The following is a 56,188-nucleotide window of genomic DNA, read 5'->3' as shown; positions in this document are numbered from 1 at the left end:
CGGCGCATCGCGCGGCCGGTCTGGAACCCTTCGGCAAAGGCGCGCGCCATGCGCTCGAACGGGTCGGCAGCTGGCGCTTCGGGCGTGGATCGCAGATGCGCCGGACCTTGGGCCCCGTGCCCCAGCGGACGCCGGGAGCGGTGGGTCCGCGCGGCGCCGAATCCGAGTGCGAGGATGCCGCCGCCGGCATAGGTCAGCCCGATGACCAGCGCGGCGAATTGCGCATCGCGCACCGCATCGAGCACCATCCAGGCCGCGACGGTCAGGAACCCCGCGCCGACCGCCAGAAGCAGCGATCCGACCACGGCCCAAGCCGCGCGCCGGGCGCCCTCGGCAGCCTTGTCTTGCAATGCCTCCAGCATCCGTGCGCGCTCAGCGACGCGTGGCCAGGAGCCCGGCGAGGAAACCGGCCCCCGCGGCAAAGCCGACCGAGGCCATCGGGTTGGCGCGCACTGCGCGCTCGGCCCCGGCGACCGCATCGCGGGCCTGTGCCTGCGCCGCTTCGGCCTTGGCGATGCCAAGCTTCTTGGCCGCGTCGATCGAGTCCGAGGCCGCGACGCCAAGCTGTTCTTTCTGCGCCTGAGCGAAGTCCCCGAGTGTCGATGTGAGCTGGGCCACGTCGCTTTTCAGCGTGGCGATTTGCATCTCTAGGTCGGCGTAGGCTTTTTCGGCGTTTTTCTCTGCCGAACCGTTGGTTTGGGTGCGAGCCATGTCTGGCCTCCTTGCATCTGAAGTTGCCCCTACAACGCGCGACCGACCGAAAAGTTCCCTGAAAAATAGGGCCGAAAAATATCGGAACCAAGCGCAAACCGGCCACGTTGATCCCCCAGCAAGCGCCCCATGGCGCATCTTGAACCAAACCCTAGGAGGCTCCAATGCTTGGTTGGGCACTTACATTCCTCGTCGTGGCGATCATCGCCGCTGTCTTCGGCTTCGGTGGGATCGCGAGCGCGTCCGCCGGGATCGCACAATTCCTGTTCTTCGTGTTCCTGCTTCTCTTCGTCGTGGCTCTCGTGGCGCGGGCTGTCCGGGGCAAACCGCCGGTCTGACCCCGGCGCGTTTCACCCCTCCACTCCCCTCACGTGAGGACATTTCACGATGAAAGACGCACTCGATACCGTACCTCGCTCCACGCCGGTCAACTCCGGCGTGGACAAGCCTGCCGCGGTGGCCGACGGCCTCGCGCAGGCGCTGACCGACACCTACACGCTTCTACTCAAGACGCATGTCTACCACTGGAACGTCGAAGGGCCGCTGTTCTACAGCATTCATTCGCTGACCGAAGAGCAATATGGCGATCTGTTCGAGGCGACCGACGTGCTCGCCGAGCGGATCCGGGCTCTGGGCCAACTGGCGCCCATGTCCGTCAAGGCCGTGCTGAGCGACGCGCAGGTTGACGACGCGCCCAAGAACCCCACGGCCAAGGATATGGTCGAGGATCTGGCGAAGGGCCACGAAAAGCTCGCCAAACAGCTGCGCGGCCTGATCAGAGTGTCGGAAGAGCATGACGACGACGTCACCGCCGATCTCGCGACCGCGCGCGCCGCGTTTCACGAGAAGGCCACATGGATGCTGCGCGCCATCGCCAAGGAGTGACGCGCACCCAGTGTAGTTAACCAGTCTTCCCCAAAGGTACCAGTAAACTCAGCCCCGCCGGACGATCATCCGGCGGGGCTTTTTCGTACTGGGCATCGGCGCTGCGGCTCAGGCGTGCAGAGTCTCGGTGCTGGCGAAGAACATCGCCTGGCTCACGGCCGAGCGCACCTGCTCCTCGCTGTAGGGCTTGGTGATGACGAAGGCGGGCTCATGCCGCTCGCCGGTCAGCAGGCGCTCGGGGAAGGCGGTGATGAAGATCACCGGAATATCGCCCGCGGCGCCGAGGATGTCGTTGACCGCATCGATCCCGGAGGAGCCATCCGCAAGCTGGATGTCCGACAGGATCAGGTCCGGCTTCACCGCGGCGGCAAGCTTTACGGCCTCGTCCTTGATGCTGGCGACGCCGCTGATGCGGTGGCCCATGTCCGACACGATGCCTTGCAGATCGAGCGCGATGATCGCCTCATCCTCGATGACCATGACCTGCCCGCGCACGCTCTCGGCCATCTCGGCCTCGGCCACGGAGAGCAGATGCTCGACCTCATCGGTGTTGGTGCCCATGATCAGGGCAACCTCGTCCTTGGTGAAATCCTCGATGGAATAGAGCAGAAGCGCCTCGCGCGTGTTGGGCGTCAGCCGGCGCAAATGGGCCTGGGCCCGCTTGGCCAAACCGGTCTCGTCCTCGCCCGTCGGTGTGCCGGCGCTGGACCAGATCACGTGAAAGGTATGGAACAGGGCGACCTTGGGGTTGTCGATGCTGGCAAAGACCGAACGGTCATTGAGCAGGGCTTCCAACGTGGTCGCGGCATACTTGTCCCCCGTCTGCTGATCGCCGGTCAGCGCCCGCGCATATCTGCGCAGGTACGGCAGAAGCCCGGCCACGATTTCGGACAAGGTCTTCTCTGACGAAGCTGTAGACATTCAATTCGTCCTTTTTTTGCGTTATCTCGGGAACTGAACGCGCAGACAGAGCGTTGAGTTCCGAAAACTGTGTAAAATTTATGATCAACCCCACTCGACACGGACGTTAGCATGCAACCCCATGACGACAAGAACCTGGATGAGCAGATCGAAGAGAACTTGCGAAAGGTCTATCAAAAGACTCTTGAGGAAGACATCCCCGATCGGTTTCTCGACCTTCTGGACCAGCTCAAGCAGCAGGATGCCCAGAAATGAGCAGCAATGATGCCGCAGATCTCGATCCGCGCGATGAGATTGTCACCCATCTGCCGGCCATGCGGGCCTTTGCGCTCAGCCTGACCCGCAACCCCAGCCAGGCCGATGATCTGGTGCAGGACGCGGTGATCAAGGCGTGGAAAAACCTCGGGTCTTTCCAGGTCGGCACCAACATGCGCGCGTGGCTTTTCACCATTCTGCGCAACACCTTCTATTCCGATCGCCGCAAGGCGAAACGCGAAGTGCAGGACAGCGACGGCAGCTTTGCCGCGACCCTGTCACGCAAGCCCGATCATGACGGGCGGCTGGCTCTGGCTGATTTCGAAGTGGCCTTCGCCAAGCTCAACGACGAACAGCGCGAGGCGCTGGTGCTTGTGGGGGCATCAGGGTTCTCTTACGAAGAAGCCGCCGTTACCTGTGGTGTCGCCGTGGGCACCATCAAGAGCCGCGTCAATCGCGCGCGGCAGCGGTTGACCGAGCTGATGGAATTGAGCGACAGTGAGGCACTCGAACTGACCGACCAGGAAACCATGGCCGTTGTAACCGCCGGCCTTCCGGTGCGAGGGAGTGCTGCGTGATAGAAACCGTCCGGCGTCGGCCGTTTGACGGGCTGGGATTCAGGATCGCCGCGCTGTTGTCGCTGGCGCTGTTTCCAATCGGCCTGATCGCGGTATCCCTGACGCAGCAATTTACCAAGACCGCCGACCGGCGGGCCGAGACCGCGCTTCTGGCGCTCACCGCACAGGCCGCGGCGAGCGAAGAGGCCCTGATCCGTGCCGGCTTCGGCACCGCCAACGCGCTCGCCTCCGTGATCCCCTCGATCCGGGGCGATCAGGCCAACTGCAACTTCATCTTCGAAGACTACATCGCCAAGAACCCCGAATACTCCTTTGCCGGCTACGTCAATCAAAGCGGCATCGTGCAATGCGCCTCGGATTCGATCGGGTTCGACGTCCGGGACTACACGCTCTACAGGGTCATGCGCGCGCAGCCCGAACAGCGCAGCGATCTGATCCGCAATGCGCCCATCAGCAAGACCTCCGTGATCGTGCTCTCCTCCCCGGTGTTGCAGGACGGCGCCTTCGACGGCTACATCGCGGTCTCGCTGCCGCATAACGAGACGCGCGCGCGGCTTGAAACGCTCCCGTCCGAACGGCCCATCGAACTCATCACCTTCAACAACGAAGGTGAGATCCTGAGCGCCGAGGGCGGACTCGAGGGCGCCGAGGGGCGCCTGCCTGCCGAGAGGGATCTGCAAGACTTCATCGGCCAGACCCGGACATCCTTTTCCGGCGTCACGCGCAACGGTGAGGAACGGGTTTTCGCCGTGGTGCCGATCCAGCGCAATCAGGTCTATGCCATCGGCAGTTGGCCACGCGAGCATCTTGCCGTCGCGCCCGGCCTCGCGATGGCGAGCCCGCTGCTCTTTCCCATCGCCATGTGGATCACCAGCCTCGGGGTCGCCTATCTCGCGGTGCACCGGCTCGTCATCAAGCATATCAACCACCTGGGCCGCGACATGCGCCGCTTCGCCGCCACCCGGCGCCACGATGAGCAGCCCCTCGAAGCGGGTGTGCCCTATGAGCTGCGCGAAATCGACGCCGCCTGGCGCAATCTGGCCGAAACCATCGTCCGGGACGAGGCCGAGCTCGAAGACACGATCCACGACAAGACCGTGCTGCTCAAGGAGGTCCACCACCGGGTGAAGAACAACCTCCAACTCATCGCCTCCATCGTGAACATGAAGATCCGCAAGGCCAAGACGCCCGAGGCGCGCACCGCGCTCAAGGAGGTTCAGGGCCGCGTGATGAGCATCGCGACCGTGCACCGCAGCCTCTATGAGACAACCACGGAGGGCCGTGTGCGCGCCGATGAGCTGCTGCGCGGAACCGTCGGCAAATTGCTCGCGGGGAGCTCCCCGGGCGAGGCCGGGCTCGACAGTTCGGAGTCCTACGATGCCATCGTGCTCTATCCCGATCAGGCGGTGCCGCTTTCGCTTCTGGCCACCGAGGCCACGACCAACGCGCTCAAATACATGGGCCGTCCGAGCGACGAGCGCCCATCCTTCGACATCTCGCTCGAAAAGCTCACCTCCGAAGCCGCCCGGCTGACCGTGAGCAATTCCAAGGGCATCCCCCTTGTGCCGCCGGAACAGGTGCGCGGATCGGGGCTGGGCACGGGGCTGATCACCGCCTTTGCTCAACAGCTCGGCGGGACGCTCAATCTGGAGGACGAGGACGAGAGCTACTGTGTCTCGGTCGAGTTCCCGATTGCGAATTTCGATGAAACCCCCGCGAAAGCCGTGACCGAGGCCGATCTGGAACCTTCGGCCTAGCCGCGCGCCCGACCCCGGATAGAATAATGGCCAAGCCAGCACAGAAAATTCGAGGCCTTGAGGTGCTCGTCACCGCGGAGGATGCCTACCCCGTTCTCGAACGCGCGTTTTTGGGCGCGCGCCAGGAGGTGATCGCGGGGTTTCGGATTTTCGATCCCGAAACGCGGCTGCGCTCGGACGAATCGCGCGCGATCGGCGAGACGTGGATGGATCTTCTGGCCCATACGCTGGAGCGTGGTGTGCGCATCACCCTGCTGATCGGGGATTTCGATCCGGTCAACGCTCTGGAGCTTCATCGCGGGACATGGGCCGCCATTCGCCGGCTGTCGGGCCTGCGCGAGCTGGTCTCGCCCGGTTCGGCCCCGCTCGTGGCCCGCGCGATGCTGCATCCCGCACAGATCGGCCTGATCCCGCGCCTTGTCTTCGGGCCGCGCGCACGCGGGCGCATTCGCGCGATGCTGGCGGATGGGCTCGATCCCGGGCGCCAGGCGCCCGGGCTGATCCCGTGGTGCAAGGACACCAAGGATGGCCCGCGTCTGCGGCCCTTCGCCCTTCCCCGCCAGTACCCCGCCAGCCACCATCACAAGCTCGCCGTTTTTGACCGTGAGCGGCTCTACATCGGCGGGCTCGACCTCAACAACCGGCGCTATGACACCCACGCGCACGACCAGCCGACGCAGAAGACCTGGCACGATGTGCAGCTGATGCTCGGAGACCGCACGCTGGCCGAGGCCGGGCATCGCTATCTGGAGAGCCTTGCCGAGACCGTCGCCGGGGCCAAGCCGCCGCCGCCCGTGCCCGGCTTCCTGCGCAGCCAGTCGCAGCCGCGCCGCTTCGGCCTCACCCATATCTCGCCCCGTCCCGCCTTGCGCGAAATCCGCGCCGCGCATCTGCGCGAGATCGCGCGGGCCGAGCGGCTGATCTACCTCGAGACACAGTTCTTCCGGGACCGGGTCATCGCCCGCGCGCTCTGCCGCGCGGCGCGGCGCACCCCCGATCTCACCCTGATCATGACCCTGCCCGGCGCGCCGGAGGATGTGGCCTTCCACGGATCCGGCTCGCTCGATTCGCGCTTTGGCGAGAACCTGCAGGCGCGCTGCGTCACCAAGGTCCTCCGCGCCTTCGGGCCACGGGTGTTCTTCGGCGCGCCGGTCCAGCCGCGCCCCGTCCGCGCCGCGGATTCACAACAGGATCGCGCCCGGCTCGCCGGGGCCCCGCTGGTCTATGTCCATGCCAAGGTGTCGATTTTCGATCGCCGCGCGGCCATCGTCTCGTCGGCCAATCTCAACGGGCGGAGCCTGAATTGGGATTCAGAGGCCGGCGTGATCCTGCATCATCCCGAGGATGTCGCCCAGGTACAGCGCAAGGTCATGCGTCACTGGCTGCCCGAGACGGCTGGCCCGGAATTCCTCGACCCGCAAAGCGCCCATGCGGCATGGGCCGCGCTGGCCCGCGAAAACGCCGCCGGAGAGGCGGGGGCGCAGCGGGGGTTCATCGTCCCCTATCGGGTGGCGCCGGCGCGCAGGTTCGGCCGCCCGGTGCCCGGCGCGCCAGAAGCGATGGTCTGATCCCCGGTGAGCCCGTCATAGACGGCCACGCACCAGACCAGCAGCGGGATCGCGATGAACCCGCCGATCGGCCCCCAGAGCCAGAGCCAGAAGCACAAGGACAGGAAGATCAGGAGCGGGTTGACCCGTACCTGCCGGCCGACGAGCGTCGGGGTGATGAATTGCCCCTCCAGCGCGTTGAGCGTGACGAAGACCACCGGCGGCAACAGGGAGGCCCAGCCCTCGAAGGCGACAAGCCCGGCGGCAAGCAGCGCCACCGCGACAAGCGCCGGGCCGAGATAGAGGATGAAATTCATCCCCGCCGCCACGAACCCCCAGAGGATCGGGTTGGGCAAGCCGATGGCCCCGAGCGCCGCGGCCACGAGCACGCCGAAACATGTGTTGATGAGGCTGATGGTCAGGAAATAGTGCGAAACGCGGCGGTCCGCCGCACGCAGACAGGCCGCCGTGCGGGCCGCGGAGGTGTTGCGCAGATTTGCCGCCAGCCACTCGTAGACATCATCGCGCGAGAGCATGATGAAGAACAGCGAGCCCACGAAGACGAGGAACTGCGCCGCGAAGGCCGGGGCGGCAAAGAGCGCATCCCCTAGGGACGGCAACTCGATAGGCGCCGGTTTCTCGGCATCTTCCGCCGCCTCGGGGTCGATCGCCTTCTGGACCTCTTCGGTCATGTCCGAGATCCCGCGCATCACCCCGCGCACCTGTTCCATGCCTTCGCGCAGCTCGTTCTTGATCTTGGGGACCTGGCGGTAGGCGTCCGAGACGAGGGGTTCGGCGAGGAAGATGAGCCCGCCGAGCAGGCTCAGAGCGCAAAAGAAGCTGAGCAGGGCACTGAAGGAGTTGGGCAGGCCGCAGCGTTTCCAGAAGGCGGCGACCGGCGAAAGGACCACGGCGCAGACAAAGGCGAGAACGATGGGCGCCACGAGCCCCGCGGCGTATTCGAGCGCCCCCGCCGTGGCCAGCGCAGCGAGTACCAAAAGCGGCCACTGGCCCTGCAAGAAACGCTGCATTCGGGAGAACTCCTTTTCACGGTTCAACGCGGACCGGTTCATCTAGTTCCGTCGGGCGGATGGACTGGCAAAGAAAAAGGCCGCCCCGAGGTGGGGCGGCCAAGAACGCGATCACGTACCCTTGCGATCAGTACTCGTATTCAGGGCGCTCTTCGAGCTGCTCCTGCGTCGCACCGACGTAGACACGCAGGTCTCCGCCATCGGCGTCGCGCATGATTTTCATCTCGTCGAACGCAATCGCGATGCGGTGTTCGCCGAGCCCGAGGAACCCGCCGACATCCACGATGGATTTCTCGATCGTGCCGTCTTCGGCGACAGTCAGATCGGCCACTTCGCCGAGATGCTCGTCATTGGAGCCGTAGATCGGCGCGCCTTGCAGGTCTTCCGCGGTCAGCTCGTCGGCTTTGACCTCGGTGTACCCGGCGTATTCATTGGCCGGACGGTCCCACATCATGGGGGCGTCCTCGCCAGTGCGGTCGGCTTGGGCCACGCGGTCGGTTTCGGTCATGTCGGCGGCGGTGGTGCCGTCCATGGGTTCAACCTCAGATTGCGCGGTGCGGTCTGCTTCGCCCTCGGTCAGGATGTCCTGCTGCTCGTGCCACCAGCCGGCTTCCATACGCTCGAATTCCGGCGCGCTTTCCAGCGACTCGCGGGTGGCGTTGGTCGTCACGAAGTAGTCTTCGGCATCGTTGGCATCCTGGACGATGTTGAGCTCATCCATGTTCACCGCGACGGTCTTCTCGCCCATGCCGAGGAAGCCCCCGATGTCGAGCAGGACGGCCTTGACGCTGCCATCAGTGCTCAGCAGCAAGTCGCTGATTTCACCGACGTTATCCCATTCGTCCTGCATGAACTCTTCGCCGGGCTCAGCCATGTTGGCTTCCGAAACGTAGAGCGATTTGCCGATCAGCTCGCTGCCGAACAGGTCGGTCTGCTGCGATTGCTGGACAAAGGGCTGGTTGTCGGTTGCGCCGTATTCAGCGCCGATTTCGGCGCCCGCCTGGGCGTCGGTCGAGAGAGACGTTTGAGCCATTGCGGGGCCCGCAAGAAGCAGGGCCATGGCGCTCGTAGCAAGCATATGTCGCATGAGTGTTCTCCTATAGTCTGGTTCCGGTTCCGTATCGGGAACATTCCCGTTCCGGTTGCTCACACAACGCGGCCCCGGCGCCGGTTGTTCCAAAAATCTTTTCTCAAAATGCGCCGCCCAGGACACTCACGAGCAATGCCCCCAGGGCCGCATAGGCGGCGAGCGCCACCAGCACGAAAACCCCGTCACGCGTGACCAAACCGATGGCGATGAGGCTCACGCCCGCGCCGAGGATGGAGGAGCTGAAGGGGACAAATTCAAGCGCCGGCATGATCAGCCCGGAGAGGAAGCACACCCCCTGCGCCACGCGCGCACCGGGCGGCGTCACGATCGCCTGAAGCCGGTCGCGGCTGATCCCGTCGAGGAATTTCGCGGCGCGGGCGAGCCATTCGCTGGCTTTTTCCATCCGGTCGCCAGGCAGCTTGCGGCGCATCACCCAATCGGGCAGCCAGATGCTCTCGCGCCCGATCAGAAGCTGGAAACTGACCAGTGCGATGACGATCCCGCTCAGAGCCGAGAGCCCGGGAATGCCGCTCAGCGGCGTGGTGACGGCGAGCGCCGGCACCAGCAGCAGAGGGTTCAGCGCGTCGCGCCCCAGCCCGTCGACGATGTCCTCTACGCTGACCTTCTCGCGATCATGGGCGATGCGCCCGCTCTCGCGCAGGATATCGGTCACGGAGTGGATTTCGGCCTGGGGGCCGGACTGGTCGCTGGGCATCGGCGGTCCTATCGCTGAATCGGTCGGATCGGGCGCGGGGGCTGGGGCGCGCGCCCGCGCTTCATTGGGGAACAACCCGCCGCGCGACCGCTTGGTTCCCCTTGGCGGCCCAGCGCCGCGCGGATCCCTCCCGGTCGCCGCTCCAAATCTGCGCCGCCGAGGGCCGGTCGCACCGCGACGCCGGGGCAGTTCTGGCCAAGCACGGCGCGCTCCCCCATAGTGCGGCGCATGACCGCGCCGCTTAGCCCCGCTTCACGACCGTCGCGCAAACTGTTGCGCATCGCCCTGCTGCTGGCGGTGCTCGCGGGCACGGCGCTCGCGGCGCTGCCCCGGATCGAGCGCTACTTCCTCATCGAGACCGCCGAGCGCGAGGAGGCGACGCTGCGCCTTGCCACTGAGTCTCTGCGCGGGGCGCTCAACCGCTCCGAGGCCCTGCCCCGCCTTCTGGCCGAGCGGCCCATGCTCAAGCGCCTCCTGCGGGAACCGCAGAACGTCGGCCTTCTACCTTACGTCAACGAACAGCTGCGCCAGACCGCGCTTCAGCTCGACCTCGCCGATGTCTACGTGATGGATATCGACGGCACGACCATCGCCGCCTCCAACTATCGCCGCGACACCAGCTTTGTCGGCCAGACCTTCGACTATCGGCCCTATTTCACCGATGCGCTCCGCGACGGGATCGGCCGGTTTCACGCGCTCGGGGTGACCTCGGGCCAGCGCGGCTATTTCTTCGCGGCGCCGGTGGTGGACGGGGCTGAGGTGCTTGGCGTGGTGGCGGTCAAGATCCTGCTCGACAAGTTCGAGGCGGCCTGGCGCGATGCGCCCAACAAGTTCGTCGTCACCGACATGAACGAGGTGATTTTCCTCTCGGACCGGAGCGATTGGCATTTCCGGAGCTTCGGCGAGATCACCCCCGAGGCGCGCGACTATATCTCCCGCACGCGGCAATACCCGCTCGATGCGCTGATCCCGATCAGGACGGAGCGCCGCGCGCTGGATGACGGGCACGAGCTTTTGGCGGTGCGCGCGCCGGGTGGGCGGGAGAATTTCGTGGTCAACACCGGGCTGGTGGCGTCGGCGGGTTGGCGTGTTTCGGTTCTGACCCCAACGGGCCCGGCTCTGGCGCAGGCGCGTCAAACGCTGGCGATCAGCGTGCTCCTGGTCTGGAGCGCGGGTCTGCTCGGGGTGCTCTATCTACAGCGCCGCGCCCAACTGCTCGACCGGCTGGCACAGCAGCGGCGCTATCACGACCGGCTGGAACGGCGCGTCTCGGAGCGCACACGCGAGCTCAATGACGCCAACACGCAGCTCACCCGCGAGGTGGAGGACCGCCGCGCCGCTGAAGACAAGCTCCGCCGGACGCAAAAGGACCTCGTCCAGGCCGGCAAGCTCGCCGCCCTGGGCCAGATGTCCGCCGCGTTCAGCCATGAGTTCAACCAGCCGCTCGCCGCGGTGAAAGCCTATGCCGACAACGCCGTGACCTTCCTCGCCCGGGACCGGGTGAGCGAGGCGCGCGAGAATGTCCGGCTCATCTCGCAGATGGCCGACCGCATGGCCGCGATCTCCCGGCACCTGCGTAATTTCGCCCGCCGCCCACAAGACAAGATCGGCCCGGTCCCGGTACGCGCGGCCCTGCAGGATGCGCTCGATCTGCTCGCGCCGCAGCTCAATGCCTCGGGCGTGAAGGTCGTGTTCTCGCCGCCAGAGGCGGAGATCGAGGTGATGGGCGGGCGAGTGCGCTTGCAACAGGTCATCGTGAATCTGCTGACCAACGCGATTGACGCGATGGAGGCCGCCCCCGTGCGCCGGATCGACATCGGGATCGAGCGCCGCGAGGATCGCCTGACCTTGCGCCTGCGCGACCACGGGCCGGGGATAGACGAGGCGGCGCGGGATCAGCTGTTCGATCCGTTCTTCACCACCAAGGAAACCGGCAAGGGGCTCGGGCTGGGCCTCTCGATTTCCTACAACATCATCCGCGATTTCGGAGGGCGCATGAGCGCAGAGAACCACCCCGGCGGCGGCGCCGTCTTTACCGTCGATCTGGCCGTCGCGCCCCGAAGCGCCGCGGCCCGGGGCCAGAAGGCCTCCGCTGCGTGAGCACCGAGACCGCCCCGACAGAGACGATCCTGTTCGTCGATGATGAGGATCACCTGCGCCTCGCCGCCGCCCAGACGCTCCAGCTGGACGGGCTCGAGGCCCGCTGTTTCGCCGATCCGGCAGAGGCGCTGACCCATATCGCGCGCGATTTCGCCGGGGTGCTGGTGACAGATATCCGTATGCCGGGGATGGACGGCCAGGAGCTGATGCGCCGCGCGCTGGAGATCGACCCGGAGTTCCCGGTCATCCTCGTGACTGGCCATGGTGATATCGAGCTCGCGGTCAACTCGATGCGCGATGGCGCTTATGACTTTCTCGAAAAGCCCTTTGCGCCGGCCCGGCTGATCTCCGGGGTGCGCCGCGCGCTCGACAAGCGGCGGCTGACCATGGAGAACCGGCGCCTGCGCCGCCAGGTCGGCGCGCGCGATGTGACCGAAAGCCGCCTCACCGGGCGCAGCGACGTGATGGTCCGGCTGCGCGAGCGGATCCGCGCCATCGCCGCGACCGAGGCCGATGTGCTGATCGAAGGAGCGACGGGCACGGGCAAGGAGGTCGCGGCGCGCGCGCTCGCCCGCGCCTCGGCCCGGGCCAAGATGCCGTTTGTGCATATCAATTGCGCCGCACTGCCGCCGGAGTGGATCGAGAGCGAGCTCTTCGGCCACGAGGCCGGGGCCTTCCCCGGCGCGCTGCGCACCCGGTTCGGCAAGTTCGAGTTCGCCAAGGGCGGCACCATTTTCCTCGATGAAATAGAGAGCATGCCGCAGGCGATGCAGGCCAAACTCCTCGTCGCGATCCAGAACCGGACGATCACGCGGCTTGGCTCCAACGATCCCGTCCAACTCGACATCCGCATCATCGCCGCCAGCAAGCGCAACCTCGAAGAGGAGGTGCGCGAGGGGCGATTCCGGGCCGATCTTCTCTACCGGCTCAACGTGGTGCGGCTCTACGTCCCCACCCTTGCCGAGCGGCGCGAGGATATCCCCCGGCTTTTCGTGACGCTCGTGGGTGAGGCCGCCGCGCGCTACAAACTGGCGACGCCCGAGGTCCCCCACCACCTGCTCACCGCCGTGGCCGCGCGGGACTGGCCCGGCAATGTGCGCGAGCTGCGCAACATGGCCGATCGCTTCGTGCTCGGGCTCGATCTCGATATCGCCCCGGAGGGCCGCGCAGAGGGCCAGGCGCTCGCCAACCAGATCGCGGCCCATGAAAAGGCCCTGATCGCCGCCAGCCTCGCCGCCCATGGTGGCAGCCTCAAGGAAACCTACGAGGCGCTCGGGTTAAGTCGCAAGACTCTCTATGAAAAAATGCAGAAACACGGGCTCTCGCGCGCGCAGTTCATGCCGGAAAAGTAGCCGCCCGACGCCCGCCCCCGAGGGGCGCGCCGCCGCAATGTTCCGCGCGCGACCCATCGGCGCGGCCCGAATGTGTCGATATCCACCCATTCGCCAAAGAAACTCGGCCGGTGGCGCAGATTCCTTTGCCCCCCGGCTTGAGCGGCGCGCGCCCCCTGCGTCCTAAATGCGCACGCATGGCGGTCATTGGCCGCCTCTGACTGGAGGAGAGACAAGATGTCATTTTCGAAATTCACCGCGATCGCGGCCGCATCGGTTGTGAGCGCATCGGCGGTTTTCGCTGACGATCACGTGGATCGCACCGGCTGGCCCGAGAGCTTCACCGTCGGCACCGCGAGCCAAGGCGGCACCTACTTCGCCTATGGCTCCGGCTGGGCCAACCTTGTGGCCGAAGAGCTCGGCCTCACCGGCGGCGGCGAAGTGACCGGCGGCCCGATGCAGAACATGGCGCTGGTGCACACCGGCGAAGCCCAGTTCGGCATGACCACCATGGGCCCGGCGATGGAATCGCTTCTCGGCACCAACCCGATCGCACCGGGCCTGCAGATGACCAACGCCTGCGCGATGTTCCCGATGTACCAGACCCCGTTCAGCGTCACGGCGCTGTCGTCCTCGGGCATCACCACGATCGCCGATATCCCGGCGGGCGCCAAGATCGGCTTTGGCCCGGCGGGCTCCACCTCCGACACCTACTTCCCGCGGATGATGGATGAGCTCGGCGTCGACTACGAGCGCCGCAACGGCGGCTGGTCCGACCTCGGCGGTCAGCTTCAGGACGGGCTCCTGGACGTGATCGCCTTCGCGGCCGGTGTTCCGGTCCCGGCGGTGAGCCAGCTCGAAGTGCAGACGGACGTGAACATCATCGAGTTCACCGAAGAGGAACAGGCCAAGATCATGGCGGCCTTCCCGGTCTCCGAGTTCAACATCGCGGCCGACACCTACAGCACGCTCGAGTCGGATGCGCGCTCGGTCTCCATGTGGAACTTCTCCATCGCCAACTGCGATCTGCCGGAGAGCTTCGTCTACGCCGTGGTCGACACCGTCATGTCCGACAACGAGCGGATGGTGAACATCCACCGCGCGGCCCGTTCGACCCTGCCGGAAAACTGGGACAAGAACAAAGTCCTCGACTGGCACCCCGGCGCGGCGCGCTGGTTCATCGAGAACGCGGGCGCCACGATCCCGGAGAACATGATCCGCTGACCTCAGGCCAAATGACCTGACAAGAGCCGCACCCGCCCGCGCGCGGGTGCGGCATGACGTGCTTTTCGTGCCCGGGACAGAATGTGCCGCCCGGTGGAGGACAACATGAGCCAAGCTACAGCAAATCAAGACGAAATCGTTCTGGCCGAAGGGGTCGACGAGGAGCCCGTCGAACGCAACCGCCGCCTCTTCGAGGGGCTCGGCATGATCCTGATCACCGCCCTCGCGACGCTCTACGCCGCGTTCCACATGATTGCGCTCAACGGCGTGTCGATTTCCGACTACACCGGGATCGAGATCCCCTTCCTGCCGCAATTCCCGCTGGAGACTTGGAACTTCCGCATCATCCACATCGCGGGCGCGCTGGCGCTCGGCTTCCTGCTCTTCGCCTCCCGGCTCTTCACCGACGAGGCCCGCCCTGCGACGCCGCTGCTCTCCAAGGCCGGGCTCTTGCTGCTCGCCCCCGCGGCCGTTGCCATTTACGCGGTCATCACCTTCATCAACCTGATCAACTCAGGCACCTTGCCCGTCATGGGCGGGCTGACCACCTGGGCGGCCTTTCCGGGGACGGAAATCTATGGCCGGGAAGTGACGCTCTTCGGCTTCCCGCTCCTGATCGCGACCCTCGGCGCCATCGTGCTCGGCTGGGTCGAAAACGCCCCCCGCGCGCGTTTCGCCACCGCTGACATCGTGCTCGCTATCTGCGCGCTCATCGTCGCGGGCTATCTCGTCGCGATCTACAGCACCGCCGCGCGCAACTCGGTGGGCACGCCCTTCGTCCCCATCGGCGTCGCCTTCGCCGCAACCGCCGGCACGGCGATGATCCTCGAACTGACCCGCCGCGTTGCCGGCCTCGCGCTCGTCGTGATCACCGGCGTCTTCCTCGCCTATACCTTCACGGCGCATCTGCTTCCCGGCATCCTCGCGGTCCAGAACCCCTACACATGGCAGCGCTTCTTCGGCCACGTCTACTCCGACGCGGGCATCCTCGGGCCGACCACCGCCGTCTCCTCGACCTACATCATTCTCTTCATCATCTTCGCGGCCTTCCTGCAGGCCTCCAAGGTCGGGGATTACTTCGTCAACTTCGCCTTCGCCGCCGCCGGGCGCGCGCGGGGCGGACCGGCCAAGGTGGCGATCTTCGCGTCGGGGCTCATGGGCATGATCAACGGGACCAGCGCGGGCAACGTGGTGGCCACGGGCTCGCTCACGATTCCGCTGATGAAGAAGGTCGGCTACCACAAGAAGACCGCCGGCGCGATCGAGGCCGCCGCCTCGACCGGCGGGCAAATCATGCCGCCGATCATGGGCGCGGGCGCCTTCATCATGGCCGAAATCACCGGCATCCCCTATACCGATATCGCCGTCGCCGCGATCATCCCGGCGATCCTGTACTTCGCCTCGATCTACTTCATGGTCGATCTCGAAGCCGCCAAGCTCGGGATGCGGGGCATGCGGGAGGATGAGCTGCCGAAACTGAAAAAGCTCATCCGCCAGGTCTATCTCTTCATCCCGATCATCATCCTGATCGTCGCGCTTTTCATGGGCTACTCGGTGATCCGCGCCGGGACATTGGCCACCGTGGCCGCCGCGGTCGTCAGCTGGCTCACACCCAGCCGAATGGGCCTCGCCGCCATCCTGCGGGCCTTCAACCTCGCCGGGATCATGTCGGTCCAGATCATCGCGGTCTGTGCCTGCGCGGGGATCATCGTGGGCGTCATCTCCCTCACCGGGGTCGGAGCGCGCTTCTCCTCGATGCTGCTCGATATCGCCGCCACGTCCCAGCTTCTGGCGCTCTTCTTCGCCATGTGCATCGCGATCCTGCTGGGCATGGGCATGCCGACCACCGCCGCCTATGCGGTCGCCGCCTCCGTCGTGGCCCCCGGCCTCGTGGACCTCGGCATCCCCCAGCTCACGGCACATTTCTTCGTCTTCTACTTCGCCGTGGTCTCGGCCATCACCCCGCCGGTCGCGCTCGCCTCCTATGCCGCGGCGGGCATCTCCGGCTCCAACCCGATGGAGACCTCCGTGGCCTCCTTCATGATCGGCATCTCGGCCTTCGTCGTGCCGTTCATGTTCTTCTACAACGCCGCCATCCTGATGGACGGAACGTGGTTCGAGGTCGGCCGCGCGGCCATCACCGCGACGTTCGGCGTCTTCCTGCTGTCCTCGGGGGTGCAGGGCTGGTTCGTCGGGGGGCGCGTGGCGTGGTTCATGCGGGTCGGGCTGATCGCGGCGGCGCTCTTCATGATCGAAGGCGGGCTCATCTCGGACCTGATCGGCCTCGTCTTCGCCGGTGGGCTCTATGCGCTGCAAAAGCTGGTGCGGCCGGCGCCCGACGCCACCCTGGACGTGCGCGGCGCAGATTGACGCCGAACTGACGCAGACAAGAAAAAGGGGCGGATCACTCCGCCCCTTTCGCATTTCAGGGATACCAAACCTGAAATCAGAACCCGTAGACCAGCGAGACGCCGAGGGAGTTGTCTGCCGCGTCGAAGTCTTCCAGCGGGTTGTCGTTCCACTCGGAGCGATAGGAGACGCGGGTCGAGACAGCATCGGTCACGCGGAAGTTGACGCCAAGATCGTTGGTGACCAGCGTGTCCTGTTCGGAGAACAGGATGTCGGTGTCATTGGTCAGCGTCGTGTTCTCGTTGATCGCGATGTAGTAACGCGAGGAGACGATGCCCGCGGTCTCGGTGGTGTCGTTGCCGTCCTGATCTTCGATGTAGCGCACGCCGGGGCCAGCCTGAAGGCGCCAGGTCTGCTTGGAGTCGTTGACAACCCGATAGCCCGGGCCGAAGCCGAGGAAGGCGTCGTAGCGGTTGCTGTCGAAGGCGTCGTAGCGCACGGAGCCGAGGCCGAAGACGTAGAAATCTTCAGAGAAGTAGCGGTTCGCGTCATAGGTGACGAAGGCTTCTTCCTTGTTTTTCACGTCATTGTCTTCGGCGAGTTCGACGGCGAAACCGAAGGTGTGGTTCCACGGGCCGTTGCCGTAGCGGAAGCGGCCGGCGAGGTCGAGGTCGGCGGTGTCGGTGTTGCCCGAGGTGGCCGAGAGGCCCATCGCGACGCTGCCTGCCCAGCCTTGGGCGTATTGGTTGCCCGCACGGTCGCGGACATCGGCGTTGGAGAGATCGTCTGCGACGTCTTCCTGAATGTCGTCGATACGGTCGTCGAGCGCGTCGACGCCGGTGAGGGCGCCCTGTGCGAACACAGGTGCAGCCACGATGAGCGCCAGCAGGGACGCGGCCAGAACATTACGGTGTTGCATGGGTCTATCCTTTCACAACAGAATTCTTTGACCCGACCTGAGAGGCCGGGAGCATTGCTGCTGGGTTGGGACATACGGCGGGGGTTAAGGTGAGAAAAATTTAAAATAATCAGGGATAAAACGAGTTATGCTCACTTCATTCCAACTCGCCCGAAAGTGCAGCAGATCCAAGCACTTCCACGGCCTGGCCGCCGCTGATCTCCGAAAGTTCCGCCTTGACCGCCGAATGATCGGCCTCAATCTGCGACTTTATTGCAACAAGTCCGCGCTCGGCCCCCTCTCTGATCTCCGGATCGAGGTCATCGCGCCAGATCGACCAGACCGGATAGGGAAACATCGGCGCGTCCGGCACGAGGAAAAGCTGGCCCGCATCGAGGTATCGCTTGATGTAGCGCGCCGGCAGGTAGGCGGCCGCGTGGCGGGAGATGACATACTCCGCCACCATCGCACCGAGCGACATCGTCAGCCCGGAATTCGTGAGCTGGGGCAGCTCCTGCGCGTGGGCATGGACAAACTCCGGGCCCCAGTCGACGAAGACATAGTTCCCCGGAATCTCGTCGAGCCGCGCCTCCCAGGAGGCCGCGAGGACGAGCTCTTCATCGAGCAGCTTGCTGGCGCTGAGACCCGGGCGCAGCTGCGGGCTGTACATCAGGCCGACCTGCACCAATCCCTCGACGAGAAACCGCATGATCCGGTCCGGCATCCCGAGTTCCGCGCGGATGTTGAGCGTCGGCATGTCCTGCTGCATCCGGTCGATCCAGCCAAACCCGAGCCGCGGCCAAAGCGAATATTGCGCGCCGATGCTGAGCGAACGCGTGTAGCCTTCTGGGATGCCGACCTGCTGGCGCGCCTCTTCCCAGATCTTGACCAGCGAGAGGGCATAGCGTTCGAACTCCCGGCCCGCGGGGGTCAGCTCCGCGCCGGCCTTGGACCGGGTGAAAAGCTGTTTGCCGAGATCGCTCTCCAGCCGCGCGATGCGCAGGCTGACCGCCGATTGCGTTACGAAGAGCCGTTCGCTGGCGTTGACGAAAGACCCCGACGCGGCAACTTCGAGGAAGGTACGGATGAGGGCGATGTCCAAGAGAGCCTCCTGTGGGGCGGGCCGTCGCCAAACTGGCGCAGCCCCACCCTATCCACAAGCGATCCTCACCTCAAAGCCGTTTACCTCACGCGGGAATAGAACCGCGCCTGCTCGGCCCGGCCAAATTCGAAGGTCACGGTCTCCCACTCCAGCTGAAGCCGCTTGAGCGCGTCTTCGGGCCGCGCGGCCCCGCTGATGGCGGAGAAGACATGCTCGTTGAGCCCGGCCATGTAGTTGCCATGTCCGGGAATGTAGAGGTCCGGGCCCGCAGCGCGCATCGCCGCTTCGTGCTCGCGCAGGAAGCTGTCGCCGTAGACCTCCCGGACCTTGGGCGAGCGATAGTGGCTTTCGTGGAACGGGTCGAAGAAGCCGCCCACCTGCTCGACCGCGAGGGTCGAGATTTCCGGCGTCATCGCCAGCACGCTGAGCAGGAACCCTAGCTCTGGCTGCTGCGCGCTTTGCGGCAGGACGAAGGACCAGCCCCAGTTGAAATACCCGTTCCCGCTGCCCGCGCCCTTGGGCAAGGGGGCGTGGCTGAGCTTGCCGCGCAGGGGCGAGCCTTCCTGTTGAAAGGACTTTTGCGAACCGCCCCAGCCGATATTGGCGAGGATGGTGTTTTCCTTGTAGATCTGCCAGTTCTCGAAGAGCCCCGCGGTGAGGGATCTGGGGTGCTGCGAGGCGCCCGAGCGGATCATGTCCTCGATGACCTTGATCGCCGCGTCGCTCTGGAACGTCGGCACCATCCCCTCGCCAAACAGCGGCACCCCCTCGGCCTGAAGCCGCGAGATGTATTCCCACCCGACATATCCCGCCTGGCGGAAGAGCAGGCCGCCCCAGATATCGTCTTCCGGGCGGTTGAAAAACGCCATCATCTCATCGAACTCGCCCCAGGTCTGCGGCGTCGCCAATGTCCGGCCATGGCGGTCTTCGAAGGCGGCCATCTCTTCGGGGTCCCGCAGCAGATCGTCGTGGAAAAACAGCAGGTAGACATCGCCATCGGTCTGGAAGCCGAAGTGCTGATCGCGGAAGACATCGCCGTGGGTGTAGAGGTGGCCCGCCGGATCGTAGAGATCGGGATAGCGCTCGAGGAACGGGTCCATTGGCTGCACCACGCCGAGATGGATCAGATCGGGCAATCCGAAAGTCGCGGGGAGGGCCACATCATGCGCACCGCTGCTCAGAAGCGCGTCCTCGGTGAGCCGCGTGTTGATGTCGTCCACATGGGTCACGGTGGTCTCGACCGCGACGCCGCTCAGCCGCGTGAATGCCTCAAGGATCGGTGCGAGATTGTCGCCGCTGCCCTCGGGAAGCATGAGCCGCAACGGACCGCTGGCCTCGGCCCCGACCCGGGCGAGATGCGCCCCGACCGCATCGATGTGGACAGCGTTCGCCCTTGGCGAAAACCCCGTCGTGAAACCGGACGCAAGCAACCCGGACAATACCGTTCGACGCGAAACCATCATACCGCAACTCTACCTTGAGTTTATACCAATGTTAACGCTTTATGAACTTAAACTGGTTACCGAATCCTTACCCGGTCGGCAGAAGGAGGCCAGCTTGCAGGCGCAGACATCGGCCCAAGGGTCCAGCCTCGTTGCACGGATGCGACTTTCGATCGGCATCATCGCCGGGCTTGCATTCTTCGTTGTCGGCCTGTCGGCGCTGGCGCTCTACGAGGTGGGCAAGGAGCGCGAAGAGCTTATCGAGATCAACCTCTCGACGCTTCTGGAACTCGACCGGATTCACGCCCTGTTGCCGCGGGTCGTCAGCGCCCTGCTCCTGCGCCAGGAATTGGCGGGCAGCGCCGCGCCTCTGGGCGAGAGCGACATTCCCCTGCCGGATCTGAACATCACGCTGGCAGAAATCCGCCATCACGCCGAACGTCTGGCCGAGATTGAAATGTCCGAGGCAGGCGCCGAATTCGCCGGAGACCTCGAAGTGGTGATCGCCGGGGCGGAAGACCTCGCCGCGCTGGACAAGGAGCTCGATCTGACGCGCGGACGCCTGCGGCAGCTGTTCGATCCGGTCGCGCAGGAGCTTGAAACGGCCGAGCGCCTGATCGTGGAAATGCGTGAGGAGGCCGATATCCGGCTCAAGTCGAGCGACACGATTCTGCCAGACGACGTTCGCCGCTATGTCCTGCTCGAAAACGCCCTGCGGGAGCTCTATGCGACGCAGGTTGCCTTCGATAACCTCAGCCAGACAACGTCGCAGGAAGATGTCGCGCGGGAGAGCGCGCTCCTGCGCATCCATGTTCGCGACATCGTCTACATCCTCGCGCGGCTCTCCCCCTCCGAACAGCGCCAGTCCCTCGTTCAGGCGGTCCAACGGTTGCGCGCATTGGTCTTCGAAACCGCCGTGCTCAGCGAATTGGCTGAACAGGCGAACCTGCTCGATCGGGCGACCGTCAACAGGAACGAGCTTCTGCTCAACCTCGAGGAATTTCAGAACTCCCTGACCCAGATCGCAGAGAGCCAGGCCGAATTGGTGTTTCGCCGCGGTGAGGAACTCTCCAACAAGACCCGGTTCTTCTACGGCCTTCTGATCACACTCGCGCTCGGGGTTCTTCTTGCAACGGGTTTGGCCTCCTACCAAGTGCTCGAAAAGGGCGTGGCCCGGCGGATTCGGGCTTTGGAGAAAAACCTCGATCAGCTCAAGGCCGGCACAAAGGCGCGGCTTGCCCTTCACGGCCCCACTGACGAGCTTACGCGGATCAACGAGGCACTCAACGAGTTGCGCCGCCAGACCCTCGCCCGCGATCGCATGGAGGCCGATCTGCGATCGGCGATGGAACAAGCGACCGAGACGGCGCAGGCCAAGACGCAGTTCCTGTCGACCATGAGCCACGAGGTGCGCACGCCGCTCAATGCGATCATCGGGCTCTTCGAGCTGCTGGAGACCTCCGCCATCCCCGAGCGGCAGCAACTGCGCGCCACGAATGGCAAGCAGGCAGGAGAGAAGCTTCTGGGATTGCTCAACAATGTGCTCGATGCCTCGCGGATCGACACCGATGCGCTGCACATCAGCCACGCCCGCTTCGATGCGAGCGACCTGCGCGATGATATCGAAACCGCGCTCGAAGGCCGCGCGGCAAGATCGGGCAGCACCGTCACCGGAAAAATGATCTGGCCCGCGGATATTCCCAAACATTTGTTTGGTGATCTCTACAGAATTCGACAGGTCATTTACAATCTCGTCGACAATGCTTTTCGGTTCACCCCAAATGGGACGGTTACAGTTGAAATTTCTTTTGAACCCACCCCGGACGCGACTTTGAGAGTCGCCGTTCGCGACGAAGGAATCGGAATTCCGGCCGATCAGATCGCCCGAATCTTCGAACCTTTCACGCAGGTTGAGGACGGAATGCGCCGCAAAGTGGGGGGCAGCGGATTGGGGCTTTCCATTTCGCGCTCTCTGGTTAACCTTATGGGGGGCTCACTTTCTGTCACCTCTGAAGAGGGGCGGGGAACGGAGTTTGTATTCACCGTGCCAAATGCTCTATACTCCGATGAGAAACCGAGGGAGAATCAGCTTGCCTAGCCAAATTCTTGTCGTTGAGGACGACCCGCTTAGTCGCTTCATGATGTCCGAGATGCTTGAAGATCTCGGCTATGATGCGATTTTTGCGGAGGACGGCGAGCTTGGTGTGCAAGCGGCGAAGAACGGTTCGTGCCCGGTTGACCTGATCCTGATGGATATTCACCTGCCCAAGAAATCGGGGCAGGAGGCCGTGAACGAGATTCGCGCCCTGCCCGATCATCCGCCGCGGAATATCCCGATCATTGCCGTCTCTGCTGACGGGCGCTGGCAGGATGCGGAGCGCGTCAAGGATTATGGCTTCACCAGCGCTGTGGCGAAGCCGGTTCGCATGGCGGACCTTCGGGCGCTGTTGAGCTTACATCTCTAGCGATCCCTGACCTTGCTTAAAAGGTCAGGTTTAATCGCTTTCAGTCCTTTATCAGGGGTATTTACGACCGGGCGCTCATCTCTGCAGATGGGCACGCGTCCCGATGCGTCAAATGATCGGCCATCGCCCGAAGATCGCGCAAATCCACCGGCTTACGCAACAACCAGCTCACGCCCTTGGCCACCTCGGTATGTTCGCCGTGGGCCATGACCCCGGATCCGGTGATCATGAGAATGGGCAGGTTCGGCGTCCGGACGCTGATCCAGTCCGACAAACTGATAGTACTGCCATCATCGACGAACAGATCGAGGATCACCAGATCATAGGTTTTTCGGAGCAACCTCGATGTCGCTTCCTTGGTTGAGGCCACCGTCTCGCATTCGAATTTCGAATCGGACAGAACCTCGCTCCAGAGAAACGCCAGCTGCGGACAATCTTCAACAATAAGAACTTGCAACACGAAACCTCCTGCCTGCGCGTTTATCTAGCCTCAAAGTGGTAAACGCTTGGTTAATGTCCGCGCACGCGCGCACCCCGTCCGGGAACTATCGTGTGGACTCAGCTCGCTAGACGAAACGTTTAATCTCGCCCTATTATTAAAAGAGATTGGGCGACCTCCAAATTCAATCCAAAGCGCTTTATGGTTGACAAAATCTTATTAATGAAGCCTTAATTGGAAGTGTGTTGAGGAGTATCACGGTGTCCCAGTTCAAGCCGCATCTCATTTTAGTTGAAGACGATCACGAACTTGCGCATTTCTACGCCGAAGTGGCGTTTGAAAACGGATGGCAAGTCACCAGATGTTCAACCGGCTATGAGCTGATCGACACGCTCAAAGTCGATCCCGGCCCGGCGATGTTGCTCATTGATGTACACCTTCCCGAAATGGATGGTATCGAGGTGATCGACCATATCTCGCATCTCGCGTCATCGCTGCGGATCCGGTTCGTGACCGGGGGCGAAGCGGCCTATATCATCGCGGCCCGCATGATCGCCGATGCGCGTTCTCTCAACACCGGGCGCAATCTTTTCAAACCGGTAAGCGCGGAAGATCTGTCGACCCTGCTTCATTCCGAAGAGATGGAATTGCAGCGCCTCGCCGCCTGCGCCTGACCACAGATTTCCACGTCGTGAGCCTTACTCAGCGGCGGCCTTGCCCGATCGCGCCAGAGCGCTGATCGCGCGATCCTGGGACAAGAAGACCTCGCCGCTCAGGTGATCGAGGAAGTGGCTTTTTTCGAGCTTGTCCATCACCGGCCCCTTCACCTCGCTCAGATGCAGCTTGATGCCCATGTCGCTGAGCCGCGCGTCGATGGCCTCAAGGCTTTCCAGCGCCGAGAAGTCGATCGCGTTCACCGCCGAACACAGCAGCACCACATGCCGGATCTCCGGCGCGCTGGCGACGCGGGCATAGATGTAGTCCTCAAGGAACCGTGCGTTGGCGAAGTAGAGGCTCTCGTCCACCCGAAGCGTGACGATGGTCGGATCGCACTCGACGTCATGGCGGTGAATGTTGCGGAAATGCTCGGTCCCCGGAACACGGCCCACCTCGGCCACATGCGGGCGCGAGGTATGAAAGAGGTGCAACCCGATGGAGAGCGCGACCCCGGCAGAGACGCCGGTTTCGACCCCGGCCAGAAGGGTGATGAGGATCGTCACCGCGACGGCGGCGAAGTCGGCCTTAGAATAGGCCCAGGCCTTGCGCAGGATCGAGAAGTCGACGAGCGAGAGCACCGCGACGACGATGGTGGCGGCGAGCGTGGCTTTGGGCAGGAAGTAGAACAGCGGCGTGAGCGCGACGGCGGCGATGGTCAGGCCGACCGCGGTAAAGGCCCCGGCGGCCGGGGTCTCGGCGCCGACATCGTAGTTCACGACCGATCGCGCGAAGCCTCCCGTGACCGGGTAGCCGCCGGTGAAGGCCGCGCCGATATTGGCGGCGCCAAGGCCGATCAGCTCCTGATCCGGATCGATCCGCTGGCGTTTCTTGGCCGCAAGCGTCTGGGCGACGGAGATGGATTCGACGAACCCGATGATCGAAATGAGCAGCGCCGGCATGAAGAGTTCGGAGATCAGCGCCATGTCAATGGGCGGGAATGTCAGCGGCGGCAGCGCGCGCGGCACCTCTCCGATGATCGCAACCCCGCGGCTCTCGAGCGCGAACCCGGCGGTGAGCAGCGTGGTGACGACGACAGCGGCGACGGGTCCGGCCTTGGTGAGGATATCGGCGAGAATTCCCCGGATTCCGAGCCTGTGGAGCAAGGGTTTGAGCCCCTTGCGGACCCAGAAGAGAAACCCTGTCGCCCCCACCCCGAGCGCCAGCGTGATGGGATTTATCTCGCCGAGATGGGCGCCGAGCGAGCCGAGCAGCGCGGGCAGGCTGTGGCCATGGGCGTCGATCCCCAGCAGGTGCTTGACCTGGGTGAGCGCGATGAGGATGCCCGATGCGGTGATAAACCCGGCGATGACCGGGTGGCTGAGGAAGTTGGCGAGAAAGCCGAGACGGAGCAGCCCGAGACCCAGCAGCATGAGCCCCGACATGAAGGCCAGGAGGAGCGCCGCGGCGGCATAGCCCGCCGTCCCCTGTTCGACCACGTTGCCGATGGCCGCCGCCGTCATGAGCGAGACGACCGCCACCGGCCCGACGGCCAGCGCGCGGCTTGTCCCGAACACCGAATAGAGCAGGATCGGCACGATCGACGCATAGATCCCCGCCTCGGGCGGCAGGCCCGCCAGAAGCGCGTAGGCAAGCGATTGCGGGATGAGCATGATCGTGACGATCACCGCGGCGACGAGGTCGTTGGTCAGGGCTGTCTTGTTGTAGGTCCGGCCCCAGTCGAGGATGGGGAAATAGCGCTGCATGGGGTGTCCCGCCTCTTGTTTATTGGCCGTCGCCGGATGGCGCGGCGTGGTGGCCCGCTTGCGCGATGCGCGCGGCCAGCCCGTCGAGATCATACCCCGCCGACTTGGTCGCGGCGAGGATGTCGGCGAGGGTGCGTTCGCCGGCGGCACCGAGCGACCAGAGCGTGGCCGAACGCGTACCGGTGCGGCAATAGGCCATGACCGGGCCGGGCAGGTCCCGGAGCATCCCGGCAAAGCGGGCGGCATCCTCATCGCGGAATTCGCCGGGAGTCACCGGCAGGTAGCGCGCCACCAGACCCGCCGCCTCGGCAGCCTTGGCGATCTCGGCAAAGTTCGGCTGGCCCGGCTCCTCGCCATCGGGCCGGTTGCAGACAACCGCGCCGAAACCCTGTCGCTTGAGCTCCGCCATGTCGGCGGGGCTGAGTTGGGGCGCGACGCTGAGCGCCGCATCGATCCTGTTGATCTGCATCACATCACCTCAGAGCTTGTTCACTGGCACTTTGAGCATCGGATCGCCCTCCGCGTCCCGGGGCACCTCGCCCGCGCGCATGTTGACCTGCAGCGAAGGGATGATGAGCTTGGGCATGTCGAGCGCGGCATCCCGCTCGGTACGGAACTTGATGAAGGCCTCCCGGCTTTTGCCTTCGCCCACGTGGATGTTCTTGGTCTTCTGTTCCGCGACGGTCGTCTCCCAGGCGACGGGGCGGCCGCCTGGCCCGTAGTCGTGGCACATGAAGAGGCGCATCTCGTCGGGCAGGCTCAGCACTTTCTGGATGCTGTCATAGAGCTCGCCCGCATCGCCGCCGGGGAAATCCGCGCGGGCCGAGCCGCCGTCGGGCATGAAGAGCGTATCGCCGACAAAGGCCGCGTTGCCCATCACATGGACCATGCAGGCGGGCGTATGGCCCGGCGTGTAGATCGCGAAACACGCCATCTCGCCGACCTTGTAGCGGTCGCCGTCCTTGAAGAGCGCATCGAACTGCGAGCCGTCGCGCTCGAACTCGGTGCCCTCGTTGAAGACCTTGCCGAAGGTCTCCTGCACCACGGTGATCTTCTCGCCAACGCCGATCTTGCCGCCGAGCTTTTCCTGGATGTAGGGCGCGGCGGAGAGGTGATCGGCGTGGACGTGAGTCTCGATGATCCACTCCAGCTTGAGGCCTTCGGCGCGGATATAGTCGATCACCCGGTCGGCGCTCTCGAAGCTGAGGTGGCCGGCGGCGTAGTCGAAGTCGAGCACGCTGTCGATCACGGCGCAGGCGTCGCTCGCCGGGTCCTTCACCACATAGGTGAAGGTGTTGGTCGGCGCATCGAAGAAGGTCTCGATCCGCGGCGTGACGGTCATGTTGACAGGGTAGGTCATGGTATCCTCCGGTCAGGTCAGCTGGCGCGGCGCGTTGCGAGCAGCGTGCGGCGGTGGGTGTATTGCCGGCCGAGCCAGATGCCGGCGGCCATCATCACGAAGAAGACAAGCACGTCGACGCGGCCGGTCCCGAGCGCGGGGATCGCGCCGCCGGGGCAGAGCCCGGTGATGCCCCATCCGACGCCGAAGATCGCCGCGCCCGCGACGAGGCGGCCGTCGATCTTGGTGGAAAGCGGCAGGTGGAATTGGGTGTCGATCACCGGCGCGGGGCGTTTGAGCACCAGCCGGTAGCCGAAGAAGGCCACAAGAACGGCGCCGCCCATGACGAAGGCGAGGCTGGGATCCCAGCTACCGGCGACGTCGAAGAAATTCGCGACCTTGGCCGGATCCATCATGCCGGAAATCGCGATGCCCGTGCCGAAGACGAGCCCGATGAGATAGTGGATGACAAGGCGCATGGTTCAGATCCCTCCCAGCACGTGGCGGATGATGTAGATGGTGATCGCGGTGGTGAGCATGAAGGTCGGCACGGCAACCAGCGAGCGCGGCGAGAGGCGCGCGAGGCCGCAGACGCCGTGGCCCGAGGTGCAGCCGGAGCCGAGCGTCACGCCGAAGCCGACGATGACGCCGCCGATGGCGATGGCGGGCAGCGAGGACACCATGGTGATGGCCGGGATCTGGCCGGTGATGAGGGCCACCGCGAGGGGGCCGGAGATCATGCCCGCGAGCGTCGCGACGCGCCAGCCGCGATCGCCGGGCGCATTGGGGGAAATCACGCCGGCGAGCACGCCGGTCGCGCCGAAGATACGGCCCGCGTAGGCCATGAGAAGCACCACGGCGAGGCCGATCAGAAGGCCGCCGCCGAAGGACATCAGGGGGGTGAACTGGGTGACTGGGGTCATTTGCAGGTCCGGATGTTGAAGATTGCGTAGATCGGGCAGAGGCGCAGCGCCGCGGTGGCGAGGAAGACCAGCCCGATGATCAGGGAAATGCCCGTCCAGAAGCCGCCAAGCGGGGCGAGGAGGGGCAAGGCAAGCAGGGCGAGCCCGAGCAGGACGCGCAGCGCGCGATCGAGTGTTCCGACATTGGTAGACATTTGGGGCCTCCATTCAGGGTTTACCAATGAATGAGGCATCAGGAGGCCAAAGTCTGTGACATTGTCACGCTGCCCGCTGTCATGCGGGGGCGGGAGCGGCGGTCAGGAGCCGGCCAGCGCCTCCAGCGCGCCGGTGTCGACGATTTCGATCACCCCGCGCGACAAGGCGATCCAGCCGCGCCGCTGGAATTCGTTGAGCTGGCGCGAGACCACTTCGCGCGCGGTGCCGAGTTCGGCGGCCATTTTCTGATGCGTGGCGTGGATCTGGCCATCGCGGCCCATAAGTTCGAGAAGCTTTTCGGCGATCCGGATGTCCATCCGCTGGAAGGCGATTTCCTCGATCACATGGAACAGCTCGGTGATCCGCCGCGAATAGGCCGAGAAGACGAATTCGCGAAAGGTTCCGGACCGGGCGATCATGTCATCGAAGACCGATTTCGGGATCGCCGCGGCCTCCACCTCGGTTTCGGCGATGCCTTCGGCGGAATAATCCTCGTAGGCCATGAGGCAGGCGGTGGTCAGAACGCAGCTCTCCCCGGCATGGACCCGGTAGAGCACGATCTCGCGCCCCTGTTCGGAAAGCTGCTGCACGCGCACCGTGCCGCTCAGGAGCAGAAGCAGGTTTTCCGGCGCCTTGCCCGGGCCGAAGATCATCGTCCCCGCCGGCACGGAAATCACCGCGGAGCGCGCAACGAGCGTCTCGCGCAGCGGGGCCTCAAGGCTTGAGAGCCCGGCGAAACGGGAAATCCAGTCCTGATCGGTCATGCCGGGGCGTTCAATCCTCGGGCTCGGAGGAGAGCTTCTGATCCTCGCGCAGCTCCAGCCACATCGCGTTCATGACGGCAAATACGGCGGCAAGCGGGAGGCCGAGGAGCCAGGCGAAATACCACATGGTTATGTCCTTCTCTCAGGGGGGCTCAGTAGGATTGCGGCGCGTCGGTGACGTCGGCCTCGGTGACCTTGCCCCAGAGCACTTTGTAGACCCAAGCCGTGTAGGCGAGGATGATCGGCATGAAGATCAGCGTCGCGACCAGCATGATGAAGAGCGTCAGGTGGCTCGACGAGGCGTCCCAGACGGTGAGCGAGCTGTTGGGATCCTTGCTCGAGGGCAGGATGAAGGGGAACATCGTGAGCCCGACCGTCGAGATCATCCCCAGGATGGCAAGCTTGGACCAGAAAAACGTGCCGAGCTCGGACTGGCGGCGCAGGCCGCGGATCGCTTGCGCCGTGCCGAAGAAGCCGAGCGCGGGGGCGATGATGATCCACGGGCGCTCCGTATAGGCGACAAGCCAGCTTCCGCCGCGGATCACCTCGCTCTGGAGCGGGTTGGAGGGCCCGTCGGTGATCGGGGTCTGCGCGAAGCTGTAGCCCTCGATCCCCACCGCGAGCCAGAGCCCGGCCAGCGCGAAACCGGCCATCGTCACCAGCCCTGAGACCACCGCGATCCGCCGCGCCCGCGCCACGATCACGCCCTCGGATTTCACCCCGAGCCAGGCCGCGCCATGGGTGATCAGCATCGAGAGCGAGACCAGCCCGGTCAGGAGCGCGAAGGGGTTGAGAAGCCCGAGGAACTTGGCGTGAAAGCTGCCATCGTACATCGCGTAGAGGTCGTCGGTGAGGTAGAACGGCACGCCCTGCAGCACGTTGCCCACCGCGACGCCGAAGATCAGCGCCGGCACCGCCCCGCCCGCGAAAAGCGCCCAGTCCCACGTCGTGCGCCAGCGCGTGCTCTCGCGTTTGGAGCGGTACTTGAAGGCCACGGGCCGGACGATCAGCGCGGCGAGGATGGCAAACATCGCAAGGTAGAAGCCCGAGAAACTGACCGCGTAGAGTGGCGGCCATGCGGCGAAGATCGCGCCGCCCCCGAGGATGAACCAGACCTGGTTGCCCTCCCAGACCGGGCCCACGGTGTTGATCACCATCCGCCGCTCGATATCCGTCCGGGCGACGAAGGGCAGGAGCGTGCCGACGCCCATGTCAAACCCATCGGTCAGCGCAAATCCGATCAGCAGGAAGCCGATCAGCAGCCACCAGACAACGCGCAGCAGATCATAGGCGATGAGGTCGTGAAGCGTCATGGCTGTTACTCCGCGGGGGTTGCGTCGGGGACGTTGCCGTCATGGGTCCGCAAGCGGTGTTCATGCCGGGCGGTCCAGGCGTCGGTCTCTGCCACATCCATGAACGGGCCCTTGCGGATGTATTTCAGCATGAGCCCGATTTCGACGATGAAGAGCACCGTGTAGAAGGTGATGAAGCCCGCGAGCGTTATGAGCAATTCGCTCACTCCAAGGTGGCTCACCGAGAGCGCCGTGGGCAGCACCCCGTCCACCGTCCAGGGTTGGCGCCCGAATTCGGCGACGAACCAGCCCATCTCGGCCGCGATCCACGGCGTCGGGATGACGATCACCGCAAGCCGCAACGCCCAGCGGGGGAACTGCATCCCCTTGAACGAGGCAAGATAGAAGAAATAGGCCATCAGCGCGATGAAGGAGAACCCGAGCGCGACCATGATCCGGAAGGCCCAGAACAGCGGCCAGACCTTGGGGATCGTGTCCTCGGCGGCCATGGTGATCTCGGCATCGCTCGCCTCGCGCGGGTCTTCGAGATAGCGCAGCAGCAGGAAGGCAAAGCCCAGATCGTCCGAATGCTCCTCGAAGCGGGCCATGACCGCCGGATCTGTGGCCTCGCGGTCCTGCCGGACGGTCAGCAGCGCATCATAGGCGATGAGGCCGGAGCGGATGCGCTCCTCGGCCTGTGCCTCCAGTTCGTTGATCCCGGGGATTTCGGTGGTGAGCGAGCGCGTCCCGATCAGGCCCATGGCCCAGGGGATATGGATCGCGAAATGCGTCTCGCGCTCCTCCTGATTGGGCAGGCCAAAGAGCGTGAAGGAGGCCGGGGCGGGTTCGGTCTCCCACATCGCCTCGATCGCCGCGAGTTTCATCTTCTGCGAATGGCCCGCCGAATACCCGGACTCGTCCCCCAGCACCACGACCGAGAGCGCCGAGGCGAGCCCGAAGGACGCCGCCACCGCGATCGAGCGCCGCGCAAGCTCCACATGGCGCGCGCCCAGCAGGTACCACGCCGAGACCCCGAGCACGAAAACCGCCGCCGTGACATAGCCCGCGCTGACCGTGTGGACGAATTTCGCCTGGGCCACGTCGTTGAACAGCACCTCGAAGAAGGAGGTCATTTCCATGCGCATGGTCATCGGGTTGAACTCCGCGCCCACCGGGTTCTGCATCCAGCCGTTGGCGATCAGGATCCACAGGGCGGAGAAGTTGGAGCCGATGGCGACGAGCCATGTGACCACGAGATGCTGGACCCGGCTCAGCTTTTCCCAACCGAAGAAGAACAGGCCCACGAAGGTGGCTTCGAGGAAGAAGGCCATCAGCCCCTCGATCGCCAGCGGCGCGCCGAACACATCGCCGACATAGTGGCTGTAGTAGGACCAGTTCATCCCGAACTGAAATTCCATGGTGATCCCGGTCGCCACGCCGAGCACGAAATTGATTCCGAAAAGCGTGCCCCAGAATTTCGTCATCTGTCGCCAGATCGGCCGCCCGGTCATGACATAGACCGTCTCCATGATCGCCACGATGACGGACAGCCCCAAGGTCAGGGGCACGAAAAGGAAGTGGTACATCGCTGTCAGCGCAAATTGCAGACGCGAAAGCTCAACGACATCTAGGTCCATGCGGCCTCCGATCAGACAGGCGCTTCCAAAGCGCGGAAGCCCTCTTGTTGTAGCATCCAAGCCAAGCCCGCACAGCCCTTGCGTGACTATGTCACACAAGGGGCCCGCTCCCGCAGGCGGAGAAGGGCGCGGATGCGTGTCGCGCGCGGGTCCACCGGGGGCGGGCCTCACGGGTGATTGCCCCTGCGGAATAAAGCATTTCTTAGGGTTTCGGGCGCACAAAACGTGCGATCCAGCGGGGCATGTGGCCCCGTCGGTTTTTCGCGCAAGACGCGCGATGCGGGGAAGAACATGAGCTACACACCCTCCATCGTTGGCTCCGGCATCAGCGCCTACGCCTACATGCAGCGCACCCAAAGCCAGCAGGTACAAGCCTTCGCCAACACCGGGCAGATCGCGCGGGATCTGCAGCATCTTGAAGAAAACATTCAGAAAATCGAGACGGTCGATGAGCTCATGGCCGACCGACAGTTGCTGCGCGTCGCGCTCGGCGCTTTCGGGTTGCAGGACGACATCAACAATTCGGGCTTCATCCGCCGCGTGCTCGAATCCGACCTGAACGATTCGACCTCTTTCGCCAATCGGCTCAGCGACAAGAAGTACCAATCTCTCGCGCGGACGTTCAATTTCGGTGGAAATGCACAGTTGCCGACCGCCGATGCGCGGGACACGATCCGCGGCACGCTCTCCAGCCTCAGTTCACCGCAAGCGCTGTTCAACGAGGGCAACGAGCGTCTCCTGACACAGGCGCTCGAGGCCTTCGGGATCGAGGGCGATGAAGACCGGACGGTGTTTCTCCAGCGGGTCATAAGCTCGGATCTCGACGATCCGGCCTCGCTGGCCAACCGGCTTGAGGACAAGGCCTACCTCGCCTTCGCCAAGGCGGCGCAAGGGGTGGAGCCGCGGGTGGACTCCGCCTTTCTGAGCGCGGTGGACGACGATATCGCCACCCGTCTCGAAGCACTCGACAGCGCCGATGATCTGCTCTCGGACCGGGGCCTGCTGCGCGCGACGCTCTCGGTCTATGGTCTCGAAGACCTGACCGACAACACCTACTATCTCAAATCGGTGCTCGAAAGCGAACTCAGCGACCCGGACAGCTTTGCCAACACTCAAAACGATCCGCGCCTTGCCGAGTTGGCCGCGGTGTTTGATTTCCAGTCGCGCGAAAGCGAGAAGGCCTCTGTCTACGGATTCGCCGAGGTCTTCGGCGACAAGCTCAACAGCTTCGCGACCGCCGATGACCTGCTTGCCGACGAGGACGCGCTTACGGCCGCGCTGACCGTCTTCGGGCTTGAAAACGATGTCTTCCTCGACACCGAATCCAACCTGCGCGCGGTGCTCGATTCCGATCTCTATGACGACGCCTCCTTCGCCAATACGCTCGACGACAAACGCTACGCCGCGCTCGCCAACCTCTTCTCCTTCAACGAGATCGCCGGGGGCGAGGACATCGCCGAGGCGCAAAGCGCGCTGAACAACATGGTCGAGACAATCGAGAGCCGTGGCAGCAGCATCAAGACCGGGGATCAGCTCATCAAAGACGCCGGGTTCATGATCGCGACCATGAGTTTCTTCGATCTGCCCGCAGGGGTGGAAGGCGCCGCGCGTTTCAACAAGGTCGCAACATCCGACGGGCTCGACCCGTTGTCTTTCGTCAACCTGATCGACGACAGCCGCTATTCGGCTTTCCACAAGGCGATGGATTTCAAGGCCGAAAGCGCCGATCGCACCTATCCCGCCGGGTTCGCCCGCACCCTCTCGGAAGCCTATATCACGCGGCAATTCGAAGTCGCCGTGGGCAATGTCGACACCTCCATGCGCATCGCGATTTCCATGGAACGTGAGCTGACCGATATCGTCGACAGCGTCTCCTCCAACGATGCGCGGTGGTTTTCGGTGATGTCATCCACGCCGCTCCGGACGATCTTCGAGTCGGCGTTCAACTTCCCGTCCAGCTTCGCGGCCCTCGATCTCGAACGCCAGTTGGAAGACTTCAAGGAACGCTCCGAAAGCGTCTTCGGCACCTCGGACCTTTCGATCCTGCTCAAGCCCGAGTACCTCGACCCCCTCCGCGAGAGCTATCTGAGCACCACCACCGGGACGAACATCAGTTCCTCCACCGGCTCGCAGATCGCCTCGATCCTGATGGCCGGCGGCTAGGGCGCCACTGCCAAGCGCGTGGCGCTTTGCGCTCCCATACCCTATTGATCGACAGCGAAGCCCGGGTCCAAGGCGGATCGGGCGTGGAATGGGGGAACCTGCGTGCGAGGGCCGCTCGTCAGCCTGAAAACCCGTCTTGGCCTCGGCGCGGCGGCGCTCGGGCTCGTGGCGCTGTTGGCCGCCGGGATCACGATCTCCGGCCACGACATGGTCGCGCGCCGGATCACCGCCTCGTTGGACTCCGAACAACGCATCGCGCAGTATGCCGAGCTCTCCACCCAGGTCTCCAGCCTGATCATCGTGGCGACCGAAGCCGTCCAGACCGGCCTCGCGCCCGCGACCCGCGCCGCCCGCCTTGCCCCCATCGAGCGGCAGATCACCGCGACCTTCTCCCGGCTTCGCGACAACTTGGAAACGGCCGTTTCAGAGGCGCAATCACTGGGCCTCGACGAGCAATCCCGCCGCGCGACCCAGAGCCTCGGCCTCGCCCGCATGGAGGCGCAGCTGCAAAGTACCATGACCGGGCTCACTGCCGAGACGACAGATCGCGACCGGCTCAAGGGCTATATCGACAGTTTCGCGCGCGGGTTCGATCCGCTGCTCAATGGGGTCATCAACGAGGAACGCCGCCGCCGGTTCGAGATCATCGCGGGCATCGCCGAACTCCGCGGCCGCCTCATTGCGCTGGCGCTCAGCGTGTCCGCCGCGACCCTGCTGCTCCTCGCGCTCGCCTACCTTGGCCTGCTGCGGCCACTGTTCCGGCGGCTTGACCTTCTGCGCGGCGCCGCGCAGCGCGTCGGGCGTGAGGATTTCGCCATTGCCCTGCCCGAAGGGCGCGGCGACGAGATCGACGTGCTTTTCGCCGAGACCAACCGCATGGCAGGCGCGCTGGCCGAGCGGCAGGCCCATGTCGACGCCGAATGGACACAGTTGAACCAGACCATCGCCGAGAGGACCGAAGCCCTGCGCAACGCGGTGACCGAATTGGCGGAGATCGACGAAAACCGCCGCCGGTTCTTTGCCGATATCAGCCATGAGTTGCGCACGCCGCTGACGGTGATCCTGATGGAGACCGAGATCGGGGCGAAGGGCGCGAACGATCCGGCGGAAAGCTTCAACACGATCCGGGCGCGCGCGCTCCGTCTCAACCGACGGATCGATGATCTTTTGCGGATCGCGCGCTCGGAGTCGGGGGCGCTCGAGTTGGAGGCCGAACCGATCGATCTGGGCCAGATCCTGGACGACGCTGTTGCCGACATGCGCCCCCAGATCGACAGCGCCGGCATGGTGCTCACGGTGTTGAAAGAAAGTGAGACGGACGCGGTCGGCGATGCCAACTGGCTGCGCCAGATCGTCTGCGGCCTGATCCAGAACGCCTGCCGCCACGCGCGCAGCAGCGGCAAGCTCCAGCTTGAAGCGGGATCGCGCGGCAAGCAGGCAAGGCTTTCGGTGATCGACGCGGGGCCCGGCATCGCGCCGGAGGACCGGGAGGAGATTTTCGACCGCTTCCGCCAGGGGCGCAGCGCGGCGCGGTCCGAAGGATTCGGGATCGGCCTTGCCTTCGCCCGCTGGGTGGTAGAGCAACAAGGCGGCACGATCGCGCTCGACAGCCCCGCACCGGATGGCGATGGGAACGGGACGCGTGTCACCATCACCCTCCCCCGGCCAGACCCCGGAACCATGCCATGACCGCCCCTGCCCGCCGCATTCTCATTGTCGATGATGACCGCGAGATTTGCTCCGCCCTCGCCCGCGGATTGCAGCTGCACGGCTACGAGACCGTGACTGTGAACAGCGCGCCGACCGCGCGGGCGCGCTTCGAGGACGCGGGCTTCAGTGCGGCTATCGTCGATGTGATGATCGGCGAGGACAACGGCATCGCCCTCGTGCGCGACGTGCGGCAGGCCGGAAAAGCGATCCCGATCCTCATGCTCAGCGCGCTTTCGGAGGTCTCACAGCGCGCCGAAGGGCTCGCGGCAGGGGCGGATGACTATATCGTCAAACCGTTTTCCTTTGATGAGCTCGTGGCCCGGCTTCAGGTTCAGGAACACCGCGCGCAGGCCAAGGCGCCAAGAGCCGCGACGCTCGATGCGCAGGGCTGGAGCCTCTCGCGGGGCGCGCGCCGGGTGGTGCTGACCGAACGGGAATTCGCGCTCCTGCGGCTTCTCGCACGGCATGCGGGCAGGCCGCTCTCACGGCTGGAACTCTTCGAGACGCTGTGGGTGCGGCAGGGGGCAAGTTCGGAAAACGTGGTCGATGTCTACGTCGGATACCTGCGGCGCAAGCTCGCCCCGAGCGGAGACTTCGGGTTCGAAATCAAGACGATACGCAATCAGGGATTCCTGCTGGACGGGCTTCCCCCGACCGAGGCCTGAGCGCCCGGCGGCAGATCGGCGAGCATCTGGTCGAGCGCGCGGGAGAGCCCCGCCGCACCTGACGGGCGCCAACCGAGCGCACGAAGCCGGTCACAGCGCATGCGGCTCAGCGGCGCGTCACTGGGCGGCGGCAGCGGGGTCGAGAGCGACAGGCGGCGCGCAACTTCGGCCAGAAGATCATGCCGGTCGACCACAAGATCGGAGGCGTTGAACGCCCCGCGCGCCCCGCGGCGGATCAGCAGAAGGACAGCGGCGGCGAGATCCGCCCCGAGGATCTCCGTCCCCCGGCGAGGCGGGGGCGTCTGGCCATCGCGGAAGGCGGCGAAGAGAGCGCTCCACTTGTGTCCGGGCCCCGGCCCGTAGACCCCGGTCGCGCGCAGGGAAGCGGCGCGGAACCCGGGGGCGTCCATCTCCACCAGAGCCCGCTCGCAGGCCCATTTCACCTCGCCGTAGAGGCTGTCCGGATCGGGGAGCGTGTCTTCCCCGAGCCACCCGCCGCCGGGCAGATCCCGGTAGACCGCACGCGAGCTGAGGAAGACCACCTGCCCGACGCCGCCCGCCAGCGCCGCCTCGAAAAGCGCGCGCGAGCCGTCGAGATTGCGCCGGACGAACCCCTCCGGGTCCTCCCCCTCGCCGCCGCGATAGCGCCCGGGCAGATGGTCAAAGGCGCAATGGACCAGAGCCTCGATGCCGCCAAGCACCGGTCGATCCCCGAGCCTGTAGCCCGGTCGGGACAGCAGCCGGACCTCATGCCCCGCCGCCCGCGCTGCCGCGACGATCTCGCGGCCCACAAGCCCGGTTCCCCCGGTAATCGCGAGCCTCATCCCGGCGCCGGGAGGGAGGTCGGATCGGGGACCGGCCCGTCTTCGAAATAGGCTTGCCAGAGGTCGATGAGCGGGCGCAGCCGGTCGGCCTTGTTGTGGGCCTGCCAGGGTTTTTCGTATTGGAAATGCAGCACGCTGATCTGCTCCCAGCTCCAGAGCTCGGGCATGTTGAGCCAGACATATTGCAGCGTATTCATGAAGATCGGCAGCCCGTGCCAACGTGGAAAGAAGTCCTGCAGGAAGGTCTGGTCGGTCCGCCGCCAGAAGGCCCCGGGCGCGTCGAGGCGCGTCAACATGCGCGCGAAGGTCTCCGGATCGGGGCGCGCGGTGAAGACGCCACTGTTCATCCGGTGAAAGTCACCCAGGCTTTCATAGACATTCGGCGCGGCGCAGAATTCGGGATAGTCGAAGAGCGCATCGATGTTGCGCAGAACAAGCGTGTCGGCATCGAGGAAAACGACACGGTCGTAGTCGAGCTGCCAGAGGCGGAGCTTGGCGAAATTGTCGAGCGGGGTGTGGAAGGCGGGCTTGGTGCCCTTGAGGAAAGGCGCGGCGGCGTGAAGGTCCTTGCGGGCGTGGCGCGCATTGAAAGCGTCCGAGGTCGGCAACATCTCCACCGGCACCAGCCGCGCGCCGCGGCTCTCAAGATCGGCCAGCGCCTCGGCCGGCACGCCCCCGGTATGCATCACGGCGATGTCCGCGCTCGTCCCGCTGCGCCGCAGCGAGTGGAGGAGCGCCCGCGCGCCGAGGGCGAAATCGGCGTTGGTGACCAGCGTCACATAAGCATCGCGGCTCATGAAACGGACTTGAGCCCCCGGCCCTCTGGATCGGTTTCCACCCGTCCGGCGATGTCCTTTGTCCAGGCGCTGACGGCCGGAACGCGCGAGCGGTCGATCCGGTGGGCGAACTTTCGCGCCACCTCGACGACTTCGTTCAACAGCCCGTCGCGCAGGGTGATCGGATCGAGCCCGAGGGCGAGGAACTGGTCATTCCTGACGATCAGGTCATTCTCCGGCGCTTCCTTGCGCGGGTTGGGCAGGTAGGCCACCGTCGCGCCCGTGAGCCCGGCCACCATCTCCGCCAGATCGCGCACGCGGTGGGTCTCGGTCATCTGGTTGAAGATCCGCACCCGGTCGCCCGCCGCCGGGGGCTCGCCGAGCGCCAACTCGATGCAGCGCACCGTGTCCTGAATGTGGATGAAAGCGCGGGTCTGGCCGCCGGTCCCGTGCACCGTCAGCGGGTAGCCGATCGCCGCCTGAATGAGGAAGCGGTTGAGCACGGTGCCGTAATCGCCATCGTAGTCGAAGCGGTTGACGAGCTGCGGGTGGCGCCGGGTCTGCTCGGTGTGCGTGCCCCAGACGATGCCCTGATGCAGGTCGGTGATCCGCAGCCCATCGTTCTGGGCGTAGAACTGGAACAGGATCTGATCGAGCGATTTGGTCATGTGATAGACCGAACCGGGCCGCGTCGGGTAGAGGATCTCCTGATCCTTCTCGCCTTCGGGCGTGTCGATCTTCACATCGAGATAGCCCTCGGGGATCGGCGCGCCGACGCTCGAATACCCATAGACGCCCATCGTCCCCAGATGCACCAGGTGCGCGTCGATCCCGGTTTCGACCATCGCGGTCAGCAGGTTATGCGTCGCGCTCACGTTGTTGTTGACGGTGTAGACCTTGTGGCGATCGGATTTCATCGAATAGGGCGCGGCGCGCTGTTCGGCGAAATGGACGATGGCGTCGGGCCGCTCCTCGGCCAGCCACTGGCGCAGGCGTTCGTAATCCTTGGCCAGATCCAGCAGGTGAAAGCGCAGGCTGCGCCCCGTTTCCTGATGCCAGATGCGGCAGCGTTCCTGAATGCTGTCCATCGGCGTGAGCGATTGCACGCCAAGCTCGGTGTCGATCCAGCGGCGGCTGAGGTTGTCGATGATGTGGATCTCGTGGCCCTGTTCCGACAGGTGCAGCGCCGTCGGCCAGCCGCAAAAACCATCCCCGCCCAAAATCGCGATTTTCATGCCCGCTCTCCCTCGATTGCGGGCGCTCCAACCGAGATCCCGCCTGATGCGCGCAGCCTAACGCGCGCCGAGTTTGACCGGCAAGTGACGTTTCAATGACACGCAGCGCCCCCCGGGCAGACGAGCACGGGGGCGCGCTCGGGTCGGGTCAGGCGACGCGGTCGGCGTCCATTTCCTCGGCGAAGGATTTGAAGAATTTCGCGGCGAGTTTCTTGGCCGTGCTCTGGATAAGCCGGCTTCCGAGTTGGGCAAGCTTGCCGCCGATATCCGCCTTGGCCTCATAGCGCAGGACGGTCGTGTCCCCGACCTCGGTCAGGGTCACATCGGCCCCGCCCTTGGCGTGGCCCGCCGCGCCGCCATTGCCCTTGCCGGTGAGGGAAAACGAATCCGGCGCGCCGCTGGTGTCGAGCTGGACATCGCCGCTGAACTTCGCCTTCACCGGCCCGACCTTGAGCACGACCTTGGCTTCGAGCGCCTCGTCGGAGTGCTTGATCAGCTCCTCGCAACCGGGGATGCATTTTTGCAGCACCTCGGGATCGTTGAGCGCCGCGTAGACGCGGGCCTTGGGGGCGTTGATCACGATCTCGTCTGACAGTTCCATCGGGTATCCTTCGTTAGCAACAGGGGAATTTCATCGAGGCGAGCGCGTCGGCCTGCTGGGGTGTGAGCGCCACGCAGCGGCGCAGGGCGGTTATGGCGCGCAGGAGCCGTCTCGTGCGGGCGCCGCGCTCCGGGCCAAAGAGCGCGCGATAGGCCTCCGGCGTGTCGATATCGTGATAGAACCCCGGCGCGTCGCAGGCAATGCGCGCGACGTGCTCCGCGTTCTCGCGCGTGAACCGCCCGCAGCCCGGATTGCGCGGATCGGCCAGAAGTCGCGCGCGAAACGCACGCGGCACCACCACAGGGTTGCCCCGCGCCGCGCCCTTGCAGGGAATGGAAATCCGGCGGTTGCCCCCGGCCCAGTGGGCGTCGAGCAGGGCGCGGATGTCCGCCGCGCGCAGCAGCGGCTGATCGCCGAGCGCGATCAGGTAGGCCGCCGCCTCCGGCGCCGCGCCGAGACCGCAGGCCACCGATCCCGCCTGCCCGCGCGCGTAGTCCGGGTTGCGCAGGCAAATCGCCCCGCTGCCCGCCAGCGCGGCCTCCACGGCCTCCGCCTCATGACCGGTGACCACCAGCGGCGGCGCGCCTGTCGCCTCGGTATAAAGAGCGGCCATGTGCCGGATCATCGGTCGGCCATCGATCGGCAGGAGCAGCTTGTTGGCCGCGCCCATCCGCCGCGAGAGCCCCGCCGCCGGAAGGATTGCGCGCACGCTAGTCATCCGAGTGTTTCACCGCTTTGCGACGGAGCCGGACAAGCTCGGCGAGGATCGACAGCGCGATCTCCTCGGGCGTCACCGCCCCGATGTCGAGCCCGGCGGGCGCCTTGACCGCGGCGATGGCCTCGGGCCCGATCCCCTCGGCGCGGAGTTTCTCCGCAAGACTGGCGAATTTGCGCGCGCTGCCGACAAAGGCCACATGCGCGGCCTCCACCCCAAGCGCGCGGCGCAGCGCGTCGATGTCCCCCTGGCCTTGCGTCGCGATGACGATGACGGGTTTGGGCCCGGCGGGCGCCCCCGTCTCGGGCAGCGTCGCCGACAGGCTCCAGTGGAAGTTCGGGGCCAGCGCGCCGAGCGCGACCGCGACCGGCGAGGCCCCGAGGACAACAAGCTGCGGCATCGGCAGGCAGGGCTCGATGAAGATGTCGATCGTCCCGCGCGAGGGGCAGCCGTTGCGCGCAAAATGCATCCCGTCGCGCTCCTCTCCCGGGGCGATGCCGCGTTCGGCCAGCAGATCCTCGGGCGCGACCGAAATGAGCTGCGGCTCACCGCTGTGCAGCGCATCCACCGCCGCCCGCCGGACCGCGCCGCGCGTGCAGCCGCCGCCGAGCCAGCCCTGCAGGATCGTTCCATCCGCCGCGAGCAGCGCCTTGGCGCCGGGCTTGGCCGCCGTGGCGCCCGCCGTCCGGACGATGGTCGCGAAGGCGAAGGGCTCGGCGCGGGCGCGCAAGGCCTGCGCCGCGTCCGCCAGATCGGAGGAGAGGATTTCGGCCGGTGTCACAGCGCCCCGAGCTCCCGTTCCAGCGCGGCAAGATCGGCCAGCGTGTTGGCCGCCGCGAAATGGTCAAGGTGGGGCAGCGCCGCCGCCATCCCCTCGGCCACCGGCGCATAATCGCGCCAGCCCTTGAGCGGGTTGAGCCAGACGATCCGGCAGCCGCGTTTCCGCAGTCGCGCCAGCGCAGCGCCGAGGATCTCCGGCGGGCTGGTGTCGTAGCCGTCCGAGAGGATCAGCACCACGCTGCGCCCATCGACGAAGCGGCGGGCGTAGGTTTCGGCGAAGCGCTGGAGCGACGGGCCGATGTTCGAGCCGCCCCCGAACCCGTCGGCCATGAGCGACATCCGCCCCACGGCGCGCATCGCGTCGCGATCCCTCAACGCCTCGGTGATCCGCACGAGGCGGGTGTGAAAGAGATAGGCGTCGGTGGCCGCATCGGCGCGCATGAGCCCGGCGAGGAAGGCAAGGAAGACCTTGGAATAGACGCTCATCGAACCCGAGACATCGCAGAGCGCGACGATCTTGCGCGCGCGATCGGGACGGCGTTTGCGCTTGAGGCGCAGCGGCTCGCCGCCGGTCGCGAGGCTTTGACGGATGGTTCGGCGGAAATCGAGCCCCGCTCCGCGGCGTGCGGCGATGCGCCGGCGCGAGCGGCAATCGCGCAGGGCGGCGCCGAGGCGGCGGGCGATGGCCTCGGCCTCGGCGATCTCCTCGGGCCGCACCAGATCGCGCAGATCGCGGCGCGCGAGGTTGCGCTGCTCGGTGGCGATGAGCTTGCCGGTCCCGTCGCTGTCGGCCTCGCCCTCGCCCGCGTCGGGTGCGGTGGCCGCCCCTGCGGCGCCAAGGTCCTGACCGGTCCCGTCGCGCGAGCTGTGCACACCCTCGGCGCCCGCCGCCCTGGCGCTTGGCACGACCTTCTGTTTTACCCGGCCCGCATCGAGCCAGTAGCTGTCGAAGAGCGCATCGAACCGCGCCGCCTCGTCCTTGCACCCCGTGCAGACCGCGCGCAGCGCGCGGCGGCAGTCGTCCGGGCGAACGGCTTCAAGCGCGGCGAGCGCGCAGAGAGACAGCGCGGCCTCCCCGGCCCCGAGGCGAAGACCGTTGTCGCGCAAATGGGCGATGAACCCGGCCACCCGCGCCGCGGGCCCCGGGTCGCGCCCGGCGAAGCGCGTCGCGCGGCTCATGCCGCCCGCCCGGCGATGCGCGCCGCGACCTCGGGCGTGATCTGTGCCTGATCGGACTGGGTCTTGAGCAGCGTGGTGAGCGTCGCCTGCAACACGGCCGGGTCGGCCGTCAGATCGGCGATCCCGAGCCCCATGAGCGCGGCGGCGAAATCGAGCATCTCGGCCACGCCGGGCACCTTCTCCAGATCCTCCTCGCGCAGTTTCTGGACAAAGCCCACCACCTGCGCCGCGAGCCGGTCCTCCACGTCCCGGCAACGCGCCTTGAGGATCGCAAGCTCGGTCGCGCGGTCGGGGTATTCGACATAGGTGTAGAGGCAGCGGCGGCGCAGCGCATCCGACAGATCTCGCGTCCCATTGGACGTCAGGATCACGATGGGCCGGCTCGTCGCATGGATCGTCCCGAGCTCGGGGATCGTCACCTGATATTCCGCCAGAAGCTCCAGCAGGAAGGCTTCGAATTCCTCGTCGGCGCGGTCGATCTCATCGATCAGCAGGACCGGCGGCACCTCTTGCGTGATGGCCGCGAGCAGCGGGCGTTCGAGCAGGAATTCGCGGGAAAAGATGCGCGCCTCGACGGTCTTGCCTGTCTCTCCCCCCTCCGCGGCGGCGCGAATGGTCAAAAGCTGGCGCTGGTAGTTCCATTCGTAGAGCGCCTGCGCCGCGTCCAGCCCTTCGTAACACTGCAGCCGGATGAGCCGGGTGTCCCGCGCGGCGGCGAGGGTCCGGGCGACCTCGGTCTTGCCCACGCCGGCAGCCCCTTCGAGCAGCAGCGGACGGCCAAGCGACAGCGCCAGCTGCAGCGCCACGGCGAGGTCGTCCGAGGCCACATAGCCTTCGCTCCGGAGCGAGGTTTGCAGATCTGTCCAGCTCATCTTTATCCCACGCGCGAGGCGACGAACCCGCCGCCCCGCCGCCTTTCCTAGCCGTGGAGGCCAAGCTCATTGGCGGTCTTCCAGATGCGCCAGTGATCATGCGGCATGTTGGTGTGCCGCAGGCCGAACGCCCGGAACGCATCCTGCACCGCGTTTGAAAAACACGGCACGCCGCCCACATGCGGGCTCTCGCCCACGCCCTTGGCGCCGATCGGGTGATGCGGGCTCGGGGTGACGGTGAAGTCGGTCTCGTAGTTCGGCACTTCCCACGCGGTCGGCAGGAAGAAATCCATCAGCGTCCCGGTCTTGACGTTCCCCATGTTGTCATAGGCGATCTCCTGGCCAAGCGCGACGGCCAGCGCCTCGGTCAGCCCGCCATGCACCTGGCCCTCGATGATCATCGGGTTGATCCGCGTGCCGCAATCGTCCAGCGCATAGAAGCGGCGGATGTCCGGCACGCCGGTGTCGACGTCGATATCCATGACGCAGACATAGGCGCCGAAGGGGTAGGTCATGTTGGGCGGATCGTAGTAGCTCACCGCCTCAAGCCCCGGCTCGATCCCCGGAATGGCCTGATTGTAGGCGGCGAAGGCGATCTCCTTCATCGTCTTGAACTTCTCCGGCGCGCCCTTGACCACAAAGCGATCCACGTCGAATTCCACGTCATCGTCGTGGACCTCAAGCAGGTAGGCCGCGATCATCTGGGCCTTGGCGCGGATCTTGCGGCCCGCCATCGCGGTGGCGGCCCCGGCGACCGGGGTCGAGCGCGAGCCATAGGTCCCGAGCCCGTAGGGCGCGGTGTCGGTGTCGCCCTCCTCGACGGTGATGCTGTCGGCGGGCAGGCCGATCTCGGAGGCGAGGATCTGGGCGAAGGTGGTCGCGTGGCCCTGCCCCTGACTGATTGTGCCGAGCCGGGCGATGGCCGAGCCGGTGGGGTGGATGCGGATCTCGCAGCTGTCGAACATCCCCAGCCCGAGGATGTCGCAGTTCTTGACCGGCCCTGCGCCCACGATCTCGGTGAAGAAGCTGAGGCCAATCCCCATCAGCTTGCGCGTCTTGCCGGCCTTGAAGTCCTCGACCCGCTGGACCTGTTCGGCGCGGAGCGCGTCGTAGTCCACGGCCTTGAGCGCCTTGTCCCAGGCGGTGTGATAGTCACCACTGTCGTATTCCCAGCCAAGCGCGGCCTTGTAGGGGAACTGCTCCTTCTTGATGAAGTTGATCCGGCGCAGCTCGGCGGCGTCCATCCCCAGCTCGATGGCCAGCACCTCGATCATCCGTTCGATGAAATAGACCGCCTCGGTCACCCGGAAGGAGCAGCGATAGCTGACTCCGCCCGGCGCCTTGTTGGTATAGACCCCGTCGACCTCGAGATAGGCGGTCGGGATGTCGTAGGAGCCGGTGCAGATGTTCATGAAACCGGCGGGGAACTTGGTCGGATCGGCGCAGGCGTCAAAGCCCCCGTGATCCGCCGTCACCTGACAGCGCAGGGCGGTGATCTTGCCCTCCGGCGTGGCCGAGATCTTGCCGCTCATCCAGTAGTCGCGGGCGAAGGCGGTGGTCATGAGGTTGTCCATCCGGTCCTCGATCCACTTGACCGGCTTACCGGTCACGATCGAGGCCACGACCGAGCAGACATAGCCCGGATAGGCGCCCACCTTGTTGCCGAAGCCCCCACCGATATCGGGGGAGATCACGCGGATGTTGTGCTCCTCGATGCCCGAGATGAGCGAGACCACCGTGCGGATCGCGTGCGGCGCCTGAAACGTGCCCCAGAGCGTGAGCTTGCCGTTGACCTTGTCCATCGAGGCGACGCAGCCGCAGGTCTCCAGCGGGCAGGGGTGCGTGCGGTGGTAGTACATGGTCTCCTCGGCCACCACCTCGGCATTGGCGATGACCTCCTCGGTCGGGGCCTTGTCGCCCGCTTCCCAGGTGAAGATGTGGTTGTGGTGCTTGCGCGGCCCGTGGGCGCCATCGATGGGCGCGCTATCCTCGCCCACCGTATCCTCGCGCAGAACCACATCGGATTTGAGCGATTCAAACGGATCGACGATGACCGGCAGCTCTTCGTACTCGACCACGACCGCCTCGATGCCATCCGCCGCCGCATAGCGATCCTCGGCCACGACGAAGGCGACCTCCTGGCCCTGAAACAGGACCTTGCCATCGGCCAGCACCATCTGCTTGTCGCCCGCGAGCGTCGGCATCCAATGCAGGCCCAGCGGCTCGAGATCGGCGGCGGTCAGCACGGCGAGCACGCCCGGGACCTTCAGCGCCTCCTCGATATCAATGCTGGTGATGCGCGCGTGCGCATAGGGCGAGCGCACGAAATCGCCGAACAGCATCCCGTCGAGCTTGATGTCATCGACGTAGTTGCCCTTGCCTTGGGTGAACCGCGCATCCTCGACCCGCTTGCGCGAGCAGCCCATGCCCTTGAGGTTGGCGACGCGGTCTTCGCGGGTGTCCACTTCGTCCTTCATTCCGCAGCCTCCTTCGCAGCAGACATCTCGGCGGCGGCGGCCTGGATGGATTTCACGATGTTCTGATACCCGGTGCAGCGGCAAATATTGCCGGCCATGCCGAAGCGGATTTCCTCCTCCGTCGGGTTCGGGATTTCTTCCAGCAGCTTGGTCGCGCGGGTGATCATCCCCGGCGTGCAGAAACCGCATTGCAGCCCGTGGTGCTCCTTGAAAGCCACCTGAAGCGGGTGCAGCGCGTCCGGCCCGCCGATGCCTTCGATCGTCTCGACCTCGGCGCCGTCCGCTTGCGCGACGAACATGGTACAGGACTTCACCGACTTGCCGTTGAGCGTCACGGTGCAGGCCCCGCAGTGGGACGTATCGCAGCCGATATGCGGGCCGGTGATGTTCAGCCGCTCGCGCAGGGTGTAGATCAGAAGCTCGCGTGGTTCGGCGAGGAATTCCTCCTCCTTGCCGTTCACGGTGATGGTGATGTGCATCTTCTTCGTCATGTCTTCTCCCCCCCTTCAGGCCCGCGACCAGGCGCGCTCGATGGCGCGGCGCAAGATGACGCCCGCCACATGTCTCTTGAAGGCCACCGGGCCGCGGTTGTCCTCGGTCGGATCGATATCGCCCAGCATCGCCTCCGAGGCCGCCGCGAGCGCCGCCGCGTCCACCGCAGTGCCGACCAGCGCCGCGCCCGCGCCTTCGGAAAAGACCGGCGTGTCGCTGAGGTTGGTCATGGCTATGGCGGCCGAGGCGCAAGCGCGCCCCTCTTTCGCGATCTGCACTGCCGCAGCAGCCGTCGCGTAGTCGCCGATCTTGCGCTTTTGCTTTTCATAGGCATGGCCACCTGCGGGCCGTGGGATCGTCACGGCGGTCAGGACTTCCTCATCCTCCCGCGCGGTCATGTAGGCCGCTTCGTAAAACTCCCGCGCCGCGACCTCGCGCACCCCGCCGGAGCCCACGAGGGTAAACCGCGCATCAAGGCATTGCATCAGACCGGGCATATCATTGCCGGGATCGCCGTTGGCGATATTGCCGCCCACCGTGCCCATGTTCCGCACCTGCGGATCCGCGATCTGGAGCGCCGCTTCGCGCAGGATCGGCGCGGCCTCGGCAAGCCCGGCATGGCCGATGATCTCGGTCTGGGTGACCATCGCGCCGAGGCGGATCTCATCCGCGCCGATCTCGATCCCCGCAAGCCCGTCCACGGCCTGCAGATCGATCAGATGGGGCACATCGGCCATCCGGAGCTTCATCATGGGGATCAGGCTGTGTCCACCGGCCATGACCCGGGCATCGTCACCGTGTTCGTCGAGAAGCGCGAGCACCCCCTCCAAATCCCGGGGCCGATGATACTCAAAACCCGCTGGAATCATCTGCTTTCCTCCTCAAGAAGCATGCGTTCTGGCTGAGGAAGAGAGTGCCCGGGACGGCGGCGCGGCGCCTTAGATTTCCCATGAAAAACGGTGGTTTTGCACGAGATGCGCCCTAGCGCGCACCAACTGCGCCGGAGGGGCCGGCCAGCGCGTCCTGGATGGCCTTGAGCTGGGAGCGGCTCACCGGCGCGGGCGGGAGCCCATCGCCCGCGAAAAGACAGCGGCCCTTGTCCTTGGACCGCTCGAAGCGCGAGACCTTCTCGGGGTTGACCAGATAGCTGCGGTGCGTCCGCAACAGGCCTTGTGGCGCGAGGCGTTTGTGGGCTTCGGTGATCGGCCAGACGCAGAAGAGCCGGTCGTCCTCGGTGTAGACTTGGGTGTAGTGGCCATCCGCCCGGACGAGCACCACGTCGCGCACCGCGACAAAGACCTTGGCCCCGTCCCGCTCGCAGGGGACTTGCACCCCCGCCGGCGCGCGCGGCGCGTCGGCCAACGCGCCCGGAGCCGCCTCCGGGCTGCCCACGAGATAGGCGACGCTCACCCACAGGAACGTGCCGAACAGCACAAAGCTCGACAGGATAACCCCGAGCGCCAGCACCTCGTTGCTCATGCTCGGGCCGAACTCCGCCACGCCCGGCGCTGCGACGAAACGTGTCCCGGCCATGGCGAGGAAATGCACGGAGCAGACCGCGATGGCGAAGCAGACCGTCCCGAGGACGATGTTGCGATTGGTCCGGCGGCCATAGGCGATGCCGAAGGCAAGGATGCAAAGCGCGATTGCCGCGGCGGAGGAGGCGACGAGGCCCAGCGGGGTATAAACCGCGCGGCACAGCTCCAGACCGGCCATGCCGATGTAGTGCATCGCGAGGATGCCGACCCCGACGATCACCCCCGCCGCCGAAATCACCCCCGCCGTGCGGGGCCGGAAGTGCAGCAGCACCAGCGCGGCGGCGACAATCAGGATCGCGGTGAGCGCGGAGATGAGCGTGATGGCGGCGTCGTAGTAGAAGAGGATCGGCAGTTGCAGGCCGAGCATCGCCACGAAATGCATCGACCAGATGCCCCCGCCAAGCGCAACCGAGGCGAGCGCGATGGAGATTTTCTTCTGGACCATCGACTTGCGCGACAGGTCCCGGGTCAGCGACAGACCGGTGAAGCCCGCGACCAGCGCCACGAGGCAGGAGGCCGAGACGAGCAGAAGATCCTGGCTGTGCTGAAGGAAGTCCATGGGCGCAAGATGCCCAGATTTCAGCGCTTTGGCAATTCTTCCGCGGCGCGCCTTAGCGGTCTGGCCCCTCGGCCCCCGGCGGCGCGATGAAGGGCGAGAGCGGGGCGATCCCCGGCCGGAGCCGCCCGGTGTCGTCGAAATCGCCATCCGGGTGAAAGCGCAGGAGCGCCCGGCCCTCGAGCCCGGCCATGATGTCTTGCTGAGCGCGCAGGCGGGCCGTGAGCCGCGCCTCCAGCTCGGACTTGCGCGCGCCGCTGTGGTAGCCATGAACGCCGTGTTCCACGATTGGCTCGGCCACGTCGAAGCCGCAATACCGCAGCGTATAGGCCAGCGGCCAGAGCAGATGCGCGAGGTTGCCTTCCTTGCCATCGGGCCCGCATTCCGCGGCGCTCGCGCCGGTGGTGACGCAAAAGAGCGCGCGTTTGCCGCGGCAGGGGCCGGTGTCGAACCGGTTCTCCACATCGTGGAGCCGGCCATGGGCCAGCACCCGTTCGCACCAGCCCTTGATCATCGCGGGCGGCGCGAACCAGTAGATCGGGAAATGCAGGATCAGCCAATCCGCCGCCTCGATCTGTGCCATCTGCGCGCGGACGTCGGCGGCCTCGACCCCGTCCTCCTGCGCCTTCAGCGGATCGAAGGGCCCGTCGCGGCGGGGGTAATGCGCCGCGCTTTCCACCGGATCGAACCCGGCGGCATGGAGGTCGATCAGCGCCGCCTCATGCCCGAGCGCCTCAGCCGCGCGCAGCGTCTCGCGCGCCCAGGTCAGGGTGAAAGAACTTGGCTCCGGATGGGCCGCGACGATCAGGATGCGGGTCATGACATGCGCCTTGATGGTCTAGTGGCGCCCGGCGATGGGCCGGGGCAGGGATGGGAAATGGCCCGGCCGTTTCCGCCAATCCATTTGGAAAAATGTTGCAGCCCTTGGGCGCTCTGGCGACGCCGCGAAGACTGCTCCGAGGCCTTGTAGCGGATGAGGCGCCTTGAATGAAATAGCGCAAACGCGGAGGGTCCAACGTCAATCTCAGCGCTTTGGGCCGGGGGTTGTTCGGATCGCGCGCGCCGAGCCAAAATTCATCGAAAGATTGCTGGATTGAAGAGCTTGCGATCCGATCGCAGGGCCTGCGTTTCAACCGCGCGATTTAGTGTCGGGAACAGCGACGCCCCCGCAGAGGTCTGCGAGGGCGCTTGCGTTTGTTTGACTGTCAGTGCCGCGCGCTGACGATGACGGCGCGGCCCGGATCAGGCGCGTTTCTTGCCCTTCACATTCGCCCAGAGGCGCTTGTTGGTGAGATAGAGCAGGACTGCGAAGATCGTCAGGAACAGCACGCCGACGAACCCGGCCTGCTTGCGCGCCATCATCTTCGGCTCGGCCGTCCACATCAGGAAGGCCGCGACGTCTTCGGCCTCGTGGTGCAGGTCATTGCTGTGGCCGTCGTCGAACTCGACGTCCTCGCCATAAAGCGGCGGGGCCATGGCGATCCAGCCGCCGGGGAAGGCAGTGTTTTCGTAGAAGATCGTGCCCGCTTCTTCCTTTTCCTCGCCGGTGTAGCCGGTCAGGATCGAGGCGATGTATTCCGGCCCGCCCATGCCCTTGAAGAACTGGTTGATGCCGGTGCCGTAGGGCCCGTGGAACCCAGCGCGGGCCTTGGCCATGAGGCTGAGATCCGGTGCGTTGGCCGCTTCGACCGCGGGGAAGAAGTCGTTTTCGGTGAGGCTGCGCGCCGCACCTTCGTTGAAGTCATAAAGGCGCGGGTTGGCGCCTTCGTCGCCCACAAACCGCTCCTGCGCATAGGCGCGGACCTGATCCTCGGGCAGGCCGGGGCCGCCTTCATCCGCCAGCGTCCGGATCGGGACGTAGCGCAGGCCGTGACAGCCGGAGCAGACCTCGGTGTAGACCTTCAGCCCGCGCTGGAGCTGGTTCTGGTCGAATTTGCCGAACGGCCCCTCGAAGGAGAAGTCGATGTCCTCGATGTGGCCTTCCCCACCGGCGGCAAAGGCCGCGCCGGTGGCGATGGTCAGGAGGGTCGTGGCGGTGAGTGCGAGTTGTCTCAACATGTGCTGCGGCCTCTGCTTATTCGGCGGGTGTTTGCGCGGCGGAGCCGGCAGCTGCGTCGGATTTGCCGTAATGCGCCTCGAAGTCGGCTTCGATCGTCTCGGGCTGCGGCAGCGGCTTCTCGAAGACACCGAGCAGCGGCAGGATCACCAGGAAGTAGGCGAACCAGTAGGCCGACCCGATCAGCGAGAGGCTCGCATAGGGTTCTTCCGCGGGCATCGCGCCGAGCCACATCAGGAAGATGAAGTCCGCGACGAGCAGCCAGAAGAAGATCTTGAATTTCGGACGGTAGCGCCCGGAGCGCACCGGCGAGGTATCGAGCCACGGCGTCAGGGCCATGACGGCGATAGCGCCGAACATGGCGAGCACGCCGAAGAACTTGGCGTCGACAATTCCGCCCGTGATCGTCTCTGCGATGATCACGACCCAGACATCGGCGGTGAAGGCGCGCAGGATCGCGTAGAACGGCAGGAAGTACCATTCGGGGACGATATGCGCGGGCGTCGCCAGCGGGTTGGCCTCGATGTAGTTGTCGGGGTGACCGAGGTAGTTCGGCATGAAGCCCACGATCGCGAAGAAGACCGCGAGGATCAGCACCAGGGCGAAGAGATCCTTGATCACGTAGTAGGGCCAGAAGGGAACGGTGTCCTTCTCGGCTTCTGCCTTGGAGCCGCGCCGCACTTCGACACCGGTGGGGTTGTTGTTGCCCGTTGTGTGGAAGGCCCAGATGTGCACCACGACGAGCGCGGCGATCACGAAGGGCAGCAGGTAGTGCAGCGAGAAGAAGCGGTTGAGCGTGGCGTTGTCGACCGCCGGGCCGCCGAGCAGGAGCGTCTGGATCGGCTCGCCGATGAGCGGGATCGCCCCGAAGAGGCCGGTGATCACGGTCGCGCCCCAGAAGGACATCTGGCCCCAGGGCAGCACGTAGCCCATGAAAGCGGTGCCCATCATCAGCACGTAGATCAGGATCCCGATGATCCATGTGACCTCGCGCGGTTCCTTGTAGGAGCCGTAGTAAAGGCCGCGGAAGATGTGGAGATAGACCGCCACGAAGAAGAGCGAGGCGCCGTTCATGTGCAGGTAGCGGATCATGTGACCGCCGTTCACGTTGCGCATGATGTGCTCGATGGATGCGAAGGCCATCTCGGTGTTGGGCGTGTAGTGCATCACGAGGACGATGCCGGTGATGATCTGCAGCGCGAGGCAGAAGGTCAGGACGATGCCCCAGATCCACATCCAGTTGAGGTTCTTGGGGGTGGGGATCATCAGGGTGTCATAGAGCAGCCCGACGATGGGCAGGCGACGGTGGAGCCACTGCTCCGCGCCCGATTTCGGCTCATAGTGATCGTGTGGAATTCCGGCCATGATCTGCTCCTTTATCCCAGTTTGATCGTTGTTTCGTCTTCGAACGCGGCAATCGGGACGGCCATGTTCTCGGGCGCGGGGCCTTTGCGGATGCGGCCCGCGGTGTCGTAGTGCGATCCGTGGCAGGGGCAGAACCAGCCGCCGAAATCGCCCGCTTCGGCCAGCGGGACGCAGCCAAGGTGCGTGCAGACGCCGATCTGGACCAGCCATTCGCCGCTTTCATCGAGCGCGCGGTTCGCATCGCTCGCGGGGGCCGCGCCGAGGTTGGCGTTGCGCGCGTCGCTGTCCGGCAGGTCGGACAGGTCCACGGCGTTCGCCTCTTCGATCTCTTCGGCGGTCCGCCGGCGGATGAAGACCGGCTTGCCGAGCCATTTCACGGTCAGCTGCGTGCCCTCGGCGACATCCGACACGTCGACGCGAATCGACGACAGCGCCTTCACATCGGCGGAGGGGTTCATCTGGTTGACGAGAGGCCAGACGGCCGCACCGGTCGCAATCGCGCCGGCACCTGCCGTGGCGTAGTAGAGGAAGTCTCGGCGGGTGCCTTCGTGATCTTCTGCGTGGGACACGAGATTCTCCATTATAGGCCGGCATAGGCCGACATGCTAACCGGGCCGCAGGAATGCCCGCCGCCGCTTGGCGGGGCTTTTAACGCCCCGGGCCCAAGCCGTCCAGCGGACATTCCGGCGCAGGTGCCGCGTGGCGAAATTGCCGCAGTTGCGCCCTGTGTTGCAAGAGCTTAGACTCATTTTGACACGCTTACGTTCCGATTTGGACGATCCTCATGGCAAACACCCTGTTCCGCAGCACTGGCGACCGCATCGGCCTCGCCGCCACCCTGATCACCGTTTTTGCCGGCGCGGCCACCATGACCGCCGCGCAAGAAGGGCCGCTGGGCGGCTTTCTGGGGGGCGATCTGGAGCTCAGCATCTACTCCGGCATGCAGACCGCGCCGCACAGCCGAATCGAGGGCGACTATCCCGGCGGCGGCGACATCGACAGTCTCATCGGCTGGGAGGGGCGCAGTTTCGAGGCCCCGCCCTATTACGGGCTGCGCGCGACGTGGTGGCGCAGCGAGCGGATCGGCTACGGTGTCGAATTCACTCACGCCAAGACCTACGCCCCCGATGACGAGAAGGCAGAGGCCGGGTTCGACCGGCTGGAATTTACCGACGGGCTCAACCTCCTGACGCTCAACGCCCATCGCCGCTGGCCCGATCGCTTCGGTGCCGTGACGCCATATGTCGGGGGCGGGCTCGGGCTCGCGATCCCGCATGTGGATGTGGAGACGACCGCGGGCGACAAGACCTTCGGCTATCAGGTGACCGGCCCCGCCGCACGGCTCACCGCCGGGGCGAGCTATGCGATTGGAGAGAGCACCTCGCTTTTCGGCGAGTACCAGTTCACCTATTCGTCCAACACCGCCGATCTCGACGGCGGCGGCGAGCTCAAGACCGACATCATCACCAACGCGCTCAACCTCGGGGTCAGCTTCAGTTTCTGATGCCGCGCAGCGACCGGCGCCCACCGCCGCCCGCCCTTTCTTTTCTGGTGGTTTCGCGCTAGAACGGCGCGCCGTGTGCCCGGCTTCCGGGCGCGCCGGCCACCACGATCCTCAAGGTCCGGGCCACCCCCGGCGCGCGCTCGCCCATGCTTGAATTCGACAGTGTCAGCAAATCCTTCTGGACCGGTGAGCGCCGCAAGGTGATCCTCGATCGCGCCTCCTTCCGCGTCGATCTTGGCCATTCTCTGGGCATCCTCGCGCCCAACGGCACGGGCAAGACAACGCTGATCCGGCTCATGTCGGGACTTGAAAAACCCGATGAGGGCGAGGTCCGGCGCGGCTGCCGCGTCTCCTTCCCACTGGGCTTCATGGGCGGCGTCGAGCGGCGTCTCTCGGCTATGGAAAACGCGCGCTACATCGCCCGGATCTACGGAACGGACCCCGATTACGTCGAGGCCTTCTGCCGCTGGCTGTGCGATCTGGAGGAGTATTTCGACCAGCCCGTCGCGACCTATTCCTCCGGGATGCGCGCGCGCCTGTCGGTCTCGCTGCTGCTCGCGATCGACTTCGACATCTACCTCATCGACGAGGGGATGCCCGGCGCCACCGACGTGGAGTTCAACCGCAAGGCCGGAGAAGTATTGAAAGAACGGCTCAGGACGACCACACTGGTGATGGTCTCGCACAGCCCCGGAATGTTGCGCCAGTTCGTCCGCTCCGCGGCGGTTCTGCGGGACGGTCAGTTGCATATGTTCGACACGTTGGAAGAAGCGAAGTCACTCTATGACTACGAAGATCAAGGTTAAGAAGTATCGTGTCGAACGCCGCCGCCCGGGCGCCGAACCGTCGCCCGCGCCTGCCGATCCGCCCTTTCCCGTCGCCGGTGAAAGCGGTGACGAGTTTCCGCAGGAGGCGGCCAATCCGAATCCGTCCCCCGAGGCGCCAGACGCCACGCCCCCCGCGCCGGGCAGTGCCGCCGAGGCGATCGCCGCGATTGGCAAGGAGGGGTTGACCACGCGCCAGCTGCGCATGGCCCGCCGTCTCGCCACCAAACACGGGCTGGAGCCGAGCTCGGATTACGACGCGGTGCACAAGCTGCGGGGCCGGGGAATCGATCCCTTCGCGCGGCCCAATTCGCTCTCCCGCCAGTCGGCGGGCGCCGCCGCCCCACAGCCGGCGCCCGCCGCCAAGGCCCCTACGGAGTCCGCCGAACCCGAACGCGTCCAACTCCCGCAGCGGCGCGAGAGCGACAGCCTGCCCGACCGGCCCAAACGGCGCAGCCCGCTCGATCAACGCATGGCCGAAGTGGCCCGCATCCAGCGCGAGATCGTCCGGCGCCGGCGCCGCAAACTCGCGCTGCTCTTTGCGCGTCTCTCCTTCTTCGTGCTGCTGCCCACCCTGATCGCGGGGATTTACTACACCCGGATCGCCACGCCGATGTACGCCACGAAATCGGATTTCGTCATCCAGACCGCCGAAACCGGGAGCAGCGGCGGATTTGGCGCGATGCTGCCGATGCAGCTCAATACCAACCGCGATTCGATCAACGTGCAGTCCTATCTCGAAAGTCGCGACGCGATGCTCCGGCTGGACGAGGAACTTCAGTTCAAGGCGCATTTCCAACAACCCTCGATCGACCCGCTTCAACGGCTGGACGCGGACGCGAGCAACGAAGACGCCTACAAGGTCTACTCCAAACGGGTGAAGCTCGGATACGATCCGACAGAGGGCGTGATCCGGATGGAGGTCATCGCCGCCGACCCGCAGACCAGCCAGCAGATCTCCGAACGCCTGATCGCCTACGCCGAAGAGCGGGTGGACAACCTCACGATCCGCAAGCGCGAAGACCAGCTGGCCGAGGCTCGGCGCACGTTGGAAAAAGCCGTGGACGATCGTCGCGCCGCGCAGGAGGCCCTCGTCGAGCTGCAGCAAACCGCCGCGTTGGTCGACCCCGAAGCGCGGATCTCGGCCCTGCGCGGCCAGATCACCCAAAGAGAGATCGAGCTGCAGGAAAAGCAACTCTCCCTCCAGGCGCTGCTCGACAACCTCCGGCCCAATCAAAGCCGCGTCGACGGGGTAGAGCGCGACATTTCCCGGCTGGAGGCGCTGCTTCAGGACCTGCGCAGGCAGATGAATGACGCGAACTCGGGAGAGGACTCGCTCGCCAATGTCACGACCCGCATCCGACTGGCACAATCGGACCTCGAGATGCAGAATCTCATGCTGCAATCGGCGCTGCAAAACATGGAAACCAGCCAGATCGAAGTGAACCGCCAGACGCGCTACCTGTCGCGCAGCGTCGACCCCGTGGCGCCCGACGAGGCCACCTACCCGCGCGCGTTCGAAAACACCGCCCTCGCCTTTCTGATCTTCTCCGGGCTCTATCTCGTCCTGTCGCTCACGATCTCCGTGCTGCGAGAACAGGTCTCGACCTGAGCGACATCCGAGCGGGGCCGGAAAATGATCGATCATTTTCCGGCCCGTTTTCTGATTGATCAGAAAACGGCTAGGCGTCACCGGCTGCGATCAGGGCCCGGCCTTTGAGCAGAGCGTCGACGTCGGGCATTGCCCCGCGAAAGGCGAGGTAGAGCGTTTCGGGATCGTCGCTTCCGCCAGTGGAGAGGATGTGGCGCTCAAGCGATTTCGCGGTTTGCGAATCGAAAGGATCGCCCGCCGCTTCGAAGGCCGAGAAGGCATCCGCGTCCATCACTTCGGACCACATGTAGCTGTAGTACCCGCTTGAATAGCCGTCGCCCGCGAAGACATGGGCAAACTGTGGTGTGGCGTGGCGCATCCGGATCGCGGCAGGCATGTGCAGCGCGTCGAGCACTTCGGCCTGTTTCTGCATCACATCGGCGGGGGCTGCGTCTTCGTGAAAGGCCAGATCGACCATGGCCGAGGCCACGTATTCCACCGTCTGGAACCCCATGTCGAAGGTCGCCGCGGAGAGCAGGCGCTGGAGCATGTCCTCCGGCATCGCCTCCCCGGTCTCGCAGTGCGTCGCAAACTCCCCCAGTACCTCGGGCACCTCCAGCCAGTGCTCGTAGAGCTGGCTCGGCAGTTCCACAAAATCGCGTGCGACAGAGGTTCCCGACAGGCTTTCGTAGCGCACGTCCGAGAGCATCTGGTGGAGCGCGTGGCCGAACTCGTGGAACAGTGTGCGCGCGTCGTCATAAGAGAGAAGCGCCGGGTCGGACTTCGCGAAGTTGCAGACGTTGATGACCACGGGGCCCTGAACGTCCGGAAACTTTCGCTGGCCGCGCATCGCCG

56 protein-coding genes (2 of these 56 cut by a window edge) are annotated in these 56,188 nt (G+C 65.3%); 19 read left to right on the top strand and 37 right to left on the bottom strand.

What is annotated here, in order from left to right; genetic code table 11:
• Positions 1–362, bottom strand: the 5' portion of a protein-coding gene (locus BM353_RS08915) for a hypothetical protein (RefSeq protein ID WP_092079540.1). It extends 4 nt beyond the left edge of the window; the window shows 362 of its 366 coding nt (coding positions 1–362); its start codon is at positions 360–362; its stop codon lies beyond the left edge, outside the window.
• A gap of 10 nt (positions 363–372) precedes the next feature.
• A complete protein-coding gene (locus tag BM353_RS08910) occupies positions 373–711 on the bottom strand; it encodes an ElaB/YgaM/YqjD family protein (RefSeq protein ID WP_218155476.1) in 339 nt (112 codons plus the stop codon).
• 164 nt (positions 712–875) lie between these two features.
• On the opposite strand from BM353_RS08910, the gene BM353_RS08905 reads away from it, so the two are divergent.
• Together BM353_RS08905 and BM353_RS08900 are read left to right on the top strand one after the other, a co-directional pair.
• Positions 876–1,049 carry a DUF1328 domain-containing protein gene (locus tag BM353_RS08905; protein ID WP_092079537.1) on the top strand — a complete coding sequence of 58 codons (174 nt, stop codon included), beginning with the start codon at positions 876–878 and terminating at the stop codon, positions 1,047–1,049.
• 49 nt (positions 1,050–1,098) lie between these two features.
• Positions 1,099–1,596 carry a Dps family protein gene (locus BM353_RS08900; protein WP_092079534.1) on the top strand — a complete coding sequence of 166 codons (498 nt, stop codon included), beginning with the start codon at positions 1,099–1,101 and terminating at the stop codon, positions 1,594–1,596.
• Positions 1,597–1,704: 108 nt separating this feature from the next.
• Here BM353_RS08900 and BM353_RS08895 read toward each other — a convergent pair whose 3' ends face one another.
• On the bottom strand, positions 1,705–2,517 hold the full coding sequence (locus BM353_RS08895) for a response regulator (protein WP_092079531.1): 813 nt from the start codon (positions 2,515–2,517) through the stop codon (positions 1,705–1,707).
• Between the two features lie 111 nt (positions 2,518–2,628).
• Between BM353_RS08895 and BM353_RS16910 the strand changes: the two genes are divergently transcribed.
• From BM353_RS16910 to BM353_RS08880, 4 genes are read left to right on the top strand one after another with little or no spacing between them, the layout of a single operon-like run.
• Positions 2,629–2,772, top strand: coding sequence for a NepR family anti-sigma factor (locus BM353_RS16910; RefSeq protein ID WP_177220508.1), 144 nt, complete (start codon positions 2,629–2,631; stop codon positions 2,770–2,772).
• Entirely contained in the window at positions 2,769–3,350 is a 582-nt protein-coding gene (locus BM353_RS08890; protein ID WP_092079528.1) for an RNA polymerase sigma factor, read from the top strand. Before BM353_RS16910 ends, BM353_RS08890 begins: the two co-directional genes overlap by 4 nt.
• Entirely contained in the window at positions 3,347–5,107 is a 1,761-nt protein-coding gene (locus BM353_RS08885) for a sensor histidine kinase (RefSeq protein WP_143104132.1), read from the top strand. Before BM353_RS08890 ends, BM353_RS08885 begins: the two co-directional genes overlap by 4 nt.
• Positions 5,108–5,133: 26 nt before the next feature.
• The gene (locus BM353_RS08880; protein WP_092079522.1) at positions 5,134–6,675 is read left to right on the top strand and encodes a phospholipase D family protein; all 1,542 of its coding nucleotides are present in this window, start codon (positions 5,134–5,136) and stop codon (positions 6,673–6,675) included.
• Here the strand turns inward: BM353_RS08880 and BM353_RS08875 are convergent.
• From BM353_RS08875 to BM353_RS08865, 3 genes are all read right to left on the bottom strand, one after another.
• Positions 6,609–7,685, bottom strand: coding sequence for an AI-2E family transporter (locus BM353_RS08875; protein ID WP_177220507.1), 1,077 nt, complete (start codon positions 7,683–7,685; stop codon positions 6,609–6,611). The two genes, BM353_RS08880 and BM353_RS08875, sit on opposite strands and share 67 nt — an antisense overlap.
• A 127-nt stretch (positions 7,686–7,812) precedes the next feature.
• Positions 7,813–8,718 carry a PRC-barrel domain-containing protein gene (locus BM353_RS08870; protein ID WP_177220506.1) on the bottom strand — a complete coding sequence of 302 codons (906 nt, stop codon included), beginning with the start codon at positions 8,716–8,718 and terminating at the stop codon, positions 7,813–7,815.
• Positions 8,719–8,875: 157 nt separating this feature from the next.
• The gene (locus tag BM353_RS08865; RefSeq protein WP_092079513.1) at positions 8,876–9,490 is read right to left on the bottom strand and encodes an exopolysaccharide biosynthesis protein; all 615 of its coding nucleotides are present in this window, start codon (positions 9,488–9,490) and stop codon (positions 8,876–8,878) included.
• A 228-nt stretch (positions 9,491–9,718) separates the two neighbouring features.
• On the opposite strand from BM353_RS08865, the gene BM353_RS08860 reads away from it, so the two are divergent.
• The 4 genes from BM353_RS08860 to BM353_RS08845 all read left to right on the top strand — a co-directional run bounded on the left by BM353_RS08860 (position 9,719) and on the right by BM353_RS08845 (position 16,515).
• Entirely contained in the window at positions 9,719–11,590 is a 1,872-nt protein-coding gene (locus tag BM353_RS08860) for a sensor histidine kinase (RefSeq protein WP_092080005.1), read from the top strand.
• Positions 11,587–12,942, top strand: a complete 1,356-nt coding sequence (locus tag BM353_RS08855) for a sigma-54-dependent transcriptional regulator (RefSeq protein ID WP_092079510.1) — start codon at positions 11,587–11,589, stop codon at positions 12,940–12,942. The genes BM353_RS08860 and BM353_RS08855 overlap by 4 nt, the downstream gene beginning before the upstream one ends.
• A 216-nt stretch (positions 12,943–13,158) precedes the next feature.
• Complete coding sequence (locus tag BM353_RS08850) at positions 13,159–14,145, top strand: TAXI family TRAP transporter solute-binding subunit (RefSeq protein WP_092079507.1); 987 nt, start codon at positions 13,159–13,161, stop codon at positions 14,143–14,145.
• A gap of 105 nt (positions 14,146–14,250) precedes the next feature.
• Positions 14,251–16,515 (top strand): TRAP transporter permease, encoded by a 2,265-nt coding sequence (locus BM353_RS08845; protein ID WP_092080002.1) that lies wholly within the window; start codon positions 14,251–14,253, stop codon positions 16,513–16,515.
• A gap of 76 nt (positions 16,516–16,591) precedes the next feature.
• Here BM353_RS08845 and BM353_RS08840 read toward each other — a convergent pair whose 3' ends face one another.
• The 3 genes from BM353_RS08840 to BM353_RS08830 all read right to left on the bottom strand — a co-directional run bounded on the left by BM353_RS08840 (position 16,592) and on the right by BM353_RS08830 (position 19,816).
• Positions 16,592–17,413 (bottom strand): DUF481 domain-containing protein, encoded by an 822-nt coding sequence (locus tag BM353_RS08840; RefSeq protein ID WP_177220505.1) that lies wholly within the window; start codon positions 17,411–17,413, stop codon positions 16,592–16,594.
• Between the two features lie 136 nt (positions 17,414–17,549).
• Entirely contained in the window at positions 17,550–18,494 is a 945-nt protein-coding gene (locus BM353_RS08835; protein ID WP_092079504.1) for a LysR family transcriptional regulator, read from the bottom strand.
• Positions 18,495–18,574: 80 nt separating this feature from the next.
• Positions 18,575–19,816: a type 2 periplasmic-binding domain-containing protein gene (locus tag BM353_RS08830; protein WP_177220504.1), complete on the bottom strand. Its 1,242-nt coding sequence runs from the start codon at positions 19,814–19,816 to the stop codon at positions 18,575–18,577.
• 88 nt (positions 19,817–19,904) lie between these two features.
• Here BM353_RS08830 and BM353_RS08825 point away from each other — a divergent pair, with 88 nt between their 5' ends.
• The gene (locus tag BM353_RS08825; RefSeq protein WP_177220503.1) at positions 19,905–22,034 is read left to right on the top strand and encodes an ATP-binding protein; all 2,130 of its coding nucleotides are present in this window, start codon (positions 19,905–19,907) and stop codon (positions 22,032–22,034) included.
• Positions 22,027–22,401 (top strand): response regulator, encoded by a 375-nt coding sequence (locus BM353_RS08820; RefSeq protein WP_177220502.1) that lies wholly within the window; start codon positions 22,027–22,029, stop codon positions 22,399–22,401. The genes BM353_RS08825 and BM353_RS08820 overlap by 8 nt, the downstream gene beginning before the upstream one ends.
• 61 nt (positions 22,402–22,462) lie before the next feature.
• Here the strand turns inward: BM353_RS08820 and BM353_RS08815 are convergent, their stop codons facing one another.
• Positions 22,463–22,861, bottom strand: a complete 399-nt coding sequence (locus BM353_RS08815; RefSeq protein WP_177220501.1) for a response regulator — start codon at positions 22,859–22,861, stop codon at positions 22,463–22,465.
• A 239-nt stretch (positions 22,862–23,100) separates the two neighbouring features.
• Between BM353_RS08815 and BM353_RS08810 the strand changes: the two genes are divergently transcribed.
• A complete protein-coding gene (locus BM353_RS08810) occupies positions 23,101–23,514 on the top strand; it encodes a response regulator (RefSeq protein WP_177220500.1) in 414 nt (137 codons plus the stop codon).
• A gap of 24 nt (positions 23,515–23,538) precedes the next feature.
• Here BM353_RS08810 and BM353_RS08805 read toward each other — a convergent pair whose 3' ends face one another.
• The 10 genes from BM353_RS08805 to BM353_RS08760 form a co-directional block, all read right to left on the bottom strand.
• Complete coding sequence (locus tag BM353_RS08805) at positions 23,539–25,260, bottom strand: SulP family inorganic anion transporter (RefSeq protein WP_092079996.1); 1,722 nt, start codon at positions 25,258–25,260, stop codon at positions 23,539–23,541.
• A gap of 19 nt (positions 25,261–25,279) precedes the next feature.
• The gene (locus BM353_RS08800) at positions 25,280–25,729 is read right to left on the bottom strand and encodes a protein tyrosine phosphatase family protein (protein ID WP_092079486.1); all 450 of its coding nucleotides are present in this window, start codon (positions 25,727–25,729) and stop codon (positions 25,280–25,282) included.
• A gap of 9 nt (positions 25,730–25,738) precedes the next feature.
• Complete coding sequence (locus BM353_RS08795; protein WP_092079483.1) at positions 25,739–26,620, bottom strand: MBL fold metallo-hydrolase; 882 nt, start codon at positions 26,618–26,620, stop codon at positions 25,739–25,741.
• Between the two features lie 17 nt (positions 26,621–26,637).
• Positions 26,638–27,078: a DUF6691 family protein gene (locus BM353_RS08790; protein WP_092079480.1), complete on the bottom strand. Its 441-nt coding sequence runs from the start codon at positions 27,076–27,078 to the stop codon at positions 26,638–26,640.
• Between the two features lie 3 nt (positions 27,079–27,081).
• The gene (locus BM353_RS08785; protein WP_092079477.1) at positions 27,082–27,522 is read right to left on the bottom strand and encodes a YeeE/YedE family protein; all 441 of its coding nucleotides are present in this window, start codon (positions 27,520–27,522) and stop codon (positions 27,082–27,084) included.
• Entirely contained in the window at positions 27,519–27,716 is a 198-nt protein-coding gene (locus BM353_RS08780; protein WP_092079474.1) for a YgaP family membrane protein, read from the bottom strand. Before BM353_RS08780 ends, BM353_RS08785 begins: the two co-directional genes overlap by 4 nt.
• A gap of 102 nt (positions 27,717–27,818) precedes the next feature.
• Entirely contained in the window at positions 27,819–28,481 is a 663-nt protein-coding gene (locus tag BM353_RS08775) for a Crp/Fnr family transcriptional regulator (RefSeq protein ID WP_092079471.1), read from the bottom strand.
• A 10-nt stretch (positions 28,482–28,491) separates the two neighbouring features.
• Entirely contained in the window at positions 28,492–28,608 is a 117-nt protein-coding gene (gene cydX, locus BM353_RS08770) for a cytochrome bd-I oxidase subunit CydX (RefSeq protein ID WP_092079468.1), read from the bottom strand.
• 25 nt (positions 28,609–28,633) lie between these two features.
• Positions 28,634–29,794, bottom strand: coding sequence for a cytochrome d ubiquinol oxidase subunit II (cydB, locus tag BM353_RS08765; RefSeq protein WP_092079465.1), 1,161 nt, complete (start codon positions 29,792–29,794; stop codon positions 28,634–28,636).
• A gap of 5 nt (positions 29,795–29,799) precedes the next feature.
• Positions 29,800–31,410 carry a cytochrome ubiquinol oxidase subunit I gene (locus tag BM353_RS08760; protein WP_092079462.1) on the bottom strand — a complete coding sequence of 537 codons (1,611 nt, stop codon included), beginning with the start codon at positions 31,408–31,410 and terminating at the stop codon, positions 29,800–29,802.
• A gap of 291 nt (positions 31,411–31,701) precedes the next feature.
• On the opposite strand from BM353_RS08760, the gene BM353_RS08755 reads away from it, so the two are divergent.
• The 3 genes from BM353_RS08755 to BM353_RS08745 all read left to right on the top strand — a co-directional run bounded on the left by BM353_RS08755 (position 31,702) and on the right by BM353_RS08745 (position 35,948).
• On the top strand, positions 31,702–33,573 hold the full coding sequence (locus BM353_RS08755; protein ID WP_092079459.1) for a DUF1217 domain-containing protein: 1,872 nt from the start codon (positions 31,702–31,704) through the stop codon (positions 33,571–33,573).
• 102 nt (positions 33,574–33,675) lie between these two features.
• Entirely contained in the window at positions 33,676–35,262 is a 1,587-nt protein-coding gene (locus BM353_RS08750) for a sensor histidine kinase (RefSeq protein WP_245759608.1), read from the top strand.
• A complete protein-coding gene (locus tag BM353_RS08745; protein WP_092079456.1) occupies positions 35,259–35,948 on the top strand; it encodes a response regulator transcription factor in 690 nt (229 codons plus the stop codon). Before BM353_RS08750 ends, BM353_RS08745 begins: the two co-directional genes overlap by 4 nt.
• Here the strand turns inward: BM353_RS08745 and BM353_RS08740 are convergent.
• The 16 genes from BM353_RS08740 to petA all read right to left on the bottom strand — a co-directional run bounded on the left by BM353_RS08740 (position 35,906) and on the right by petA (position 51,983).
• Positions 35,906–36,772 (bottom strand): NAD-dependent epimerase/dehydratase family protein, encoded by an 867-nt coding sequence (locus tag BM353_RS08740; protein WP_092079453.1) that lies wholly within the window; start codon positions 36,770–36,772, stop codon positions 35,906–35,908. The two genes, BM353_RS08745 and BM353_RS08740, sit on opposite strands and share 43 nt — an antisense overlap.
• Positions 36,769–37,569: a glycosyltransferase gene (locus tag BM353_RS08735; protein WP_092079450.1), complete on the bottom strand. Its 801-nt coding sequence runs from the start codon at positions 37,567–37,569 to the stop codon at positions 36,769–36,771. The genes BM353_RS08740 and BM353_RS08735 overlap by 4 nt, the downstream gene beginning before the upstream one ends.
• Entirely contained in the window at positions 37,566–38,783 is a 1,218-nt protein-coding gene (locus BM353_RS08730) for an NAD-dependent epimerase/dehydratase family protein (RefSeq protein WP_092079447.1), read from the bottom strand. The genes BM353_RS08735 and BM353_RS08730 overlap by 4 nt, the downstream gene beginning before the upstream one ends.
• Positions 38,784–38,931: 148 nt before the next feature.
• Positions 38,932–39,384 carry an SRPBCC family protein gene (locus BM353_RS08725; RefSeq protein WP_092079444.1) on the bottom strand — a complete coding sequence of 151 codons (453 nt, stop codon included), beginning with the start codon at positions 39,382–39,384 and terminating at the stop codon, positions 38,932–38,934.
• 13 nt (positions 39,385–39,397) lie between these two features.
• Entirely contained in the window at positions 39,398–40,102 is a 705-nt protein-coding gene (locus BM353_RS08720; RefSeq protein WP_092079441.1) for a nucleotidyltransferase family protein, read from the bottom strand.
• Positions 40,095–40,880, bottom strand: coding sequence for an XdhC family protein (locus tag BM353_RS08715; protein WP_092079438.1), 786 nt, complete (start codon positions 40,878–40,880; stop codon positions 40,095–40,097). Before BM353_RS08715 ends, BM353_RS08720 begins: the two co-directional genes overlap by 8 nt.
• The gene (locus tag BM353_RS08710) at positions 40,877–42,058 is read right to left on the bottom strand and encodes a vWA domain-containing protein (protein WP_092079435.1); all 1,182 of its coding nucleotides are present in this window, start codon (positions 42,056–42,058) and stop codon (positions 40,877–40,879) included. Before BM353_RS08710 ends, BM353_RS08715 begins: the two co-directional genes overlap by 4 nt.
• Complete coding sequence (locus tag BM353_RS08705; RefSeq protein ID WP_092079432.1) at positions 42,055–42,930, bottom strand: AAA family ATPase; 876 nt, start codon at positions 42,928–42,930, stop codon at positions 42,055–42,057. The genes BM353_RS08710 and BM353_RS08705 overlap by 4 nt, the downstream gene beginning before the upstream one ends.
• A gap of 47 nt (positions 42,931–42,977) precedes the next feature.
• A complete protein-coding gene (locus BM353_RS08700) occupies positions 42,978–45,407 on the bottom strand; it encodes an aerobic carbon-monoxide dehydrogenase large subunit (protein ID WP_092079429.1) in 2,430 nt (809 codons plus the stop codon).
• Positions 45,404–45,898, bottom strand: coding sequence for a (2Fe-2S)-binding protein (locus tag BM353_RS08695; protein ID WP_092079426.1), 495 nt, complete (start codon positions 45,896–45,898; stop codon positions 45,404–45,406). Before BM353_RS08695 ends, BM353_RS08700 begins: the two co-directional genes overlap by 4 nt.
• Before the next feature lie 15 nt (positions 45,899–45,913).
• Positions 45,914–46,768, bottom strand: coding sequence for an FAD binding domain-containing protein (locus BM353_RS08690; protein ID WP_092079423.1), 855 nt, complete (start codon positions 46,766–46,768; stop codon positions 45,914–45,916).
• Between the two features lie 112 nt (positions 46,769–46,880).
• Positions 46,881–47,996 carry an MHYT domain-containing protein gene (locus BM353_RS08685; RefSeq protein WP_092079420.1) on the bottom strand — a complete coding sequence of 372 codons (1,116 nt, stop codon included), beginning with the start codon at positions 47,994–47,996 and terminating at the stop codon, positions 46,881–46,883.
• Positions 47,997–48,048: 52 nt separating this feature from the next.
• Entirely contained in the window at positions 48,049–48,813 is a 765-nt protein-coding gene (locus tag BM353_RS08680) for an NAD(P)H-dependent oxidoreductase (protein ID WP_092079418.1), read from the bottom strand.
• A gap of 422 nt (positions 48,814–49,235) precedes the next feature.
• A complete protein-coding gene (locus tag BM353_RS08675) occupies positions 49,236–50,051 on the bottom strand; it encodes a cytochrome c1 (protein WP_092079415.1) in 816 nt (271 codons plus the stop codon).
• Between the two features lie 16 nt (positions 50,052–50,067).
• A complete protein-coding gene (gene petB / locus BM353_RS08670) occupies positions 50,068–51,414 on the bottom strand; it encodes a cytochrome b (protein WP_092079412.1) in 1,347 nt (448 codons plus the stop codon).
• A gap of 11 nt (positions 51,415–51,425) precedes the next feature.
• Positions 51,426–51,983: a ubiquinol-cytochrome c reductase iron-sulfur subunit gene (gene petA / locus BM353_RS08665; protein ID WP_092079990.1), complete on the bottom strand. Its 558-nt coding sequence runs from the start codon at positions 51,981–51,983 to the stop codon at positions 51,426–51,428.
• A gap of 215 nt (positions 51,984–52,198) precedes the next feature.
• Between petA and BM353_RS08660 the strand changes: the two genes are divergently transcribed.
• The 3 genes from BM353_RS08660 to BM353_RS08650 all read left to right on the top strand — a co-directional run bounded on the left by BM353_RS08660 (position 52,199) and on the right by BM353_RS08650 (position 55,354).
• A complete protein-coding gene (locus tag BM353_RS08660; protein WP_092079409.1) occupies positions 52,199–52,918 on the top strand; it encodes an outer membrane protein in 720 nt (239 codons plus the stop codon).
• 146 nt (positions 52,919–53,064) lie between these two features.
• A complete protein-coding gene (locus BM353_RS08655; RefSeq protein WP_092079406.1) occupies positions 53,065–53,724 on the top strand; it encodes an ABC transporter ATP-binding protein in 660 nt (219 codons plus the stop codon).
• On the top strand, positions 53,702–55,354 hold the full coding sequence (locus tag BM353_RS08650) for a KpsE/RkpR family capsule polysaccharide export protein (protein ID WP_092079403.1): 1,653 nt from the start codon (positions 53,702–53,704) through the stop codon (positions 55,352–55,354). The genes BM353_RS08655 and BM353_RS08650 overlap by 23 nt, the downstream gene beginning before the upstream one ends.
• Positions 55,355–55,424: 70 nt before the next feature.
• Here the strand turns inward: BM353_RS08650 and BM353_RS08645 are convergent, their stop codons facing one another.
• Positions 55,425–56,188, bottom strand: partial view of a M3 family metallopeptidase gene (locus tag BM353_RS08645; protein ID WP_092079400.1) — the end only. 1,261 nt of this gene lie beyond the right edge of the window; only the last 764 of its 2,025 coding nucleotides appear in the window; its start codon lies off the right edge, out of view — the gene reads right to left on this strand; its stop codon occupies positions 55,425–55,427.

Origin of the sequence: Poseidonocella sedimentorum (assembly GCF_900116005.1) — a bacterium.
GTDB lineage: Bacteria > Pseudomonadota > Alphaproteobacteria > Rhodobacterales > Rhodobacteraceae > Poseidonocella > Poseidonocella sedimentorum.
Note: the sequence above shows the minus strand (reverse complement) of the source record. Positions and strands in the feature narration are given on the sequence as shown.

Excerpts from the sequence above, each read along its gene's own strand:
- BM353_RS08780 (WP_092079474.1), bottom strand. The coding sequence starts at position 27,716 with ATGTCTACCAATGTCGGAACACTCGATCGCGCGCTGCGCGTCCTGCTC.
- BM353_RS08905 (WP_092079537.1), top strand. The coding sequence starts at position 876 with ATGCTTGGTTGGGCACTTACATTCCTCGTCGTGGCGATCATCGCCGCT.
- BM353_RS08745 (WP_092079456.1), top strand. The coding sequence starts at position 35,259 with ATGACCGCCCCTGCCCGCCGCATTCTCATTGTCGATGATGACCGCGAG.
- BM353_RS08735 (WP_092079450.1), bottom strand. The coding sequence starts at position 37,569 with ATGAGCCGCGATGCTTATGTGACGCTGGTCACCAACGCCGATTTCGCC.
- BM353_RS08865 (WP_092079513.1), bottom strand. The coding sequence starts at position 9,490 with ATGCCCAGCGACCAGTCCGGCCCCCAGGCCGAAATCCACTCCGTGACC.
- BM353_RS08695 (WP_092079426.1), bottom strand. The coding sequence starts at position 45,898 with ATGACGAAGAAGATGCACATCACCATCACCGTGAACGGCAAGGAGGAG.
- cydX (WP_092079468.1), bottom strand. The coding sequence starts at position 28,608 with ATGTGGTATTTCGCCTGGCTCCTCGGCCTCCCGCTTGCCGCCGTATTT.
- BM353_RS08795 (WP_092079483.1), bottom strand. The coding sequence starts at position 26,620 with ATGACCTACCCTGTCAACATGACCGTCACGCCGCGGATCGAGACCTTC.
- BM353_RS08720 (WP_092079441.1), bottom strand. The coding sequence starts at position 40,102 with ATGACTAGCGTGCGCGCAATCCTTCCGGCGGCGGGGCTCTCGCGGCGG.
- BM353_RS08730 (WP_092079447.1), bottom strand. The coding sequence starts at position 38,783 with ATGAAAATCGCGATTTTGGGCGGGGATGGTTTTTGCGGCTGGCCGACG.
- BM353_RS08680 (WP_092079418.1), bottom strand. The coding sequence starts at position 48,813 with ATGACCCGCATCCTGATCGTCGCGGCCCATCCGGAGCCAAGTTCTTTC.
- BM353_RS08875 (WP_177220507.1), bottom strand. The coding sequence starts at position 7,685 with ATGCAGCGTTTCTTGCAGGGCCAGTGGCCGCTTTTGGTACTCGCTGCG.
- BM353_RS16910 (WP_177220508.1), top strand. The coding sequence starts at position 2,629 with ATGCAACCCCATGACGACAAGAACCTGGATGAGCAGATCGAAGAGAAC.
- BM353_RS08655 (WP_092079406.1), top strand. The coding sequence starts at position 53,065 with ATGCTTGAATTCGACAGTGTCAGCAAATCCTTCTGGACCGGTGAGCGC.
- BM353_RS08690 (WP_092079423.1), bottom strand. The coding sequence starts at position 46,768 with ATGATTCCAGCGGGTTTTGAGTATCATCGGCCCCGGGATTTGGAGGGG.
- BM353_RS08880 (WP_092079522.1), top strand. The coding sequence starts at position 5,134 with ATGGCCAAGCCAGCACAGAAAATTCGAGGCCTTGAGGTGCTCGTCACC.
- BM353_RS08705 (WP_092079432.1), bottom strand. The coding sequence starts at position 42,930 with ATGAGCTGGACAGATCTGCAAACCTCGCTCCGGAGCGAAGGCTATGTG.
- BM353_RS08675 (WP_092079415.1), bottom strand. The coding sequence starts at position 50,051 with ATGTTGAGACAACTCGCACTCACCGCCACGACCCTCCTGACCATCGCC.
- BM353_RS08790 (WP_092079480.1), bottom strand. The coding sequence starts at position 27,078 with ATGCGCCTTGTCATCCACTATCTCATCGGGCTCGTCTTCGGCACGGGC.
- BM353_RS08805 (WP_092079996.1), bottom strand. The coding sequence starts at position 25,260 with ATGCAGCGCTATTTCCCCATCCTCGACTGGGGCCGGACCTACAACAAG.
- BM353_RS08870 (WP_177220506.1), bottom strand. The coding sequence starts at position 8,718 with ATGGCTCAAACGTCTCTCTCGACCGACGCCCAGGCGGGCGCCGAAATC.
- BM353_RS08845 (WP_092080002.1), top strand. The coding sequence starts at position 14,251 with ATGAGCCAAGCTACAGCAAATCAAGACGAAATCGTTCTGGCCGAAGGG.
- BM353_RS08740 (WP_092079453.1), bottom strand. The coding sequence starts at position 36,772 with ATGAGGCTCGCGATTACCGGGGGAACCGGGCTTGTGGGCCGCGAGATC.
- BM353_RS08700 (WP_092079429.1), bottom strand. The coding sequence starts at position 45,407 with ATGAAGGACGAAGTGGACACCCGCGAAGACCGCGTCGCCAACCTCAAG.
- BM353_RS08710 (WP_092079435.1), bottom strand. The coding sequence starts at position 42,058 with ATGAGCCGCGCGACGCGCTTCGCCGGGCGCGACCCGGGGCCCGCGGCG.
- BM353_RS08840 (WP_177220505.1), bottom strand. The coding sequence starts at position 17,413 with ATGCAACACCGTAATGTTCTGGCCGCGTCCCTGCTGGCGCTCATCGTG.
- BM353_RS08775 (WP_092079471.1), bottom strand. The coding sequence starts at position 28,481 with ATGACCGATCAGGACTGGATTTCCCGTTTCGCCGGGCTCTCAAGCCTT.
- BM353_RS08890 (WP_092079528.1), top strand. The coding sequence starts at position 2,769 with ATGAGCAGCAATGATGCCGCAGATCTCGATCCGCGCGATGAGATTGTC.
- BM353_RS08900 (WP_092079534.1), top strand. The coding sequence starts at position 1,099 with ATGAAAGACGCACTCGATACCGTACCTCGCTCCACGCCGGTCAACTCC.
- BM353_RS08895 (WP_092079531.1), bottom strand. The coding sequence starts at position 2,517 with ATGTCTACAGCTTCGTCAGAGAAGACCTTGTCCGAAATCGTGGCCGGG.
- BM353_RS08860 (WP_092080005.1), top strand. The coding sequence starts at position 9,719 with ATGACCGCGCCGCTTAGCCCCGCTTCACGACCGTCGCGCAAACTGTTG.
- BM353_RS08685 (WP_092079420.1), bottom strand. The coding sequence starts at position 47,996 with ATGGACTTCCTTCAGCACAGCCAGGATCTTCTGCTCGTCTCGGCCTCC.
- cydB (WP_092079465.1), bottom strand. The coding sequence starts at position 29,794 with ATGACGCTTCACGACCTCATCGCCTATGATCTGCTGCGCGTTGTCTGG.
- BM353_RS08850 (WP_092079507.1), top strand. The coding sequence starts at position 13,159 with ATGTCATTTTCGAAATTCACCGCGATCGCGGCCGCATCGGTTGTGAGC.
- BM353_RS08725 (WP_092079444.1), bottom strand. The coding sequence starts at position 39,384 with ATGGAACTGTCAGACGAGATCGTGATCAACGCCCCCAAGGCCCGCGTC.
- BM353_RS08650 (WP_092079403.1), top strand. The coding sequence starts at position 53,702 with ATGACTACGAAGATCAAGGTTAAGAAGTATCGTGTCGAACGCCGCCGC.
- petB (WP_092079412.1), bottom strand. The coding sequence starts at position 51,414 with ATGGCCGGAATTCCACACGATCACTATGAGCCGAAATCGGGCGCGGAG.
- BM353_RS08785 (WP_092079477.1), bottom strand. The coding sequence starts at position 27,522 with ATGACCCCAGTCACCCAGTTCACCCCCCTGATGTCCTTCGGCGGCGGC.
- BM353_RS08755 (WP_092079459.1), top strand. The coding sequence starts at position 31,702 with ATGAGCTACACACCCTCCATCGTTGGCTCCGGCATCAGCGCCTACGCC.
- BM353_RS08760 (WP_092079462.1), bottom strand. The coding sequence starts at position 31,410 with ATGGACCTAGATGTCGTTGAGCTTTCGCGTCTGCAATTTGCGCTGACA.
- BM353_RS08660 (WP_092079409.1), top strand. The coding sequence starts at position 52,199 with ATGGCAAACACCCTGTTCCGCAGCACTGGCGACCGCATCGGCCTCGCC.
- BM353_RS08910 (WP_218155476.1), bottom strand. The coding sequence starts at position 711 with ATGGCTCGCACCCAAACCAACGGTTCGGCAGAGAAAAACGCCGAAAAA.
- BM353_RS08800 (WP_092079486.1), bottom strand. The coding sequence starts at position 25,729 with ATGCAGATCAACAGGATCGATGCGGCGCTCAGCGTCGCGCCCCAACTC.